Genomic DNA, 57,671 nt, shown 5'->3' with positions numbered 1-57,671 from the left:
GGTCGATGAGCGCCACAATGCCAGTGCCGACGCTCAGGTCACTGCAGAACTCGCGCTGATCCTGCTCAGCCAGGCCCGCCGCCAGCAGCTCGACAGCCCCTTGCAGCTCAACCTGCGCCTGCAACAGTGGCGCCGGCGCAAGGCCCATAGTCACGGTTTGTAATGGCAATCCGATAAGCGTCGATTGCACCACGCACCCCGCCTCTGCAACAATCGCGAATAATTATCGTTAGTTAACGCATTGTTTTCGGGGAACCTTTCTTGTCGTCTGCGCAGAGCCCACACGCCGAGCTGGTCGGAGCGCTGTATCGCGATCATCGCAGCTGGCTACTGGCCTGGCTGCAACGCAGCACCGCCTGCCGTCAACGCGCCGAAGACCTGAGCCAGGACACCTTCGTGCGCCTGCTCGGCCGCGAGCAGCTGAGTACTCCGCGTGAGCCACGGGCATTTCTGGTGGCAGTGGCCAAGGGCCTGTTGTTCGACCACTTTCGTCGCGCTGCATTGGAGCAGGCCTACCTGGCCGAACTGGCGCTGATGCCCGAGGCCGAACACCCTTCCCCGGAATTCCAACACCTGATTCTTGAAGACCTCAAGGCCATCGACCGATTGCTCAGCAAGCTGTCGAGCAAGGCTCGCGCCGCGTTCCTGCACAACCGCCTGGATGGCATGGGCCATGCCGAGATTGCCGAGCGCCTGGGGGTTTCGGTCTCGCGGGTACGCCAGTACCTGGCCCAAGGCCTGCGCCAGTGCTACATCGCCCTGTATGGGGAACCGACGTGAGCGCCGCTCCGGTTTCGAATCAAGTGCTGGACGCCGCAATCGCTTGGAAGCTGTGCCTGGATGAAGGCAGCGGTTCGCCCGATGAGCGCAGCGAATTCATCCGCTGGCATGCCGCCAGCGAAGAGCACGCCCGCGCCTGGCGCCAGCTAGGCATGCTCGACCAGCGCGTCAGTGCTGCGGCTGGGCCTGCGCGTAAAGCCCTGCTGCAGTCGCGGGTCAGCCTGCGCCGACGGATTGGCAAGCTGGGCGGGGGCTTGGCAGGGATGCTGCTGGTCGGCGCGCTGCTGTTGCAAATCGGCGCGCCGTCACTGTCGCCCGGCTACTGGCTGGCAGACCAGCGCACCGCTACCGGCGAACTGCGCACGCTGCGCCTGGAAGACGGCACCCTGCTGAGCCTCAATACCCACACCGCAGTGGATATCGATTTTGAGGGTGACGAACGGCTGATCGTCTTGCATCAGGGCGAGATTTCCGTGGAAACCGGCCATCAGGACCTGCGGCCACTGCTGGTGCGCACCGACGATGGTCGGCTGCGGCCCCTTGGCACGCGCTTTTTGGTCAAGCGTGAACAACACGGCACGCGCCTTGAGGTGTTGCAGTCGCAAGTGGCGGCGATGCCGTCGAGCAGTGGCGATGAGCAAGTTTTGCGCGAAGGTCAGCAGGTGCTGATGAATGCCAATGGCCTGGGCCAGATCAGCCCCGTGGTCGCTGGGGCCGATGCCTGGACCCGCGGCATGCTGGTGGTGGACAACGTGCGCCTGGGCGACCTGGTCGCCGAGCTTGGCCGCTATCGCAGCGGGCACATGGGCGTAGCCGATGAAGTGGCCAACCTGCGCGTGACCGGCAGCTTCCCCTTGACCGACATCGATCTGGCGCTGGCCTCGTTGCTGCCGGCGCTGCCGGTCAAGGTCGAGCGGCATACGCCCTGGTGGGTGACGGTGGTTGCCAAGTAAGGGTGGCACGCCCCGCAACGGATTTGCCTGGTAGTGGGCGACATGTGCGCGAGCTACGTGGGAGCGGGCTGCATGCACGAACTGCGTGAGCTGGCTGTGTGGGACTGGCTTAGTGGGACTGGCTTAGTGGGACTGGCTTAGTGGGACTGGCTTAGTGGGACTGGCTTAGTGGGACTGGCTGCGTGGGACTGGCTTAGTGGGACTGGCTTAGTGGGACTGGCTTAGTGGGACTGGCTGCGTGGGAGCGGGCTTGCCCCGCGATAGCGTCAGATCGCTATGTGCGGGTGCTCATGCCGACGCTATCGCGGGGCAAGCCCGCTCCCACGCAGCCAGTCCCACGCAGCTCGATCCCCCGCACGCAGTTCCCAAGCACGCAGTTCCCAAGCAGGCAGTTCCCACGCAACCCGTTCCCACGCAGCCAGCGCCTTGCGCGTTTGTACACCTGGCAGATTGACCAAAAAATAATCTCGACAGCCCCCTGTCACTTTTCAAATCTCGTTCGGCAAGGAAGCAGTTAGCACTTATCCGTCGAGGAGCCGCTGCATGTCCCGTGCTGTTGATTGTTACCTGCGCCCCAGCCTGATGGCTCTGGCCATCGCCCTGGCCGCGCCGTTTGCCAGCCCTGCCGTTTACGCCGCCGAGCAGTCCGTACGCGCCTATGATCTGCCTAGCGCGCCACTGGCGACCACGCTGAACCAGATCGCCAGCCAAGCCGGTATCGCCCTGGCCATTGATCCGGCGATCGTCAGCGGCCGTACCTCGGCCCCAGTCAGCGGCCAGTACGACGCCCTCGGCGCCCTGCAAGCGGCCCTGCGTGGCAGCGGCCTGCAACTGCAACAGAGCAGCGTTGGCAGCTATAGCCTGGTTGCCACCCCAGACGGCAGCCTGGCGCTGCCGGAAACCGCGATCAACGCCAACAGCGACTATGAAAGCGCCTGGGGTGCGGTCGAAGGCTATACGGCCACACGTACTGCGGCCGGCAGCAAGACCGATACTGCCATTGCTGAGCTGCCGCGCTCGGTCACCGTCATCACCCGCCAGCAGATGGAAGACCGGCAGGTTCTCAACCTCAACGACGCGCTACGCTACACCGCCGGGGTCCAGAGCAGCGGCTACGGCTCCGACTCACGCAACGACTGGTTGCTGGTGCGCGGTTTCGTGCCGACCCAGTTCCTCGACGGCCTACCGCTGCCCAAGGGCAACTACGCTACACCCAAGATCGAACCATGGAATCTTGAGCGCATCGCAGTGCTGCGCGGCCCAGCTTCGTCCGTTTATGGCCAGACTCCACCCGGTGGTCTGCTGGATATGACCTCGCGCCGCCCCGAAGCGCTGAGCAGCCATGAAGTTGGAGTGCAGGTCGGCAGTAATGAACATAAGCAGATTAACTTCGACAGTACCGGCAAGATCGACGATCAGGGTCAGTTCCTCTACCGTATCAGCGGCACTGTGCGAGACAGCAACTCCCCGGTCGACCACATCCCGGACAAACGCTACAACCTTGCGCCGAGCATCACTTGGAACATCAACGACGATACCAAGCTAACCTTCATCACCCAATTCAACCGCGACGATACAGGGATTACCGGCCAGTTCCTGCCACTGCAAGGAACCAAGCTGGACAGCGCCGCCGGCAAGATTTCTCATCACAAGAACCTGGGCGATCCCGATTGGGAGTCTTATGACCGTACCTACTACCACCTAGGCTACGCGTTCGAGACTCGCTTGAACGATACCTGGCAATTCCGGCAAAACCTGCGTTACGCCCGCAACGAGTTGGATTTCAAGGGCATCACCGCCGGTGGCTCGATCTGGCCAGCAGGCCCAGATCAAGCTGTCAGCGCCGATGGCACGGTGCAGCGCACTGCGGGAATCGTCGAAGAAGACATCAGCCAATTCGCTTTGGACAATAACTTCCAGGCTGACTTCCAGACTGGGGTGATCAACCACACCCTGCTGCTCGGCCTCGATCACCAGCGCTCTGCCAGCAACGCCCGTTGGCGCTGGGGTTCGGCAGGTGTTCCTCCAAGCAATATCCATAATCCGATCTACGGTCAGGACTTCTCCAACGTCCAGTACTTCGACATGTACGACTATGACCAGAAGACCCAACAGACCGGCCTGTACATCCAGGATCAAATGGCAGTTGATAACTGGCGACTGACCCTTGGGGGGCGCGAAGACTGGGTGCATACCGGCACAACCTTCCACAACCAGGGCGACGCTACCAACACCCAGCGAGACAAGAAATTCAGTGGTAACGCGGCCCTGAGCTATGTCTTCGATAACGGCGTCACGCCCTATATCTCCTATGCCGAGTCTTTCCAGGCTGCATCCGGAGCTACCGTTAACAGCACCGATGGTTTCAAACCTACTGAAGGCAAACAGTACGAGCTGGGTATCAAATATCAGCCGCCAGGCAGCAAGACCCTGTTAAGCGCAGCGGTGTTCGATCTGACCCAGGAGAACATGTCAGTAACGGAAAACAACATCACCCGCCAAGTGGGTGAAGTAAGGGTCAAGGGTCTGGAGCTGGAAGCTACTTCCGACTTAACAGAGAACCTCAAGCTGATCGGCTCGTACACTTATAACGACAGCGAGATCATCAAAGGCACGGCTGCGGAGAAAGGCAAGCGCATGGCTCAGGTGCCACGCAATCAGGCCACTGCCTGGGCAGACTACACCTGGCACAGTGGCCCGCTGGATGGCTTCGGCATCGGCGTAGGCATGCGCTATGTGGGCGACACCTACGGCAATACCACCAATACAGATTGGGGGCATGTAGGCTCATACACCATCTATGATGCATCGCTGCACTACGATCTGGGACGTCTGAACGGCACCTTCAAGGGTGTAACCCTGGCGGTGGATGCCAAGAACCTGTTCAACAAGGACTACCTGTCGACCTGTGATGGTTACTACTGCTACTACGGCGACGAGCGCAATGTGGTGGCCAGCGTTAACTACAAGTTCTGAGCCATGCAGGGGCCGCTTTGCGGCCCTTCGCGGGCAAGCCCGCTCCTACAGGGAGAGCGCCGTCGTTGAGATTGGCGCGGTCCCTGTAGGAGCGGGCTTGCCCGCGAAGGGCTGCAAAGCAGCCCCAAAGCAGGCGACACAAGAGCCCCCGTGATGAAAAGCCAAACCATCCGCCGCTGGTCCGCGATCCACACCTGGAGCAGCCTGATCTGTACGCTGTTCTTGCTGTTGCTGGCACTCACCGGCCTGCCACTGATCTTCCACCACGAGCTGGAACACCTGCTCGGCGATGCCCCTGAGCTGCGGCAAATGCCTGCCGACACCCCGCACCTGGATCTACAACAGCTGGTGCTCAAGGCCGAGCAACATCGCCCCGGTGAGGTCATGCAGTATTTCGGCTATGACGAGGACGAGCCCAACGGCGTGATCGCCATCACCGCCGCCAGCGCAGGCAGCGATCCAAACGACTCGCACACCTTCATGCTCGACGCCCGCACCGGCGAGGCAGTTGCCATGCCTGCGGCCAATGGCGGCTTGATGATGACCCTGCTGCGCCTGCACGTGGACATGTTCGCCGGCCTGCCCGGCAAACTCTGGCTAGCGTTCATGGGCGTGCTGTTCGTCTTGGCGATCATCTCCGGCACCGTGCTCTACGCGCCCTTCATGCGTCGCCTGGCGTTCGCCACGGTGCGCCGCGACAAGTCACGCCGGCTGCGTTGGCTCGACCTGCATAACCTGATCGGCGTGGTCACCCTGACCTGGGCGCTGGTGGTCGGCGTCACCGGCGTGATCAGCGCCTGCGCCGACCTGGTGATCGCTGCCTGGCGCAACGAAAGTTTGACGGCCATGGTCGCGCCCTACCGCGATGCGCCAGCGCTGACAGAACGTGCCCCCGCCAGTCGCCTGCTGGACATCGCCGAACACGCAGCGCCTGGCATGCACCCCGACTTCATTGCCTTTCCCGGCACGCGCTTCTCCAGTGAGCACCACTATGCGGTGTTCATGAAAGGTGCCAGCCACCTGACCTCGCACCTGTTCACCCCAGTACTGATCGACGCCAAGACCCTTGAGGTCACCGCAGTCGGCGACCGACCGTGGTACATGGACGCCCTCGGTCTGTCGCAGCCACTGCACTTTGGCGACTATGGCGGACGACCGATGCAAATTCTCTGGGCGCTGCTCGATGTCCTGACCATCATCGTTCTCGGCAGCGGCCTGTACCTGTGGCTCGCCAAACAGCGCAAACCTCGTGAGGCCAAGGCATGAGCCACAAGTCGCAAGCCACCGCGCGGATCTTCGCCTGGCCGGCCTTGATTGGCCTGCTCGGCGCCCTAGGGCTGTTCGCCGCGTTGCTCGGCGACGGTTGGTGGGATGGGCTGTCCTGGCTTGGGCTGGGCATCCCGGCATGGTTGGCCATGCGCGGCCTGCTGCGACGCTGAGGTATCGGGTTAACGCCAAGGCCTGGGCACTTCGCGCCAGCATGGGACATCCTCACCCCTAGGAGATGACTCGTGACGCCGTTGCTGCTGCTCCAGGCACTAGACACTCAATTAAACACCCTGCTGCCGCCATTGCCGGGTGTGGAATACCGCCTCGACCAGTGTCTAGCGAACCTCTTCCCAGGGCAGAACATTCCGCCCGCGCCCTGCACTTTGGCCGTTGGCCACTGCTGGATCTGATCGGTTTACATCTGTTCGATGGCGCAACCTTCACGCTGCCAGTTGCCACTGCCCCCCGCCATGACGCTTATCCGCAGCTCAGCTTACCGGCCGACTTCACCACGCGGATCGGCAGCTTTTGCACAACCCTTCGCCAGACCCTGCATGCCGATCTGGCAAGCTATTGGCTGGAGCGCGACAGCAAGGGACTGAGCCGTGAGGTCCGCCTGGCGTCATTGCGCCGAGAGCAATTGTTCACCGAGATACGTTTACGCCTAAGCGACCAGACCCTGTCGCCAGAACACGCCCAGTTGATCAACACCTGCCTTCAATTGCCGCTGCCCTGGCAACGCCGACACCTGCCCGCCACTGGCCGGCCCCAGCTCTATCGCCCGCTACTTTCCGGCACGGCGCCACACTGGCGCAGTCATCTGCCTGGGGTAATGATCCTCACTGAACACGGCCCTGAGGGTCGCTTGATCGAGGCTCACGAGCCGGTCGGGCGAGTGATCCTATGTAGCGTCGCGCATGGCATCGAGGCATTCGAAAGCCTCGCCGCGCTGCATGTGGAGCTGTGCGAACGCCTTGAGGATCAACAACAGAGCGAACCGCTGAGCAGACTACTGGTCGAGCCGGAGCAGCAGCGACGTGCGTGCCGAGCCGAGCGCCTGCGCTATGACTGGTACAACGAAGACCTCGCGCAGTCGCAGGCACTGGCCATTGGCGATGCCCATGACAAGCGCCTGACGCTCGCCTGGCGAACCGCGTTCGAACGCGGTCTGCAGCGTGACATCGGCCAGCTCGATGCCAGGCTGGCCAGCGCACTGGATCTTCACCACGAACTAAGCAGCCACGGCCCGTTAGCCACCCGCTACGGTCTGCTGCTGGAAAAACACTTGCCCAACTGGTTGCGCACCACCAGCCAGCAAGGCGTCGCGCACATCATGCAAGCGATGCAGGAGCAGGTCGCAGCCATCGAGGCAGCTGCCGCGCCTGGCATTCTCACCCTGGAGCAGTTCAAGCAGCGCCACTCGCTGTTGAATTGGGTGCGCGAGCGTCTGCGCGAGTTCTTGCAGCGCGACCCTGGCATCGATACTGCCCCGCAAGATATCTCGATCAGCGTGACCCTGGCGCGTCAGGTCGGACCGCTGCTCAACCCGCTCGACAGCAGTGCCTACATTCCCGTGGTAAGCAACCCGCAGGCAGGCACAAGCGTGGAACTGGTCAGGCAGACCTATCGGCTAGACGAGCTGGCACTGCTCAACATCGCTTGGTTCGATGTCGATTACTGGCTGACCGCACGCGTGCATCTGGACAACGACCAGGCATTACCGGCGCTTACCCCGCTGAGGGTCAAACAGATCATTCGTCGATTGAACGCTGGCAGTGGTTATCAGGCTTATCTGCGCACCCAACTGCTCGAGTCGCCACATGGCCAGTGGCGCCAACAAGCGCATGAGCACCTCAATCGCACGCGCATGAATGCCGAAGCAGTGAAGGCGCGTTACGCAGGCCATTTTCAGCGTGACACGTTCGAACAAGGCTATGGCTGGGCCAATACCGTGATCCATGCGCCCGATAGCCACAACCGCCCTCATTACAACGAGCAACAGGTGATCGTACGGCAGATGCTGGTCCAAGGGCAGACCTTGCTAGGGGTGCTGTTGCTGGTTTCCCCGGAGAACTCGAACCGCATCGTGGTCTACTGCCCCGACGCCCCAGACCGCCGCCCATGGCGTGAATACACCAATGCCAGGGCGCTGATCCGCGCCGTACGCAACGATGCGCAGCTGCGCCGCTATGCCTTGCAGCGCTTGCCACTGGGCAACGGCAACGCGCTGGAACAGCTGCTACTCAAAGGCCGCCTGGGCTCGCATATCAGCCTGCAGACGATCACCGGCAACCTTTACCAGGCGAGCTACCGGGCCGAAGTGAACCATCTGCTGGCTCAGGCCGATAACGTGACCCGCAGCAACGAAGAGTTGCTAGGTCAATATTCGGTCAATGTTCTGAGGCTACTACTGGATATCGTCACCCTGGTGCTGCCGCAGGCAGGCTCGGTGGCACTGGCGTTCGGGCGTATGGGTATTTCCATCTGGGATGGCTTTGAAGCATTCGAACACGACGATCATAGCGGTGCCCTGCATCACGCTGTCGCCGCACTCGGGCATGCCACTGCGGGGTTAAACGATATGTCGGGTTCAGGGCTGATGCGTCGAGCCATGCGTGGGCTACCAAAACCACCACCAGTACCGCTACCCCCGCATTACGAAGCGACCCCCGAAGTCGCCAGTTTGCGCTACCGCATCGATGCGCCCCACGGTGAGGCCGTCTATGAGAAAAGATCGACCAGCCCAGGTCTGTCTCAATACTTCGTGAAAGACAACCTTGGCCGCTACTTCAACGTCACCTTCGACGGGACGCGCTGGCGCGCCATTGATCCAAACTTGCCCAATGCCTATCTGCAACTGCCCATCCAGCGCTGTCTGGATGGCAGCTGGGTGGTTGATTCACCGCTGCTCTGGCATGACGGGCTACCTGATATCCAGCAACTACTGGACGACAGCCGCCTGACATCTACCCGGCAAGGCGTTGCTGACGCAGACGATGAAAACCTGTTTGAAGAGAATACCCAGCTATATGTGCAGCTGGGATCGAATCAGTTTCCCGTACGCCGCCACTTGCTCAAAAGCCACTACCACCTGGTGATGCCTGAAACCCAGCGAGGCAGCGTTGCCGCTTGGGCGGTACTGCGCTGGCAAGATGACCAGTGGCACATCCGGGTGCGCCAGACCGGCCGCAGCAGCGACTGGCTGGCGCTTCCGGCAGCTTACTCGGCAAGCCTTGGCAGCAGCTGATCGATACGTTGGTGCAGCGCACTGCCACTGGGCCAGTTGCGCAGCATCCGCGCCCGATCGCGGGAGTAGGCCGCAGCGAAGCTGAGCTGGGTGGCGTGCTGGCACATGGCGTCGAGATCGATCAGCGACCATTGGCCGTTCTGCCAGAACAGGTTGTGGCCCTTCATGTCGCCATGGCTGATGCGCTCGCGGATCAGTTGCTGCATGAGGTGGACCAGCGCCTGCAGCTGCTCTTGCGGTGCATCACCACTGTCGATATAGGGCTTGAAGCACTCGATCAGGTCCGGACCATCGGCATATTCGGTCACCAGGTAGGCACGACTGCGCAGGCCCATGACCCGTTGTTCGAGCACCGCCAGGGGCTTGGGCGTGGCGATGTCGAGGAATGTCAGGCGATGCGCCTCGATCCACGAATGCCAGGCCCGGCTCGGACGCCAGAAGCGCTTGAACCAGTGCGCAGTGTTCTTGATGTTGTAGCGTTTGAGGACCAACTTGCGCCCATCTACCTCGACCCGCGCGACACTGGCCGCGCCGCCGGTTTTGTACAAATGGCCCTGGTCGATCAAGGCGTCGGCCTGCTCCAGTACCGGTAGCATGGCCTCGACTTCTGGCCGGCGGATCGCCCGCAGGCCAGACAGGGTTCGCTGCACGCTGAACAGGGTGCACTCGCGACCGGCCTTATCCAGGTAATCCTTCAGACGCCATGCACGGACCTTGTCGACCTGCTTTTGCAGGGCTTCCAGTGGCAGCGCATGCTCGCCGTTAGCCAGCAGATAGTGCACCAGCAGTTCTTCGATGAATGGCTCCAGGCGCTTGGGCAACTGGGCGAAGAACACCCCAAGGTTTTCCAGCACGCGCTGGCGCGAGAGGTTTTGACCTGGCGTCTCGGCTTTGATTCCGGCGCCGTCGATCAAGTACAGGCGGCCGTTGTGACGCAGCAAGTTGTCCAGGTGCAAGTCCGTTTGCCAGAGGCCTTTGGCATGCATCTGCGCCACGGCAGTCAGTGCCTCGCCGAGCACCAGGTGCTGCTCGTCGGCCAACGGCGGCAGTGCTTCGACTTCGGTCCAGGCATCGCCCAGGCTCTCGGCGCCTTCGAGGTACTCGAACAGCAACCAGCCGCCCTCGCCTTCCTTGAGGCCGTCGGCCAGCAGTTGCGGGGTGGTCAGGCCCTGCGCAGCCATCAGCTTGACGCCTTCGAGCTCACGCTGGAAATGCCGCGCGGCGTTGTTGCCGACCAACAGCTTGGCCAGCACCGGGGTACCGCGCCAGATACCCGCGCCGACGTAACGCTGGCCGGGCAACACGCGCAACAGGCTGAGCAGTTGCAGCTCGGCACTGCCTGCGGCGTCGGCCAGGGTCACGCTCAGCGGCAAAGCCGGGCTGCGCCCGGCCGCTTTCAATTCAGACAAACGCATCAACGTGCCTCTTTTTCACGACGGCGGCGCACCAGGCGCTGCAGCCAGGTCGCCACCAGCGGGCTGTCGGCGGGCTGCTCAAGATAGGCGGCCAGCATGCTGCGCACATCACCCTCGCTCCAGGCGCGGGTGCGACGCAGCAGTGGTTCCAGGTCCCTGAGGCGGTCACGCATGCCCAGCAGCAGTGGGCGGGTCTTTTCCAGGTCGATCAGCTGCGCTTGCCAGCCTTCGCGGCGCTCACGCAGGAAGATGTGCTTGGGATAGAAGCAGCCATGCACTTGACCCGCTGCGTGTAGGGTGCGCGCCAGCTGACCGCAGGCCTGGAGAATCCCTAGGCGCTTCTCGGCAGCCAGCAGCGGCCATTGCTCGAGCAAGCTGTCCAGGTCGCTCCACTCGTCCAGGGCACGGGTCATGAGAATCGCGCGGTGCTGGCCCTTGCTCTTGCGCTCGCCATAGAACACCGCCTGCAAGGCCGGGATCTTGAGCTTCTGGTAGCGGCTGATATTGCGAAATTCGCGGGCGAAGGTTGGCTCGCCGAACGGTCGGTGCAGGGTCCGCGTGAGGTAGTCGCACTGGCGCTTGAGGTAATAGCCCTTGCCCTCGAGCTCCAGGCGATACACGCTGCTCCAGCCGCCACGGCCGGTATTGGGTTCGTCCACGGCGTCCAGTTGCAGCGCCCACAGCGCTTCGAAATCGTTCAGGCCGTGGCGTTGCAGCAGCGCTAGATCGCCGCTGGCCAGGTAATCGGTCATTCCCTTCCCTCGAAAAAGCGCACCACTTCGCGCACCCGTTGCTTGTCGCGGGCATTGAGCCGTTGATGCCCGCGGTATTGCAGATAGAAACGCAGGCGTTGGGTGGCCGAAAGGTGGTACTTGGCAACCTTGTCCAGGCAGGCCAGGTCCTTGATGACCCGATGGCGGAGCATGAAGCCGCGCCAGAAGTCACCGGTCGGACAATCGATGAAGAATAGCGTGCCCTGGTCATCCACCAACAGATTGCGCCACTTCAGGTCGTTATGGGTGAAGTGGTGATCGTGCATCACCCGGGTGTGGCGCGCCAGTTGCCGGCTGACGTGATCGACCCAGGCACGATCGGCCAGGCGCGGATCATTGTGTTTGGCCAGCTCCGACAAATCCTCGGTACGCGGCAACTCACGGGTGATCATCGCCCCACGGGCAAAGGCCAGGCCCTTGCGCTCCAGGCCCCAGGCCACCACCTCGGCAGTGGGAATGCCCCACTTGGCGAACTGCTTGAGGTTCTGCCACTCGGCCTTGATTCGCGGCCGCCCGAGGTAGCGGCGCATGTGCTTGCCGGCGCCAGTGTAGCGTTTGACGTAGTAATTGACCCCGCCACGCTCGATGCGCACCACTTCACTGAGTGGGTCGCTGGTCAAGCGTTCGCCCTGGAGAGCGAACACCGCCTCGAGACTGCCAAAATCCGCCGCCAGCGGTTCATAGCCCGGCGCCAGTGTCCAACCCGCCATCAGAGCGCATCCCCATAGCGTTGTTTGCGATCGTAGAGTTTCTGCGCCTTGCGTTCGAGCCAGGCGAGCAGCGCGGCCTCGTCAGCCAGGATCTGGCGTAACGGGCGCTGGAAATAGCCGCGCATGAAGCGCAGTTTGTCGCGGCGGGTCAGGCCGATGTCCAGCGCCGAGAAGTACAGCGCGGCCAGGTCTTTGTCGCGCCAACGGCGGCTGATGCTGGCACGGGTCTGGGCACGGTGCAGGTCGATCACCGACAACTTCAGATCTTCTGGCGTCACCGGGCGATCGGTGTGCAGCAAAAAGTGGCAAATGTAGCAGTCGCGGTGGTTGACCCCGGCGCGGTGCATGCCGCCAGTCATCTTCGCCACTTCGGCGATCAGCGCATGTTTCAGGCGCGGCAGCGGCGGCTGCTTGACCCAGTCCAGGCTGAAATCTTCCAAGCTGATGGTCGGCGCCAGCTCTTCGGTGACGATGAAGGAATGCTGGGTGGCAGGATTGCTGCCGCGCTCGCCATAGGCGACGGCGGTCATGGTCGGCACGCCGACTTCGTGCAGGCGCTGGATGGCCCGCCATTCCTGGCCGGCACCCAGCACCGGCAGCTTGGCGCTGAACAGGTTCTTGAAGATCTCGCCCCAGCCGATGCCGCGGTGGATCTTGACGAAATAGCCCTCGCCTTCGACTTCGGTGCGCAGCGTGCGGCGCCCTTCGAGCTCGCGGAACACTTCGCCTTGCAAGCCTTCGACGGCCTCGAAGGCATCGCGTCCGGCCCACAGGCGTTTGAACGGTTCAGCCAGTATCAGCTTCATGCGTGCTCCTGGTTGAGGATCACATCGGCAGCGTGCTGCGGCATGCTGTAGAGGTCGGCGCTGTCGGCAAATGCCAGGCCATTGCGCGACCACGTGGCACGCGCTTGGGCGTCTTCGAGCATGCGTTGCAGGTAGCGGTTGAGCTGCTCCTGCTCGAACGGCTCATCCAGCACCAGGCCGCTATCGGCCTCGGCAATGTAATGGGCATAACCGCAGACTTTCGAGACCAGCACCGGCAACCCGGCGACCAGTGCCTCGAGCAGCACCGTGCCAGTGTTCTCGTTGTAGGCCGGGTGGATCAGCATATCGGCGCCGAGCAGGAAGCGCGGAATATCGCTGCGCCCCTTGAGGAACTGCACTTGCTCGCCCAAGCCCAGGGTCGCGCTTTGCAGCTGGAAGACTTTGGGGTCGTCCTGGCCGATGACCATCAGCCGGGTGCGCTTGCGCAGGCCAGAAGGCAACGCGGCTAGGGCCTTGAGACTGCGGTCGACGCCCTTGGTCTTGAACCCCGAGCCAATCTGCACCAGCAACAAGTCGTCAGCGCCCAGGTTGAACTCCTGGCGAAACTGCGCGCGAATCTCAGCGGCGTTGTCTGGTGCGCGGCGGTCCTGGGAAATACCCGGCGGCAGCAGGTGGAAACGCTCCACCGGGGTGTCGTAATGCTTGATGAACAGCGGTTGCTGCACTTCGGAAATCATCAGGATCTCGGTGCGTGCATCGCGGGCGAACACCGCTCGCTCGTATTCGGCGAAGTGCCGGTAGCGGCCCCAGCGCCGGTACAGGCCACCGCGCAGGGTCTGCGCCTTGTCTTCGAAGCAGCCGTCGGCGGCGTAGTAGACGTCCAGGCCCGGCATCTTGTTGAAGCCGATCAGGCGGTCGACCGGGCGCTTGGCCAGGTCGGCTTGCATCCAGGCGCTGAGCTTCTCGTTGCGCCGATGGTTGAACAGCGCCTTGACCGGCGCCACCAGTACTTCGAAGCCCGGTGGAATGTCCCCTTCCCAGATCAGGGTGTAGACCCGGATCTGATGGCCACGCTTCTGGCACTCAAGGGCAATGCGCATGAAGTCACGCTGCAGCCCGCCGAAGGGGAAGTATTTGTAAAGCACGAAAGCCAGTTGCATCAACGAACATCCTCAGCCAGCAGCAACGCGCTCAAGCGGCTCGCCACATGCTCGGGATTCAGGCGAGTGAAGCACAGCGGCCACTCGCGTTTGAGATCGAACCGGCGCAGGTCCTCGGCGCTCGGTTTATAGGTGCACTTCTTCTGCAGGCAGGGCGCACAGGGGAAGTCGCTCGCCTGGTGGACCTGGACACGTCCATAGGCGCCGGTCAAACCAGGGTTGGTGGGGCCAAACAGCGAGATGGTCGGCACATCCAGCGCCGCGGCCAGATGGCCCAGGCCGGTGTCCACTGCCACGCAGGCCTTGGCGGCCGCCAGTACACGGGCCACGCCGACCAGGTTCAACTTGGGCAGTACCTGGCAGTTATTCAAGCCCTGGGCGATGCGCTCGGCGCGCGCCTTCTCGGTTGGGTTACCCCAGGGCAGGCACACCTTGAGGTTGCGCCGGCCCATGCGCTCGGCCAGTTCGCGCCAATAGGCTTCCGGCCAGTGCTTGGTGGCCCAGGTGGTGCCATGCAGGAACACCACGTAGGGTGCTGCTGGCGGCAATTGCAGACGCTCCAGGTCCAGGCCGTAGTTGCCGATGCCTTCCGGCAAGTCATAGGCCAAGGCCAAGGCGAACAGCTGGCGCACACGTTCGACGGCGTGCTGGCCAACCGCGACCGACAGCGGCCGGTCATAGAAACGACTGGACCAGCCTTCGCGCGCAGAGAAGCGATCGAGCCCTGCCACCGGCGCCTTGACGTAGCGGGTCAGCCAGGCCGACTTGACCAGGCCCTGGGCATCGATCACCAGGTCGTATTTGCGCTCACGCACGCGCTGCTTGAAAGCCTTCCACTCGCCGCTTTTGAGGGTCTGCCAGATATTCTTGCGCCAGCGACGGATCGCCACCGGGATGACCTGGTCGACCGCTGGGTGCCAACTGGGGATCTCGGCGAAGCCCTCCTCCACCACCCAGTCGAAACGAATCCCGGGGATGGCGTGAGCGGCATCGGTGAGCGCTGGCAAGGTATGGATGACATCTCCCAGCGAAGATGTCTTGATGATCAGCACCCGCACTTAGTCGACCTCAGCCACGGTATCGATCAGGTTCGGCCCGGCCAGGTGCTGCAAGGCAGCGATGACCTTGCCAGGCTCCAGCAGGCGCAGGCAGTTGTAGTGGCCGAACCGGCAGGTCCGGTCGAAGCATGGGCTGCAATCCAGGCCCAGGCGCACCACCTCGACCTGCTCGGCCAACGGCGGGGTGAAGCCCGGCGAGGTCGAACCGTAGACTGCCACCAACGGGCGGTTCAACGCAGCGGCCACGTGCATCAGGCCCGAATCGTTGGACACCACCGCGTCGGCGCAGGACATCAAGTCGATGGCTTCGGCCAGCGAGGTTTCGCCTGCCAGGTTGCTCGATTCTTCCCGCAGCCCCGGAATCAACCGGTCGCGGATCGACTCACCCACCGGATGATCGTTCTTCGAGCCGAACAGCCAGACTTGCCAGCCCTGGCGAATCATTGCATCGGCGACTTCCGCGTAATGCTCGGCCGGCCAGCGCTTGGCTTCGCCAAACTCGGCACCTGGGCACAACGCCAGCACCGGGCGATCCAGGCTCAAGCCGAATTTGGCCAGGGCGGCTTCACGGCTGGCGGCTTCGATCTGCAAGGTCGGTCGCGGGTACGGTTTAGGCAACTCGGCACCCGGCGTATAGGCCAGGGCCATGAAGCGCTCGATCATCAGCGGATAACGCTCTTTATCGAGCTTGCGCACATCGTTGAGTAGCAGGTAGCGCATTTCGCCGCGCCAGCCGGTGCGCTTGGGAATACCCGCGAAGTACGGCACCAGCGCCGACTTGAGCGAATTGGGCAAAAGGATCGCCTGGTCGTACTGGCCGGCCAGGGATTTGCCGATGCGCCGGCGCGTCGCCAGCTCAAGTGCGCCGTGGCCAAGCGGGAAGCTCAGGGCCTGGCGGACCTCAGGCATACGCTCAAGGATCGGCCGGCTCCACTCGGGCGCCAGCACGTCGATCACGCATTCGGGGTGCTGCTGCTTCAGGCAGTGGAACAGCGTTTGCGCCATTACCATGTCGCCGACCCAGCTGGGGCCAATGATCAGTATTCTCATGCTTTGTCCAGAAACGCTCGGGGATAACCCATACCTTGCGGCAACGGCTGACATGGCAACGGGCTTGCCCGGCGATAGCATCGTTGTGTGACGACGCCATCGCCGGTCAAGCCCGCTCCCAGGCAAACCGCTCGCGCGGGCTTCGAGGCGAGCCATCCCTCTTTATATTCAGGCTATATGGCGTGCAGTGTACCACTGGTGCCCGGTCGTCGCCCTGAACGCTCAACTCAGGCCAAGCTCACCCCAGATTCGCCGTACTTCGCGGCGCTCGTCGGCGAACTGGGCGGCATCGATGACCCCGGCCTGCTTCTGCAAGGCCTGGCGATGCGAAGCCGAACGGAAGGCCTTGTACACCTCACGCAGCAACACCGCATCACTGGCGGGCAGCAGGCCGGCCTGTTCGAGCTCTTCGAGGATGCGGATATTGTCGGTCCAGCGCAGTAACGCCGGGTGGTCGTGGGACCAGGCCAATGCTGCGTACTGGACCATGAATTCGATATCCACGATACCGCCGGCATCCTGCTTGATATCGAACGGCACGCCCGCATCGAAGGCGTTGCTGGCAGTGCCGGCGGCGGTGAGCTTGGTGCCGAGGTTGTCACGCATCTTGGCGCGCATCTCGCTGACCTCGACGCGCAGCTTATCGAGGTCACGGGCCTGGCCCAGCACCTTGGCGCGCACCGCCTCGAACGCCGTGGTCACCTGCTTGCACCCTACCAGCACCCGCGCCCTGACCAGGGCCTGATGCTCCCAGGTCCAGGCTTCGCCTTGTTGATAACGTTCGAACGCACCGAGCGAGCTGACCAGCAGCCCGGAAGCGCCCGATGGCCGCAGGCGCATGTCGACGTCATACAGCTGGCCGGAGTTGGTCTGGGTGGTCAGCAGGTGAATGATGCGCTGGCCCAGGCGGGTGAAGAACTGCGCGCTGTCGATCGGCTTGGCGCCGTCGGTCTCGGCATGCAGGTCGCCGTCGTGAATGAATACCAGGTCCAGGTCCGAGCCATGACCAAGCTCCAGGCCACCGACCTTGCCATACCCGACGATGATGAAGCCCGGATCGCACAGGCTGCCATCGCTGCGCTTGGGCTGGCCATGACGCGCCACGGTCTGGCGCCAGGCCAGGGCCAGCACCTGATCGAGAATGGCTTCGGCGAGCCAGGTGAGGTAGTCGCTGACTTTCATCAACGGCAGGTTGCCGCTGATTTCCGAAGCCGCCACGCGCAGGCTGTGCGCCAGCTTGAAGTGACGCAGGGCCTCCATCTGCTGTTCCAGGTCATCTTCGGGGATGCGTGTCAGCCGCTCACGCAGCTCCGAAGCCAGCTCCGGCGCCAGTGGCGGGCTGAACAGGCGGCCTTCATTGAGCAGTTCGTCGAGCAGCAGCGGATAGCGTGCGATCTGCTCGGCAATCCATGGGCTGGCGGCGCAAAGCGTCAGCAGGCGACGTAGCGCACCTGGGTTTTCGGTAAGCAGGACCAGATAAGCCGAACGCCGCGCCACCGCTTCGACCAGCGGCAGCACCCGTTCCAGCACCAGGTCCGGGTTGTCGTGCTCGACGGCCTGGGCCAGCAGGCGCGGAATGAAAGCATCCAGGCGCTCACGCCCCAAGCGCTGCATCGAACGCAACTGCGGGCTGGCACGCAAACCGGCCAGGCGCCGCAAGGCCTCGGCCGGCTGGCGGAACCCGGCTTCCTCCAGCTGTCGGCAAGCGGCTTCTTCGTCTTGGGCCTGTTCCCACAGCGGCGACCACTCCCCCCCCACCACCAACTCGCCCTCGCCCTCGTCTTCATCTGGGTCGGCGATCACTTGGCGGAAATGCCAGTCGATGCGCCCGCGCCAATACATGAGCTGATCGTGGAAGCTGTGCCAGTCGGCAAAGCCGAGGATAAAGGCCACCCGCGCGCGGTCGGTATCGTCTTCGGGGAGCATCTGCGTCTGGCGGTCGGCGATGGCCTGGATGGCATGTTCGGTATACCGCAGGAATTGGTAGCCTTCGCGCAGCTCGGCCACCACCGCCGGCGGCAGGTAACCCTGGCCCTCCAAGGTTGCCAGGACTTTAAGCAGTGGCCGCTGCTGCAGGCTCAGGTCACGCCCGCCGTGGATCAACTGGAACGCCTGGGCGATGAACTCCACCTCACGGATGCCGCCCGCGCCGAGCTTGATGTTCTCGGCCATGCCTTTGCGGCGCACTTCCTGCTGGATCAGCTGCTTCATGGTGCGCAGCGCTTCGATCGCCGAGAAATCCAGGTAACGGCGGTAGACGAACGGGCGCAGCATCTCCTGCAGTTGGGCACCGGCCGCCTGGTCGCCTGCCACCACCCGCGCCTTGATCATGGCGTAGCGCTCCCAGTCACGGCCCTGGTCCTGGTAGTACTGCTCCAGTGCATTGAACGACAGCACCAAGGCACCCGCCGAGCCATAGGGGCGCAGGCGCATGTCGACGCGGAACACGAAACCATCGACGGTGACCGGGTCGAGCGCCTTGATCAGGCGCTGGCCCAGGCGGGTGAAGAACTCCTGGTTATCCAGCGAGCGTTTGACCCCTTCGGTCTCGCCGCCTTCGGGGAAGGCGAAGATCAGGTCGATGTCCGATGACAGGTTCAGCTCCACCGCGCCAAGTTTGCCCATGCCCAGCACCACCATGTGCTGTGGCTCGCCACTGCGGTTACCGATCGGTGTGCCGAACTGCTGGCAGTGGCGTGGGTACAACCATTGATAGGCCTGGTCGATACAGGCATCGGCAAGGTCGGACAGGTCGCGGCAAGTCTCGCCCAAGGCGGCCTGGCGGGTGATGTCGCGCCAGATGATGCGCAGTTGCTGGCGGTTGCGCTCGCGGCGCAGATTACGCGCCAGCTCATCTTCGCTTTGCGCCGCCTGAGCCACGCTGGCGATCCGCGTACAGAGCTGACCCGGGGCGAAGGCCTGCTCCAGCTCGCCACTGCCCAACAGCTCGAAGAACATACCGGGCTCACGCTGGACCTGGCCGAGGACGAAATCACTGGCGGCGGCAACCTGATCGAACTGTTGCCGATGAGTGGCGCTCAAAGCGCCCAGGTGCAATTGATCGTGGCCAGCGACGGCATCGGTGAGCAACTGCTGGTTGCGAACGACCAGTGGTTGCAGGGCGGCAGGCAGATCGAGCGGCAAAGGCAGGCGCATGGACTATCCTTGATCGGCGTGAATCAGAGGGGTAAATGCGGTCGCGGCGATGCGGGACCACGGTTGGACTGTCATACAAAAGTTGGAAATAGCTGAAATAGTCGAATCATTGGCAAGAAACATCACGAATCACCCGCCTCGAACACACCGCCAACCAACATGAACGTTTTTCCTCACAACCCGGGGTGCGACCAAACGTCGCATTTCTGTAGTATTACTACTACCCCGACCGTCTAAAAGCATGAAATGCGAAAGCTTTTGTAGTAAAACTACACGGCGCCGGATCACACTCCGGTAATCCAAGAATTCACGACGTCTGCCCATAAGGCCAGTCGCAAACTCAGGCCCCCGATTCTGGTGGCCTTTCCGCCCTGGAGCAAGCCATGCAAGACCTCGATCCAATCGAAACCCAGGAATGGCTGGATGCCCTGGAGTCGGTCCTCGACAAAGAAGGCGAAGACCGCGCTCATTACCTGATGACCCGTATGGGCGAGCTGGCCACCCGTAGTGGTTCGCAGCTGCCGTATGCCATCACCACGCCATACCGCAACACCATCCCTGTCACCCACGAAGCACGCATGCCTGGCGACCTGTTCATGGAACGCCGCATTCGCTCGTTGGTGCGTTGGAACGCCCTGGCCATGGTCATGCGTACCAACCTGAAGGATTCGGACCTGGGCGGACACATCTCGAGCTTCGCCTCCAGTGCCACCCTGTACGACATCGGCTTCAACTACTTCTTCCAGGCCCCGACCGAAGAACATGGCGGCGACCTGATCTTCTTCCAGGGCCATGCCTCGCCTGGCGTCTACGCCCGTGCCTTCATGGAAGGCCGGATCAGCGAAGAACAGATGAACAACTTCCGTCAGGAAGTCGATGGCAAAGGTCTGTCCTCGTACCCGCACCCATGGCTGATGCCTGACTTCTGGCAGTTCCCGACCGTTTCGATGGGTCTGGGTCCGATCCAGGCGATCTACCAGGCACGCTTCATGAAGTACCTCGAAGCGCGCGGCTACATCCCGGCTGGCAAGCAGAAAGTCTGGTGCTTCATGGGCGACGGCGAGTGCGACGAGCCGGAATCGCTGGGCGCGATCTCCCTGGCTGGCCGCGAGAAGCTGGACAACCTGATCTTCGTCATCAACTGCAACCTGCAGCGCCTCGACGGCCCGGTTCGCGGCAACGGCAAGATCATCCAGGAACTCGAAGGCGTGTTCCGTGGCGGTGGCTGGAACGTCAACAAAGTGGTCTGGGGCCGTTTCTGGGACCCACTGCTGGCCAAGGACGTCGACGGTATCCTGCAACGTCGCATGGACGAAGTCATCGACGGCGAGTACCAGAACTACAAGGCCAAGGACGGCGCGTTCGTCCGTGAGCACTTCTTCAACACCCCAGAACTCAAGGCCATGGTCGAAGACCTGTCCGACGAAGAGATCTGGAAGCTCAACCGTGGCGGTCACGACCCGTACAAGGTCTATGCGGCCTACCACCAGGCGGTCAACCACAAAGAGCAGCCGACTGTCATCCTGGCCAAGACCATCAAGGGTTACGGTACCGGTGCTGGCGAAGCCAAGAACACCGCGCACAACACCAAGAAGGTCGACGTCGAGAGCCTGCGTCACTTCCGCGATCGTTTCGACATCCCGGTCAAGGACGAAGAGCTGGAAAACCTGCCGTTCTTCAAGCCTGAAGAAGGCAGCGCCGAGGCCCGTTACCTGGCCGAGCGCCGCAGCGCCCTGGGTGGTTTCGTACCACAGCGCCGCGAGAAGAGCATCAGCATCCCGACCCCGCCACTGGAAACCCTGAAGGCGATCCTGGACGGCTCGGGCGACCGCGAAATCTCCACCACCATGGCCTTCGTGCGGATTCTGGCGCAGCTGGTCAAGGACAAAGAGATCGGTCAGCGCATCGTTCCGATCATCCCGGACGAAGCCCGTACCTTCGGTATGGAAGGCATGTTCCGCCAGCTGGGCATCTACTCCTCGGTCGGCCAGCTCTACGAGCCAGTCGATAAAGACCAGGTGATGTTCTACCGCGAAGACAAGAAGGGCCAGATCCTCGAAGAGGGCATCAACGAAGCCGGCGCCATGTCGTCGTTCATTGCTGCGGGCACTTCCTATTCGAACCACAACCAGCCGATGCTGCCGTTCTACATCTTCTACTCGATGTTCGGCTTCCAGCGTATCGGTGACCTGGCCTGGGCCGCTGGCGACAGCCGCACCCGTGGCTTCCTGATCGGCGGTACCGCCGGCCGTACCACCCTCAACGGTGAAGGCCTGCAGCACGAAGACGGTCACAGCCACCTGCTGGCCGGGACCATTCCGAACTGCCGCACCTATGATCCGACCTACGGCTACGAGCTGGCGGTGATCATCCAGGACGGCATGAAGAAGATGACCGAAGAGCAACAGGACATCTTCTACTACATCACCGTGATGAACGAATCCTACCAGCAGCCAGCCATGCCGGCCGGTGTCGAGGAAGGCATCGTCAAGGGTATGTACCTGCTCGAGGAAGACACCAAGGACGCGGCCCACCACGTTCAGCTGATGGGCTCCGGCACCATCCTGCGTGAAGTCCGTGAAGCGGCGAAGATCCTGCGTGAAGAGTTCAACGTCGGCGCCGACGTGTGGAGCGTCACCAGCTTCAACGAACTGCGTCGCGACGGCCTCGCCGTAGAACGCGCCAACCGCCTCAAGCCTGGCCAGAAGCCACAGCAGACTTACGTCGAGCAGTGCCTGACCGGTCGCAAGGGTCCGGTTATCGCATCGACCGACTACATGAAGATCTTTGCCGAGCAGATCCGCCAGTGGGTGCCGAGCAAAGAGTTCAAAGTCCTGGGTACCGATGGCTTCGGTCGCAGCGACAGCCGCAAGAAGCTGCGTCACTTCTTCGAAGTCGACCGCCACTTCGTGGTGCTGGCTGCCTTGGAAGCCTTGGCTGACCGTGGCGAGATCGAACCTAAGGTGGTGGCTGACGCCATCGTCAAGTTCGGCATCGACCCGGACAAGCGCAACCCACTGGACTGCTGAGGAGTATTTTAAGTGAGCGAACTCATTCGCGTACCTGACATCGGCAGCGGTGAAGGTGAAATCATCGAGCTGTTCGTCAAGGTTGGCGACCGCATCGAGGCTGACCAGAGCCTGCTGACCCTGGAGTCCGACAAGGCCTCCATGGAGATCCCTGCCCCCAAGGCAGGCGTGATCAAAGAGCTGAAGGTCAAGCTGGGCGATCGCCTGAAAGAAGGCGACGAGCTGCTGGTGCTGGAAGTCGAGGGCGCCGCTGCGGCGTCCGAGGCTCCGGCCGCAGCCGCCCCTGCTGCGCCCGCCGCCGAAGAAAAACCCGCTGCCGCCCCGGCTGCAGCGCCTGCCCAGGCCGCAGCTCCAGCTGCAGCCAGCGTGCAGGACATCCACGTGCCGGACATCGGCTCGTCGGGCAAGGCCAAGATCATCGAAGTGCTGGTCAAGGTTGGCGACAGCGTCGAAGCCGACCAGTCGCTGATCACCCTGGAGTCCGACAAGGCCTCCATGGAGATCCCTTCGCCTGCCGCTGGCGTGATCGAAGAAGTGATCTGCAAGCTGGACGACGAAGTCGGCACTGGCGACCTGATCTTCAAGCTGAAAGTCGCAGGCGCCGCTGCTGGCGCACCGGCTCCAGCGCCAGCCGCTGCTGCGCCGGCCAAGGCTGACGCGGCTCCTGCAGCTGCCCCTGCCGCAGCGCCCGCTGCCGCCCCAGCACCGGCCGCCACCGCTCCAGCGGCTGGCAGCAACGCCAAGGTCCATGCCGGCCCGGCAGTGCGTCAGCTGGCCCGCGAGTTCGGCGTCGACCTGGGTGCAGTAGCAGCCACAGGCCCGCACGGTCGCATCCTCAAGGAAGACGTGCAGGTCTACGTCAAGGCCATGATGCAGAAGGCCAAGGAAGCACCGGCAGCTGCTGGTGCAACCGGTGGCGCAGGCATCCCGCCGATCCCGGTGGTGGACTTCAGCAAGTTCGGTGAAGTCGAAGAAGTCGCCCTGACCCGCTTGATGCAGGTCGGTGCCGCCAACCTGCACCGCAGCTGGCTGAACGTGCCGCACGTGACCCAGTTCGACTCCGCCGACATCACCGAGCTGGAAGCCTTCCGCGTTGCCCAGAAAGCAGTGGCCGAGAAGGCTGGCGTCAAGCTGACCGTGCTGCCACTGCTGCTCAAGGCCTGTGCCCACCTGCTCAAGGAACTGCCGGACTTCAACAGCTCGCTGGCACCCAGCGGCAAGGCGATCATCCGCAAGAAGTACGTGAACATCGGCTTTGCCGTGGACACCCCGGATGGTCTGCTGGTCCCGGTGATCAAGAACGTCGACCAGAAGAGCCTGCTGCAACTGGCTGGCGAAGCTGCGGCGCTGGCCGAAAAAGCCCGCACCAAGAAACTGTCGGCCGACGACATGCAAGGCGCTTGCTTCACCATCTCCAGCCTCGGTCACATTGGCGGCACCGGCTTCACGCCGATCGTCAACGCGCCTGAGGTGGCGATCCTCGGTGTATCCAAGGCCACCATGCAGCCGGTCTGGGATGGCAAAGCCTTCCAGCCCAAGCTGATGCTGCCGCTGTCGCTGTCGTACGATCACCGTGTGATCAACGGCGCCGCTGCTGCGCGCTTCACCAAGCGCCTGAGCGACCTGCTGGCGGATATCCGCACCATGCTGCTGTAACGCGTTACAACCTGCCTTCCCAAGCGCGAAGGCAGGCCCCCTTTCGAGCTGCCACGCTCGTACCTCAACCCCGCCCTTGGCGGGGCTTTTTTTTGCCCAGGCCAGAGCGGCTTTAGCCGTCAACCCACCCCAGCAACCTTCAGACTTCACTCAGCCTGCCGACAACCTGTTCACAGCATCCCTTATGGCCGCTTGCCAGCCTCCGGGACATGATGCAACCTTGCCAGATGCGCGACCGACCAGGCCTGCGCCACCCTCTTCAAGCGAGTCTTCGATGAAAAGCCAACCCGATGCCGCCAGCCGTGTGGCGGCCGAGGTCGTCACGCAGCTCCCCGTGCCCTCGCGGCTCGGCATGCTGCGTTTCGAAAGGCTCAACGAAGCCAATTGGGCCATGCTGTACCTCGATCCCGCCTGCGACCGTCAGTTCGGCCTGCCCGCCGCCGACCTCTGCGCCTTGATCGGCTCGCCCTATGCCAGCCTGATGGAGCCAGAAGCCCGCTACCGGTTGCACGACGAGATCCAGCTGCAGTTGACCCGGCGCGGCCACTACCGGGTGCGCTACACCCTGCACGCCAGCCCCGAGCCACTGCGCCTGCTTGAAGTCGGCGAAGCCTACAAGCAGCATGGCCGGCAACTGCTGCGCGGCTACCTGACTGTGCTCGACGATGCTGCAGAAGACGCTCCGGACCTCGCCGCCAGCGACCTGGAAACGCGTAACAACCGCCTGCAAATCGCCCTGCAACTGAACCAGCGCGCCCAGCAGGAGCAGCTCGAACACCTGGAGCGGGTACGCGCCCAGCAGGACCTGATCCTGCGCCTGGCACGCCAGCGCTACAGCGCCGACAACTCGTTGCTCGAAGCTGCCGAGCTGATTACCCAGAGCGCCTGCGAAATCTACAAGGTCGACTGCGCCAGCATCTGGTACCTCGATGACCAGCGCCTGGAGCCGATCAGCGCCTGGTATCGCCTGGAACAGCAGCACCGACTGCCCGAGCCCATCGACGCCAGTCGCTTCCCCGACTACCTCGACGCCCTGCACGCCAGCCGCGCCATCGACGCACACAATGCCAGCCACGACCCGCGCACCCGCGACATGGCCGAGACCCTCTACCCCAGCGCCAACAACGCCATGCTCGATGCCAGCATCCGCGTCGATGGCCAGGTAGTCGGCGTGTTGTGCCTGGAACAAACCGGCACGCCGCGGGCCTGGCAGTCCGATGAGATCGCCTTTGCCGGCGAGTTGGCCGACCAGTTCGCCCAGGTCATCACCAACCACAACCGGCGCACCGCTGCCAGCGCCCTGCACCTGTTCCAGCGAGCGGTGGAACAGAGCGCCAGCGCGTTCTTGCTGGTCAACCGTGACGGCGTGGTGGAGTACGTCAACCCAAGCTTCACCGCCATTACCCAGTACAGCACCGATGAGGTCCAAGGCCACCGCCTGTCGGAATTGCCCGCCCTGGAGAACCTGAGTGAACTGTTGTTCGACTCGCCTTCGAGCCTGGCCATGGGCAACAGCTGGCAGGGCGAGTTCAAGAGCCGGCGCAAGAACCTCGAGCCCTACTGGGGCCAGCTGTCGATTTCCAAGGTGTATGGCGACAACCGCGAGTTGACCCACTACATCGGCATCTACGAAGACATCACCCAGAGCAAGCTGGCCCAGCAGCGCATCGAGCGCCTGGCCTATACCGACAACCTGACCAACCTGGGCAACCGCCCGGCGTTCATCCGCAACCTCGATGAACGTTTCGCGCGCGACCAAGAGACCTCAATCTGCCTGCTGCTGGTCGATATCGACAACTTCAAGCGGATCAACGACAGCCTCGGCCACCAGACCGGTGACAAGCTGCTGGTCAGCCTCGCCCGGCGCCTACGCAATAGCCTGCACGCTGGCGGCATCCTGGCGCGTTTCGCCAGTAACGAATTCGCCGTGCTGCTCGATGATATCGGCCTGGAAGACGGCCAGGCGGTGGCGCAGCAGCTGTTGCGTACCCTCGACAAACCGATGTTCGTCGACAACCAGCTGATCAACGTCACCGCCTCGGTAGGTCTGGCCTGCGCGCCGCTGCATGGCAGCGACCCGCAAACGCTGATGAAGAATGCCGGGCTTGCCCTGCACAAGGCCAAGGCCAACGGCAAACACCAGGTGCAGGTGTTCACCGAGGTGCTCAATGCCGAGGCCAGTTACAAGCTGTTCGTCGAAAACAACCTGCGGCGCGCCCTCACCCAGAATGAGCTGGAAGTGTTCTACCAGCCTAAGCTGTGCCTGCGCAGCGGGCGTTTGCTGGGCCTGGAGGCGCTGCTGCGCTGGAACCACCCAGAGCGCGGCATGATCCGCCCCGACCAGTTCATCAGCGTGGCTGAGGAAACCGGCTTGATCATTCCGATCGGCAAGTGGGTGGTGCGCCAGTCCTGCCGGATGAGCCAGCAACTGCGCGACGCGGGCATGGGCAACCTGCATGTGGCGATCAACCTCTCGCCCAAGCAGTTTTCCGACCCCGAGCTGGTCAGCTCGATTGGCACCATCATCAAGGAAGAGGCCCTGCCGCCGCACCTGCTGGAGCTGGAGCTGACCGAAGGCCTGCTGCTGGAAGCCACCGAGGACACCCACCGCCAGCTCGACGAGCTCAAGGCGCTGGGCCTGACCCTGGCGATGGACGACTTCGGCACCGGTTACTCGTCGCTGAGTTACCTGAAGAAGTTTCCCATCGACATCATCAAGATCGACCGCAGCTTCATCAACGAGATTCCCGACAACCAGGACGACATGGAGATCACCTCAGCAGTGGTGGCCATGGCCCACAACCTCAAGTTGAAGGTGGTTGCCGAGGGCATCGAGACCGCCGCACAGCTGGCGTTCCTGCGTCGCCACCGCTGCGACGTCGGTCAGGGCTACCTGTTTGACCGGCCAATTCCGGGGCGTGAGCTGGTCGACAAACTCAAGCGCTATCCGCGCGGACCGATGGCCTGACAGCAGCCTCTGACTCGGGCACTATTAGCGACAGCGTCGGCCTTTTCGCGGGCAAGCCCGCTCCCACAGGTACCGCGCCGCCATCAAACCTGGCTCTGTACCTGTGGGAGCGGGCTTGCCCGCGAAAAGGCTACCCCATTCCCGACTTGGAAAAACAGAGGAACAGCCATGGTCCTGCGTTCGGAAATCCTGGTGAACAAAAACGTCCTGCCCACCGCGGAACAGGCCCTGCCTGGCCGCGACACGCCGATGACCCTGCCAGAGAAGCACTTCGTCTTCGAAGATACGCCCCTGCTGGGCCCGTTCTTCGACGATGTCGACTTCGCCATCTTTGGCCTGGGCTGCTTCTGGGGTGCCGAGCGCCGCTTCTGGCAGCGTGAAGGTGTGGTCAGCACCGTGGTCGGTTATGCCGGTGGCTTCACCCCGCACCCGACTTACGAAGAAGTCTGCTCGGGCCTGACCGGCCACACCGAAGTGGTGCTGGTGGTGTTCGACAAGGCCAAGGTCAGCTACGGCGAACTGCTGGCGATGTTCTGGGAGCTGCACAACCCCACCCAAGGTATGCGCCAGGGCAACGACATCGGCACCCAGTACCGCTCGGCGATCTTCTGCACCAGCCCTGAGCAGCTGGAGCAGGCCCAGGCCAGCAAAGCGGCCTACCAGGCCGAGCTGGACAAGGCCGGTTTCGGCCCGATCACCACCGAGATCGCCCAGGCGCCTACGGTGTACTTCGCCGAGGCCTATCACCAGCAGTACCTGGCCAAGAACCCCGATGGCTACTGCGGCATCGGCGGTACCGGTGTGTGCCTGCCCCCTAGCCTGCAAGGCAACTGAGGGCAAACCATGGCGACGATGACCCTGTTCCACTCACCGCTGTCGCCGTTCGTGCGCAAGGTGATGGTGGTGCTGCATGAAACCGGGCAGTTGGATCGGGTGCAACTGCAAGCGGTCAATGTCAGCCCGGTGGCCGGCGACGAGCAGCTCAACCAAGGCAACCCGATCGGCAAGATCCCGGCATTGCGCCTGGAAGATGGCAGCGTGCTGCATGACAGCCGGGTGATCTGCGAGTACCTCGACACGCAGCATGTGGGCATTCCATTGATCCCCCGTGAAGGCTCGGCGCGCTGGCGGCGGCTGACCCTGGCCTCGCAGGCTGATGCGATCATGGATGCGGCTGTTTCGCTGCGTTACGAGACGTTCCTGCGCCCGCCTGAGAAACGCTGGGACGGCTGGATCGAAGCGCAATCGCAGAAGATCCGCCGGAGCCTGGCGAACCTTGAGCGCGAGCATCTGCCGGAGCTGGTGTCAGGCTTCGATATCGTTGCCATTGGCGTGGCTTGTGCGCTGGGTTATCTGGACCTGCGCCAGCCCGACTTTGGCTGGCGCGAGCAGCAACCGGGGTTGGCTGCCTGGTATGCCGAGGTGGCTTTGCGTCCTTCGATGGTCGCCACCACGCCTGTTGCCTGACTGACGCTATCGCGGGGCAAGCCCGCTCCCACGCACTGTCTCAGAGCATGTGGAAGCGGGCTTGGCTCATCTGGCTGTCACTGCAAACAACAGCCCAATCTTCCAGGCCAACCAGCGCCCAACTTCGCGATCCTCCCTCATGCCGACCTCCCCACCCGCGACCAGTCCAGCCGGCGGGTCAGCACCATGAACACACCCAGCAAGCCAAAGCACAGCAACGAGCCCATCAGCAGCGCATAGTCCTCAGCGCTAAGCAGCCCAAACAACATCGCATACAGCACCGCCAGCCCGGCCGCAAAGCCGACCCCACGCCACAGGCTGTGCAGCACATGGCTCAGGTAAAAACCGATCAGCAACACACACGCCGAAGCAGACAAGCCATACGCCGGGCCAAAGCCAAGATGCTCGGACAGCGACAACAGCAGCAGGTAGAAAAACGCCAACGCCACCCCGACCAACACGTACTGCACTGGGTGCACGCTGAGATTCTTCAGCACTTCGAACAGGAAGAAGCCGGCAAAAGTCAGGGCAATGAACAACAGTGCGTATTTGATCGCCCGCTCGCTCTTGAGGTACTGGTCAACCGGGTCGACAAAGCTCACGCCGAAGGTCCGCTCCTTGTAGTCCGCGCACTGGGCAACCGTGGCGCACTGGAGCAGGGCATCTTCCAGGTTGGTGGCGAAGAACGAGGTCTGCCAGTGCGCCTTGAAGCCCTCGGCGTTGATCTCGCGGCGGCTCGGCAGGTAGCTGCCGACGAAGCTTGGGTGCGGCCAGTTGGCGTGCATGTCGACACTGCTGGTACGGCCAACCGGCAGCACATGCAGTTGGCCAGTGCCCTGCAGGGCGAGGTCGAAGGCGTAGCTGAACTCGCGAGCGCTCTGCCCATCCAGCCCAGGCAGGGCGACGTGTACCCCGCCGCGCATCCAGTCCAGCCCTGTACCGGCCTCGAACGGCAGGCGCTGGTCATCCAGGGTCAGCTCCAGGTTGCTCTCGATGCCGCGGATATCGCTGATGCCAACAGCCAGGAAGGGTTTGTCGAAGCGGTAATCTTCATAGTCTTTGTCGATGCCCCAACGCTCTGGCAGCTTGAAGTGCCCGGAGATCTGGCTTTTGGCGTGGAACAATCGCGCCTGATAAATGCCCCGCGAGCGCAGCTCGGTGTCGATGCCAATCTCGGCGTCGAAGGTTTCCGGCAAGAAGTACAGGTGACCGTTGACGGTGGTGGTCTCCTGCACGCTGTGGCCGTCCTTGTCGATCCAGCGCCGCTCGTACTTGCGGTAAGGCACCACCAGCAAGGGGCCAGATATCTGCTGCTCGAAGCTGGAGCTCTGGGCGATATCTGCCAGCACGCTGTCACGCAGGGTCTGCCGCTCTTCGATCAGGCCGCCAATCATCAGCAGCGGGATCAACAGCAGCAACATCAGCAAGGCGATCATGCCGAGCTTGAAACTCAGGGTTTTGTTCATGGGCAAGGGCTCCGTTTGCGATGGGCGCAGTGTGTGCTGCGTCCGTGGAGCCCTTAGGGAGGGTGTGTGGAGAGTCTGTGAAGATTGTGTGGTAGCGCGGCGCTAGGCGATACGCCGCGCCGGCAGCCACAACCTGACCCGCACGCCACCTTCGACGTTATCCACTGCCAATGCCCCGCCATGCAGCTGCATCACCTCAGCCACGAAGTTGAGCCCCAAACCGGTGCTCTTGCGCCCGCTGCCCGGCCGCGGCAGGGAGTAGAAGCGTTCACTGACCCGGCCAATGGCATAGTGCGGAATGGCCTCGCCCTGGTTGAACAGGCTCAACGCCATTCGCTCCCCGGCCTGTTCCAGCTCGAACAACAGCGCGCCGCCCTGGGGGGTGAAATCCAGCGCATTCTCCAGCAGATTGGCCAGCGCCTGACGCATCAGGAATGGGTCACAGCGTAGCCGCACCCCCACCGGCACGCGCTGACGCACTTGCAAGCCTGCGCTTTCAATCCGCGCTGCATGTGCCAGCAGCAGTTCATCGACCATCGGCGCCAAGGCCACGTCCTGCTCATCTTCCAAGGCCTGCATCTGCTCGACCTGGGCAAGGTTGAGCAAGCGCTCGATCATCTGCTGCAAGCGCCCGCTTTCGCGTTCGATGTTGCTGGCAAAGCGCACGCGCTGCTCAGCCGGCATCTCGCCCTGGAGCAGCTCAGAGGCGCCGCGTATCGCTGCCAGCGGGCTTTTCAGCTCATGGGTCAGGGTATGCACATAACGCTCGACATAGGCCTTGCCCGCCAGCTCTGTGCGCATCCGCTCAACCGCTGTCGCCAACTGCCCCAGCTCTCCGCCTTTGTAATGCGGCAGCGCCGCGCGCTGGCCCTCGCTGACCGCCTGGGCATAGTGGGTCAGGCGCCGCAACGAGCGCGCCAGCCACCACGACAGCAGCGCGCCGACCAGCAGGCCCAGGCCAATCAAGCCTAAGCCCAGGTTGAGCAAGCGCCGCTCGGCGCGATCGATATACGGCTGCAACGAGCTGTTGGGCTTGGCCACGGTGACCACGCCAATGATCTTGCCCGCGTCCATGATCGGCGCCGCCACATGCATCACCGAGGTGCTTTCGTCGTCTGGGTCGCTGCGCGTGGAGCGCGCGCCGTACTGGCCCTGCAAGGTCAGGTAGACGTCGTTCCAGCGCGAATAGTCCTTGCCCAAGTCGTTACCGGAAGAGTCGAGCAGCACCCTACCTTTGGCATCAGTGACGTAGATGCGGTGGCTGACCTGATTTTTCGCCAGCCCCCAGATCTCGGCGCCTGGGCGGCGCTGGCCATAGGATTCGAGCAATTGCGGCAGGCGGCTTTGCGCAAGCGTGCCGGCCTTGACGTCATCGCGCAGGATCTCGGCCAGCAGGTTGGCCGTGTCGACCAGGGTTTCCTCGGAGGACTGGCGCACCACCGGGCGGATCTGTTCGCGCACGGTATTGAGCAGGAAATAACCCGACAGCCCCACGAACAGGAAATACACCAGGAAGATCCGGATCCCCAAGCGCATCAGGCGTGATCCGGGCTGTAGCTGTAACCCAGACCACGGTGGGTCTGGATCGGTTCGGCATCGGCGGCGACCAGGCGCAGCTTGGCGCGCAGGCTCTTGATATGGCTGTCGATGGTGCGCTCGTAGCCGGAGTCGCCAGCCACACCCAGGGCATCGAGCAGTTGCTCGCGGCTGAACACCCGCTGCGGTTGTTCGAGCAGGCATTGCAGCAGGCGAAATTCGTGGCGCGTCAGCGCCAGCGTCTCGCCGCGGTAGACGATCTGCATGCGCAGGGTGTCGAGCTGAAACGCGGTAGCGGCACTGGCCGCTTCAGCACGTGGCGCCATGCGCTTGAGGATGGCCCGCACCCGCGCGGCCACTTCGCGTGGGCTGAACGGCTTGACCACGTAATCGTCGGCGCCGATTTCCAGGCCCAGCACCCGATCGATCTCGGCATCGCGGGCGCTGAGGAACATTACCGGGACTTCACTGAAGCGGCGCAACTGGCGGCAGGTTTCAAAGCCGCTGATGTCGGGCAGGCCAATGTCGAGAATGACCAGATCCGCCGGTTGCAGGCGCTGGCGCTCGACCGCAGCGCTACCGAGGCTGACCCAGTGGGTGCTGTGGCCATCGGCTTGCAGGGCGTAGATCAGGGTGTCGGCGATGGCGGATTCGTCTTCGACGATGAGGATGTGGGGCATGGCGTCCGGCCTTGCTGGGGCAATGCAGGACTTTTAGGGGATTGGGGGGAATGTAGCAAGTGCGGGATTGATTTGGGGTCTGTAGCGGCCTCTTCGCGGGCAAGCCCGCTCCTACAGGCGCAGCGCTGTACCTGTGGGAACGGGCTTGCCCGCGAAGAGGCCAGTGCAGGCGACATCAATCAGCAATCAGGCTTGCCTGCGGTGAACCTGCGCGCCGGGTTGACCGCCGCCTTGAACTCACGCAATGCCTTGGCGCCGATCAGCAGCGGGTAGTTGAAGCTGCTGCGGTCGGTCAGGTTGACCTCGACCGTGCGTTTCACATCGCCAAGGCACAGCTCCAGGTCGACCACCGGCCGGCGCGCCGCCTCAGCCGTTTCGCCCTCTTCATCGTCTTCATCGGCGCGGGTCTTGATCTTGCTGATCCGCGCGATCTTGTGTTCATAGACCTTGCCGTCGGCATCCTTGGTGGCCAGGCGAAAACGCACCCAGTCCTCGCCATCACGGGTGAAGCGCTCGATATCCTTGGCCGACAGCGACGCAGTCAATGCGCCGGTATCCATCTTGGCCTTGAGCGTTTCGCCGCCAATTTCCGGCAAGGTGATGTACTCGTAGCGACCATACAGGGTCGGCTCGGCCGCCATGACCGGCAGGGCGAGCAGCGATAACAGGGCAAGCAATGGTTTCACAGGCTAGCTTCCTTGAGACGAGACAGTGCTTAGACTGCACAAGCGCGAGAGGTTCGTCGCCAAAGCTTATCCAACATAATGTGAAACATTTGTCCCATCCGTTGGGCATTGGACATTTGGCGTAGGACTTTGCCGCACTTATCATTGCCAACCGCTTATTACCCACAACAAGAGTCTTTTTATGCGTCGCCTGCTGACCGGCATCCTCACCACCTTCCTGCTGCTGCTCAATACGCTGGTGATGATCTGCCCGCTGATGGTCTTTGCCCTGCTCAAACTGGTCCTGCCAGGCCGGGGCCGTGACTATGCCTCTGCGGCGGTGATGTGGATCGCCGAATCCTGGTCGGAAATCGACAAGCTCATCTTCGCCCTGTGCATCCCCACCCAGTGGGATATCCGCGGCGTCGACAAACTGCGCCAGGACACCTCCTACCTGTGCGTGAGCAACCACCAGACCTGGGTCGATATCCCCGCTTTGATCGAGAGCCTCAATCGCCGGGTGCCGTTCTTCAAGTTCTTCCTCAAGAAGGAGCTGATCTGGGTGCCGCTGTTGGGCTTGGCCTGGTGGGGGCTGGATTACCCGTTCATGAAGCGTTATAGCAAGGCGTTTTTGGAGAAACATCCAGAGCTCAAGGGCAAGGACCTGGAAATCACCAAGGCCGCCTGCGAGCTGTTCAAGCGCCAGCCGGTGACCGTGGTCAATTACCTGGAAGGCACCCGCTTCAGCGAGGCCAAGCGTCTCGAACAGCAGTCCCCGTACAAGTACCTGCTCAAGCCCAAGGCCGGTGGTGTGGCATTCGTTTTGGCGGCGTTGGGTGAGCAGCTCGATGCGTTGCTGGATGTCACCATCGTTTATCCAGGCGATAAAGCGCCGGGGTTCTGGGATTTGCTCAATGGCAGCATTAGTCGGGTGATTATCGACATTCGCGTGCGTGAGTTGGACCCGGGATTGAGTGAAGGGGATTACGAGAATGATCCGGCGTTCCGCCAGTCTGTTCAGGCTTGGGTGAATCAGCTGTGGGTCGAGAAGGATCAGCGGATCGAGCAGTTGCGCGCTGAGATGCGCTGAGATTTCGGTGGCTGTTCCGGCCTCTTCGCGGGCAAGCCCGCTCCCACAGGGTTGGGCTGCGCTGCAAAAACCTGGGAGCGGGCTTGCCCGCGAAGAGGCCGGCACATTCAGCAGCGAAGGTCGATTAAAACCCACGCTTATAATTGAGATAAGGAACTCTTTGTTTGTCATCATCCATCTAGATGGATAAAAATCGATCAACAAACAACTACAAAAACGCCGGGATCGATTGATGGCAAACCAACCTTGCTCTGCTGCCGAGGCAGCCCCCGCTCAACTGCGCCGCGTCCTGGGCCTACCCGCGCTGGTGTTTTTCGGCCTGGTGTACATGGTCCCGCTGACCATCTTCACCACCTATGGCATCGTCACCGAAATCACCGGTGGCCGTACGGCCGGCGCCTACCTGGTGACCCTGCTGGCGATGTTGTTCACCGCCACCTCCTACAGTTTCATGGTCAAGCGCTATCCGGTCGCAGGCTCGGCGTACTCCTACACCAACATGGCCTTTGGGCCCAATGTCGGCTTTCTTGCCGGCTGGTCGCTGCTGCTCGATTACCTGTTCATTCCGATGATCAATTACTTGTTGATCGGGCTGTTCCTGAATATCGCCTTCCCGGCCATTCCGGCATGGACCATCGTCCTGGCGTCGATCGCCCTGGTGACGGTGCTGAATGTGATCGGTATCCACTCGGTAGCCAAGGCCAGCAACCTGATCGTTGGCGCGCAGATCGTGTTCATCGGGGTGTTTGTCGCCTTGTCGTGGCAGACCTTGGGCAACGGCCAGTCGGTCGACTTCCTCTCGCCACTGCTGGGCGATGGTTCGGCACCCGGCTTTGGCCACCTGATGGCCGGCGCTGCGGTGCTGTGCCTGTCGTTCCTGGGCTTCGACGCGGTGTCGACCCTGGCCGAAGAGAGCCGCGACGCACGCCGCGACGTACCTCGGGCGATCATCCTCACCACGCTCGGCGCCGGCCTGTTGTTCACCCTGCTGGCCTACATCAGCCAGCTGGTGCTGCCCGGCAGCACTTTCGCCAACGCCGATGCGGCGGCCAATGAAGTGATGCTCAAGGCCGGTGGGCAGTTCCTGGCCAACTTCTTCACGGCCGCCTACGTGGCCGGCAGCCTGGGTTCGGCGCTGGCCTCCCAAGCGGCCGTGTCGCGGATTCTCTACACCATGGGTCGCGACCGGATGCTGCCGCAGCGTAGCTTCGGTCGGCTGTCGCCACGCTTCGGCACCCCGGTGTTCGCCACCCTGGTGGTTTCGGCGTTCTCGCTGCTGGCACTGGTGATCAACCTGGGCACCCTCGCCTCGCTGATCAGCTTTGGCGCACTGGTCGCGTTCTCAGCGGTCAACCTTGCTGTGGTGCGCACCCATTTGCTGATGGATAGCAGCCAACGCAATTTGCTTGGGCTGCTGCGCTATGGCGTGGTACCGCTGGTCGGCCTGGGCCTGACCTTGTGGCTGTGGACCAGTCTCTCGGCGCTGACCCTGGTGATCGGCCTGAGCTGGTTTGCCCTGGGCCTGGCCTACCTGGGCGTGCTCACGGCCGGCTTCCGCCGCCCGGTGCGCCTGGTGGACTTCTCCGAAGCCGGTTGAGTCTGCGATTCCTCTGAGCGGGCTGGCCCCGCGATGGCGTCGGATCAGGCGATGATGTTGAACCTGCTGACGCCATCGCGGGCAAGCCCGCTCCTACAGGGGCCGGTGTAATCCAATGGGTTACACCGATGGGGTGACGGGCGCAGCCGGAGCGCCCCACAGGCTGCCCAGATTCTGCAGCAACGACCCTGCCAAACCCTGTTGACCCAGGTACTGCAGGATCAGCGGAGCGAACTGGCCGATCATTCCGGTATCCATGCCCAGCGCCTTGAAGGCGCTGTCCAGGTCGTTGCGATCCTCGACGTTGTTGCCCAAGGCGTTGCTCAGGGCAGACGACTTCTCGCTGTTGTTGCCCAGCAACTCACCCAGGCCGCTAAGGCCACCCAACGCATTGGCGCCAGCCAGCAGGTCCAATCCCGGCACAGCCTTGGTCAACTGACCGTAGTCGTCGGTGCTCAGGTTGTTGCGCGCCAGCCCAAGCATGGCCCCTGCCCCACCCACCGCTTGTTCGGGGGTGATGTTCAGCTGGCTGCCCAAGGTGTTGAGCAGATTGGCCGACTCGGCTGGCGCCTGCACTTTGCCCTGCTGGTTTTGAGTGTGCACGGACGACACGGCGTTGGCGGCATCGCTGAGGTTGAAGGCGAACACCGGGCTTGCGGCCAGGGTCATCAGGGTTGCCAGGGTGAGAGCTTTCATCGCAATGGACCTCGTCGGCCGGGATGGCCGGGGAAACGAGGCATTCGACTGGGAGGCTTCAGGTTTGTTCCAGCCAACCGTCGGCGGCGTTGCTAGCGTCAGCATGTAGGTGGGCGGGAGTCGAGCGACAGCTGGACCGATCCACGCTCACCTAGCATTTCTGCCAGTTGTGCCAGAGCTCTAACCTGCTGAGACTGGGCCTGTTCAGAGCATAGCTCGCACCACGAGAGAACAGAGCAATGTGCCCGACCAATCAGGTTCACTACTTCTATCAAGGCGATCAACTCTATCTGGAGTTGGGCGCTGAGCAGTCGCGAACCTTGCTTCGCACCGTGCATGGCCCCTTGGCTCAAATCCAACAACTAAATGGCCAAGCCAGCGTTGGCCTGCTTTCAACCGACAGGCAAGGTTCGGTACTGAGCTTACAAAACGGTCGACAACGCTTTAAGTTTGTATATTCCGCATTCGGCAGCACACCTATAAAGGTGTTGTCTCTGCTGGGCTTTAATCAACAGCAGCAAGATTCCACAACCGGTTGCTACCTGCTTGGCAACGGGTATCGCGTCTATAACCCATTCATAATGCGGTTCAACTCACCCGATAACTTCAGCCCTTTCGGGGAAGGCGGGATCAATGCGTACGCTTACTGTGGCGGGGACCCGGTGAACTGGGTGGATCCTTCCGGGCACACACGCGGGGGCCAATGGCCAAGTTCAAAAACCCCAACACTAGGAACGATAGTGGAAGGCAGTCCGGGCTACAAAGCATCTAACGGGAAACCTATCCCCTTAGAACAAGCAGAACAATATCTTGCCACAACGCCCGTCGAGGCATATCCAAATCACTTACAAACCTCATTCGAAAAAATAGAAAAGCTACAAACAATAGCTGACATACACACAACAACCGTTAGCAATACCCTCTTCGCAATAAACAACCACAATACAATTGACTCACCCTTAGCGTTAATCGGCATCGAACAGCTACAGGCCTATACTAACGAGACGCAAACACTACTGAACAAAGTAAATAACGAAATATTCATGGAGAGGGTACGCTTTACAAATATGTTCAAAAAACTAACAGTCAGCGACTGGGACTCAATACTGGCTGCTGCAAAAAAAATACGCTACGGCAACTTCAAGCCATAGCCTTGCTTCTAAACTCAGATATTGAATTGCTACGAAACGCTTTTGGCATGTATATGCAATTCACCCAATGCCCCTTTCAGGGCATTGGGTGATTGGATTATGCCGCGCTGAAGATCTTGTGCGGATCGATGACAAACTTCTTCGGCACACCGGCATCGAACTCGCCGTAGCCTTCCGGCGCTTGATCCAGGCTGATCACCTGCACGCCGACCACTTCGGCGATATTGATCCGGTCCCACATGATCGCCTGCATCAAGGCGCGGTTGTACTTCATCACTGGAGTCTGGCCAGTGTGGAAGCTGTGCGACTTGGCCCAGCCCAGGCCGAAGCGAATGCTCAGCGCACCGATCTTGGCGGCGGCATCCGAGGCGCCCGGGTCCTCGGTGACATACAGGCCCGGGATGCCGATCTTGCCGGCGACGCGAGTGACTTGCATCAGCGAGTTGAGCACAGTGGCCGGGGCCTCGTGCTTGGCGCCTTCATGGCCATGGCCACGGGCTTCGAAGCCTACCGCGTCAACGGCGCAATCCACTTCCGGCTCGCCGAGGATATCGACGATCTGCTCGTGCAGCGGGGTGTCCTTGGACAGGTCGACCACTTCGAAGCCCTGCGCCTTGGCATGGGCCAGACGGGCCGGGTTGAGGTCACCGACAATGACTACCGCCGCGCCAAGCAGGCGCGCCGACGCAGCGGCAGCCAGGCCGACCGGGCCGGCACCGGCGACATAGACGGTGCTGCCTGGGCCGACGCCCGCGGTTACAGCGCCGTGGTAGCCGGTTGGCAGGATGTCGGAGAGGCAGGTCAGGTCACGGATCTTTTCCATGGCCTTGTCGCGGTTAGGCAGTTTCAGCAGGTTGAAGTCGGCGTACGGCACCAGCACGTATTCGGCTTGGCCACCGGTCCAGTCGCCCATGTCGACGTAACCATAAGCGCCGCCGGCGCGGGCTGGGTTGACGGTCAGGCAGACGCCGGTGTGCATCTCTTTGCACGAGCGGCAGCGGCCACAGGCGACGTTGAACGGCACCGAGACCAGGTCGCCGATTTGCAGGTTCTCGACGTCACGGCCTTTCTCGATGACTTCGCCGGTGATCTCGTGGCCCAGCACCAGGCCGACCTGGGCGGTGGTACGCCCCCGCACCATGTGCTGGTCGGAGCCGCAGATGTTGGTGGACACGACCTTGAGGATCACCCCGTGCTCGATCTTCTTGCCGCGTGGATCCTGCATTTTGGGGTAGTCGATATTGCGCACCTCGACCTTGCCGGCGCCGAGATATACCACTCCACGATTACCAGACATGCTCTTACCTCGCTTGAATTGTACTTATGCAGCGTTGGTTGAAGCGCCGCCTTCCATGGGCGGCATGTGTTACTGGAATGCTGGGAATTGTGGGCCTGATGGGGTGGTGAGCAGTGACTGAAAACGACAGGGGGATGCCTTTTTACGGCAGCAGGGATGTGTTGGGCCATTCGCGGGCAAGCCCGCTCCCATAGGGATAGCGCCGCTTTCAAGATCGGCGTTGCACCTGTGGGAGCGGGCTTGCCCGCGAAGAGGCCGGAACAGACTGTCAGAGCACCACAGTCCTGTTGGCGTTCAAGAACACCCGGCGCTCGATGTGATAGCCCACCGCCCGCGCCAAGGTCAGGCACTCGATATCGCGCCCCTTGGCAATCAGGTCCTCAGGATAGTGGCTGTGATCGACCACCTCGACACCCTGGGCAATGATCGGCCCTTCATCGAGGTCGTTGTTGATGTAGTGCGCGGTGGCACCGACCATCTTCACACCCTTGTTGTACGCCTGATGATAAGGCTTGGCGCCTTTGAACCCTGGCAGCAACGAGTGGTGAATGTTGATCGCCCAGCCATCCAGCCGGCGGCACAGCTCAGGCGACAGCACCTGCATGTAGCGGGCAAGAATCACCAGCTCGGCGCCACTGTCCTCGATCACCTGCAGCACCTTGCGCTCTTGCGCCGGCTTGTCCTTGGGGTCGAGGGCGAAGTGGTAATAGGGGATCTTGTGCCAATGGGCCAAGGGTTCCAGGTCTGGGTGGTTGGAGATCACCGCGACCACGTCCATGCCCAGCTGACCGATGCGCTGGCGATACAGCAGGTCGTTCAGGCAATGGTCGGCCTTGGACACCATGATCACTACCTTGGGGCGGTGATTGGGGGCGGTCAGCTCGAAGGCCATGCCGAACTTTTCGCTGCGTTCGGCAAGACCGGCCCTGAAGCCGACTTCGTCGAAGTCATCTGGCTGGCGGAACTCGACGCGAATGAAGAAGCGCCCCGACAGCCGGTCATCGAAAGAGTGGTGCTCGGTGACATAGCAGCGCTGCTCGTAGAGAAAACGCGTAACCACATCGACAGTGCCGAGCATGCTCGGGCAGTCGGCGGTGAGAATCCAGGTATCCGGTGCCCGACTCATGCTGCTCTCCTTAGGCTTCGATGTTCAGGCCGTATTCGGCCGAAGCGTCCTGCAGCCACAGCCACCAGTAATCGGCAAAGCTGCGGCGAATCACCAGCTCCCAGGTGTCTTCGGCGGTACGGCGAATCACCAGTTGCGACTTGGCGAACACCGTGCCCACGGCCTTGCCGACCGGGAAGTTGTTGGGATGCACATCATAGCTGGTGGATTTCATCAGCACGTCGCGCACGTTCGGCCCGCGCAGCTCCAGCAGGCTTTGCCCACCGCTGACGTTGACCACCTGGATGTGCTGGCCTTCAAGGGCCTCGCGCAGTTTCTGCTCGACGGCCAACTCCTGGCCGCCCGGCACGATCAGCAGCCACTCATCGGGGCCGACCCACTGCAGCGAGCTGTCAGCGTTGGCGACCACGGTCAGTGCCACCGGCAGTTCCAGGCCTAGGGCCTTGTGCACGCCTGCGGCGAATTCCGGGTCGTGGCCATCGCCGCGCAGGGTCAGGTGTCCAAGGAATTTCTTCTCCCGCAGGGTCACACCTGCGTTCTTGCGGCCTTTGCCGACCAGGCTGGCCAGGTCTGCGTGGTGCAGCGGTGACTGGGCCTTGGCCTCAGCGCCGGGGTTTTGCTGGAAGACGTTGATAGCGCTCATTTGTTACCTGCCTTGAATTCTTGTGATCAGGCTCCGTGGGAGCGGGCTTGCCTCGCGATGGCGGCGCTGGGGCCGCCATCGCTATCGCGGGGCAAGCCCGCTCCCACGAGAGTCCAGCATCGAGATGGCCTTAGACGTTCTGCCGCTCACCCTTCGGATCGAAGAACACCGAAGACACGATCTCGGCCTCGATCACGCTGCCATCGGCCTGCGGCGAGAACACCCGCTCGCCCATGCGCTTGAGGCCGCCCTTGACCACACCCATGGCGAACGAATAGCCCAGGGAGTTGGAGGCGTAACTGGAGGTCACGTGGCCAACCATGTCCATCGGGATCGGCTGCTTGGGGTCGAACACCAGCTGCGCGCCTTCCGGCAGCCACTGCTTGGGATCGACCGGTTTCAGGCCTACCAGCTGCTTGCGGTCTTCGCGCAGGCAGTCTTCGCGGTTCATGCCACGCAGGCCGATCCACGAGTACGGCTTGTTGCGGCCCACGCACCAGCTCATGTTCAAGTCGTCGGCGTTCATCGAGCCATCGGTATCCTGGCCAACGATGATGAAGCCCTTCTCGGCACGCAGTACGTGCATGGTCTCGGTGCCGTACGGGGTCAGGTTGAATGGCTTGCCGGCCTCGACGATCTTCTCCAGCACGCCCATGGCGTAGTTGGCCTGGACGTTGACTTCGTACGACAGCTCGCCGGTGAACGAAATCCGGAACACCCGCGCCGGCACGCCGCCAACGTTGCCTTCCTTCCAGCTCATGAACGGGAAATTTTCTTTGTCCAGGTCGATGTCGCTGATCTGCTCGAGCAGCTTGCGGCTGTTGGGGCCGGACAGGGTCATGGTCGCCCAGTGGTCGGTGACCGAGGTGAAGTACACCTTCAGCTCCGGCCACTCGGTCTGGTGGTACAGCTCCAGCCATTGCAGCACGCGCGCGGCGCCGCCAGTGGTGGTGGTCATGATGAAGTGGTTGTCGGCGACGCAGGCGGTCACGCCGTCGTCGAAGACCATGCCGTCTTCCTTGCACATCAGGCCGTAGCGGGCCTTGCCCACGTCAAGCTTGGTCCAGGCGTTGGTGTAGACGCGGTTGAGGAACTCCCGCGCATCCGGGCCTTGGATGTCGATCTTGCCCAGGGTCGAGGCATCGAGCAGGCCGACGCTGTCGCGCACCGCCTTGCACTCACGCTCAACCGCGGCATGGATGTCTTCACCAGGTTTAGGGAAGTACCACGGACGCTTCCACTGGCCGACATCCTCGAACTCGGCGCCGTTCTTCACGTGCCATGCATGCAGGGCGGTGAAGCGCACCGGCTCGAACAAGTGACCACAGTGACGACCGGCGACCGCGCCGAAGGTCACCGGGGTGTAGTTGGGGCGGAACATGGTGGTGCCCATTTCCGGGATGGTGATACCCAGCGAGCGAGCAGCGATGGCCAGGCCATTGATGTTGCCCAGCTTGCCTTGGTCAGTACCGAAGCCCAGCGCGGTGTAGCGCTTGACGTGCTCGACCGACTCGAAACCTTCGCGGGTGGCCAGCTCGATACCAGCGGCGGTGACGTCGTTCTGCTGGTCGACGAACTGTTTCGGGCCACGCGTGCCTTTGTCGTGCGGCACCTGGAACAGCGCCACGGTGGCCTCTTCCTTGCGCTGGACGGTTTTCGGCAGAGTGCCGGTAGTGGCCTTGAAGCCGGCCTCGGTGGCTGCGCGCACGCCGCCTTCGAAACCATCGGCGAGGACATCACCCAGTGGGTAGACGCCATTCACGCCACCGACACAGACGCGTTTCTGCGGGGCATCGCCAGGCACGAAGCCGAGAATGTCTTCACGCCATACCGGGCGACCGCCCAGGTGCGAAGCCAGGTGAACGATAGGGCTGTAGCCGCCGGAGCTGGCGATCAGGTCGCAGTCGAGCATTTCGCCGGGGCTGGTGACTTTGAATGCCTGCACATCGATCGCCGCCACGCGGGCGCCGGTCACGTGCCTGCTGCCACGGGCCTCGACCACAGCGCTGGAGGTGAGGATGCGAATGCCCTTGGCACGCGCTTCCTCGACCAGCGAGCCACGTGGGTTGTGGCGGGCGTCGGCGATGGCCACCACTTGCAGGCCGGCGTCGTGCCAGTCCAGCGCGGTGCGGTAGGCGTGGTCGTTGTTGGTCGACAGCACCAGCTTGCGCCCAGGCGCCACGCCATAGCGGCGAACGTACGTGGACACAGCGCCAGCGAGCATGTTGCCCGACACGTCGTTGTTGCCATACACCAGCGGCCGCTCGTGGGCGCCAGCGGCCAGCACCACCTGCTTGGCACGCACGCGGTGCACGCGGTGGCGAACCTGGCCGATAGGCGCGCGGTCACCGAGGTGGTCGGTCAGGCGCTCGTGAATGGTCAGGAAGTTGTGGTCGTGGTAACCGTTGACCGTGGCGCGTGGCAGCAGGGTGACTTCCGCCAGGCCCTTGAGCTCGGCGATGGTCGCGGCGACCCAGTCAGCCGCTGGCTTGCCATCGAGGGTCTCGCGGCTGTCGAGCAGGCTGCCGCCGAACTCTTCCTGTTCATCGGCGAGGATCACCCGCGCGCCACTGCGGCCAGCGGCCAACGCAGCAGCCAGGCCGGCAGGGCCAGCACCGACGATCAGCACGTCGCAGTGCTGGTTCATGTAGTCGTAGCTGTCCGGGTCGTTCTGCAGCGGCGCACGGCCCAGGCCTGCGGCTTTACGGATGTACTTCTCGTAGGTCATCCAGAACGACTTGGGATACATGAAGGTTTTGTAGTAGAAGCCTGGCGGCATCATGCTGCCGCCCACCTTGCCCAGGATGCCCATGACGTCGTTGTTGACGTTCGGCCAACCGTTGGTGCTGGTGGCGACCAGGCCCGAGTACAGCGCCTGTTGCGTGGCCCGCACGTTAGGGATCTGGGTGGCTTCGCTGGAACCGATCTGCAGGATCGCATTCGGCTCTTCGGTGCCAGCGGCAACGATGCCGCGCGGACGCGAGTACTTGAAGCTGCGCCCGACAATATCGACACCGTTGGCCAGCAATGCGGCGGCCAGGCTGTCACCGGCATAACCCTGGTAGGTCTTGCCGTTGAAGGTGAAGTTCAGGACCTTGCTGCGGTCGATACGGCCGCCGCTGGCGAGGCGATAGGTCTGGCTCATACTTTTTCCCCCTGGCCTTTGACGGTCGACGGCGCGGCGTTTTGCTTGCCAGCGGCGGTGATCTGCGGCTTCTCGCCGATCTTGTAGGTTTCCAGAATCTCGTAGGTCACCGTGTCACGGGTGACGTTGAAGTACTGGCGGCAACCGGCAACGTGGTCCCACAGCTCGTGGTGAATGCCGCGTGGGTTGTCGCGGAAGAACATGTAGGTACCCCACTCCTCGTCGGAGCAGGCAGCCGGGTCGAGCGGGCGGGCGATGTGTGCCTGGCCTGAGGCGTGGAACTCTTCTTCGGAGCGCAGCTCGCCGCAGTGGGGACAGAAAATATGCAACATGACGATTGTCTCCGATTAGTGGGCGACGGCCGCGGCGCCGTGTTCGTCGATCAGCGCACCGTTGTAGAAACGGTCGATGGAGAATGGCGCGGCCAGCGGGTGCATCTCGCCTTTGGCCAGGCTCGCGGCAAACACGTTGCCCGAACCTGGGGTGGCCTTGAAGCCGCCGGTGCCCCAGCCGCAGTTGAAGAACAGGTTCTTCACCGGGGTCTTGGAGATGATCGGGCAGGCGTCCGGGCAGGTGTCGACGATGCCGCCCCATTGGCGGTTCATGCGCACCCGCGAGAGGATCGGGAACATCTCGACGATCGCTTGCAGGGTGTGTTCGATCACCGGGTACGAACCGCGCTGGCCGTAGCCGACCCAGCCATCGATACCGGCGCCGATGACCAGGTCGCCTTTGTCCGACTGGCTGATGTAGCCGTGTACGGCGTTGGACATGATCACGCTGTCGATGATCGGCTTGATCGGCTCGGACACCAGCGCTTGCAGCGGATGCGATTCGAGCGGCAGGCGGAAGCCCGCCAGGCGCGCCATGTGCCCGGAGTTACCGGCAGTGACCACGCCAACGCGCTTGGCGCCGATGAAGCCTTTGTTGGTCTCGACGCCGATGACTGCGCCGTTTTCCTTGCGAAAACCAATGACCTCGGTCTGCTGGATCAGGTCGACGCCGAGGGCGTCAGCAGCACGGGCGAAGCCCCAGGCCACGGCATCGTGACGGGCCACGCCGCCACGGCGCTGAACGGTCGCGCCGAGGATCGGGTAGCGGGTGTTCTTCGAGCAGTCCAGGTAGGGAATTTCCGCCGCCACCTGGTCGGTGTTGAGCAACTCGCCATCGACGCCATTGAGGCGGTTGGCGCTGACCCGACGCTCGGAATCACGAATGTCCTGCAGGGTGTGGCACAGGTTGTAGACACCGCGCTGGGAGAACATCACGTTGTAGTTGATGTCCTGCGACAGGCCTTCCCACAACTTCATGGCGTGTTCGTAGAGCTTGGCCGATTCGTCCCACAGGTAGTTGGAACGCACGATGGTGGTGTTACGGGCGGTGTTGCCGCCGCCCAACCAGCCCTTCTCGACCACGGCCACGTTGGTGATGCCGTGGACCTTGGCCAGGTAATAAGCGGTGGCCAGGCCGTGGCCGCCACCACCAACGATGACCACGTCATAGACCTTCTTAGGGGTCGGCGTGCGCCACATGCGCTGCCAGTTTTCGTGGTGGCTGAGGGAGTGTTTGAAGAGGCCGAAGCCCGAATAGCGTTGCATGGTGTGTTACTCCACTCAGCGGTAGACCGGGAAGTCGGCGCACAGCGCGGCGACATTCTTGGCAACGTCGGCTTCGACGTCGGCGTCGCCCAAGTTGTCCAGCACATCGCAGATCCAGCCAGCCAGTGCCACGCACTGGGCAACCTTGAAACCACGCGTGGTGACAGCCGGGGTGCCGATGCGCAGGCCCGAGGTGACGAACGGCGACTGCGGGTCGTTAGGCACGGCGTTCTTGTTGACGGTGATGTGCGCGCGGCCCAGGGCTGCGTCGGCGTCTTTGCCGGTCAGGCCCTGGCGAATCAGGCTGACCAGGAACAGGTGGTTGTCGGTGCCGCCGGAGACCACGTCGTAGCCGCGCTCGATGAACACCTGGGCCATGGCCTGGGCGTTTTCGATGACTTGCTTCTGGTAGCTCTTGAACTCCGGCTCCTGGGCTTCCTTGAAGCACACCGCCTTGCCAGCGATGACGTGCATCAGCGGGCCACCCTGGGCGCCCGGGAACACGGCGGCGTTGAGTTTTTTCTCGATCTCTTCGTTGGACTTGGCCAGGATCAGGCCGCCACGCGGACCGCGCAGGGTCTTGTGGGTGGTGGTGGTGACCACGTCAGCGAAGGGGATCGGGTTGGGGTACAGGCCAGCAGCCACCAGGCCGGCGACGTGGGCCATGTCGACGAACAGCAGCGCCCCGACCTTGTCGGCAATGGCGCGAAAACGCGGGAAGTCGAGGGTCTTGGAGTAGGCCGAGAAGCCAGCGACGATCATCTTCGGCTTGTGCTCGACCGCCAGGCGCTCGACTTCGTCGTAGTCGATCAGGCCGGTCGTGGTGTCGATACCATATTGCACAGCGTTGTACAGCTTGCCCGAGGACGACACCTTGGCGCCGTGGGTCAGGTGACCACCATGGGCCAGGCTCATGCCCAGGATGGTGTCACCGGCCTGCAGCAGGGCCAGGTACACGGCGCTGTTGGCCGAAGAGCCGGAGTGTGGCTGAACGTTGGCGTAATCGGCGCCGAACAGCTGCTTGGCGCGCTCGATAGCCAGCGCCTCGACCTTGTCGACGTGCTCGCAGCCACCGTAGTAGCGCTTGCCCGGATAGCCTTCGGCGTATTTGTTGGTCAGGCCGCTGCCCTGGGCCTGCATCACGCGCTTGCTGGTGTAGTTCTCCGAGGCGATCAGCTCGATGTGATCTTCCTGGCGCTGTTCCTCGGCATTCATCGCCGCCAGCAGTGCGTCGTCATAACCCTGGATCTGGTCTTGCTTGCTGAACATCATGTATCTCCCGGCAGCGATCATTTTTTGTCAGTAGGGTTCGATGACCCTTTGTGGCGATGGTATGACTGGCAAGGGCCGGTCAGATGCCTGCGCACGCCTTGCAATGGCGCGTTTACGACATTGGCTGCTGTGTTGGCCCCTTCGCGGGCAAGCCCGCTCCCACAAGAACTGCGCCGAACCCTGTGGGAGCGGGCTTGCCCGCGAAGAGGCCGGCGCGAACAGCAGATAAAAGGCCGCATGCACAGTTGTATAGGCAACCGCTGAATCGATGGTTTAGAGTGCTGTTCTGCGTCGTTCACAGGACCGTGTCATGTCAGATAACAGCCAACAATTCGCCAGCGACAACTATTCCGGTATCTGCCCCGAAGCCTGGGCCGCCATGGCCAAGGCCAACCAGGGCCACGAACGCGCCTACGGCGACGACCAGTGGACCGAGCGCGCCTCGGAATACTTTCGCAAGTTGTTCGAAACCGACTGCGAAGTGTTCTTCGCCTTCAACGGCACCGCCGCCAACTCGCTGGCCCTGGCCTCGTTGTGCCAGAGCTACCACAGCGTGATCTGCTCGGAGACCGCCCACGTCGAAACCGACGAATGCGGCGCGCCGGAGTTCTTCTCCAACGGCTCCAAGCTGCTCACCGCACCTAGCGTCAATGGCAAGCTCACCCCGGAGTCGATCCGCGAAGTCGCGCTCAAGCGCCAGGACATCCACTACCCCAAGCCGCGCGTGGTGACCCTGACCCAGGCCACCGAAGTCGGCACCGTGTACCGCCCCGACGAGCTCAAGGCAATCAGCGCCACCTGCAAGGAGTTGGGCCTGAACCTGCACATGGACGGCGCCCGCTTCACCAATGCCTGCTCGTTCCTCGGCTGCTCGCCAGCCGAGCTGACCTGGAAGGCTGGCGTCGATGTGCTGTGTTTTGGCGGCACCAAGAACGGCATGGCGGTGGGCGAGGCGATCCTGTTCTTCAATCGCCAGCTGGCAGAAGACTTCGATTACCGCTGCAAACAGGCTGGCCAGCTGGCGTCGAAGATGCGCTTCTTGTCAGCGCCGTGGGTGGGCTTGCTGGAAGATGGCGCCTGGCTGCGCCATGGCAACCACGCCAACCACTGCGCGCAGTTGCTGGCGTCGCTGGTGAGTGATCTGCCAGGCGTGGAGTTGATGTTCCCGGTGGAAGCCAACGGCGTGTTCCTGCAGATGCCGGAACCTGCGCTGGAAGCGCTGCGTAACAAGGGCTGGCGCTTCTATACCTTCATTGGCAGCGGTGGCGCGCGGTTCATGTGTTCGTGGGATACCCAGCAAGAGCGGGTGCGTGAACTGGCAGCGGATATCCGCGCGATCATCGCTGGCTGATCGACCGCTATCGCGGGGCAAGCCCGCTCCCACGCCTGCCAACGCTAAATGCAGGAAGCGTGGGAGCGGGCTTGCCCCGCGATGCATTCACAGCCTGTCAAAGCCTGAAACCACCCATCTGCCGCGCCAGGTCATCCGCCAAGCCACGCAACGCCTGGCACTCATCCCGACAGCCGTGCACCTGCACCGCCGTCTGCCGGGCCAGATCGGAAATCCCCTGCACCGTGCGGTTGATCTCCTCGGTGACCGCCGACTGCTCTTCCGTCGCCGTGGCTACCTGGTGGTTCATGTCGCTGATGTGCTCCACCTGATCGGTAATCGCCCCAAGCGAGCTTCCCGTGCGCTGGCTGGATTCGACCCCACTGCCCGTCGCCGCCTGCCCCGCCTGCATTGAAGCAACGGCAGTCCCCGCCCCCTCCTTGAGGCGCTGGATCATCTGCTGCACCTGATCGGTAGACACTTGCGTGCGCCGGGCCAAGGTACGCACTTCATCGGCCACCACGGCAAAACCACGGCCCATCTCCCCGGCCCGCGCAGCTTCAATGGCGGCGTTGAGCGCCAGTAGGTTGGTCTGTTCGGAAATACTGCGGATCACCCCCAGCACTTCATCGATCGAGGCCACTTCGTTGGCCAACTGCTCGACCGCCTCGGCAGCTTTACCGATCTCGCCGGACATCCCCTCGATGCCCTTGACCGAACGCTGTACCACTTCCCGTGCCTGCAGCGCTTCATCACGCGCCGACTGCGATGCCTGCGCCGCTTGCCCGGCGTTCTGCGCGATGTCCTGCACGGTCAGGCCCATCTCGTGCACGGCAGTAGCGACCATCTCGGTCATCTCTTGCTGGCGCCCTGAGCGTTCAGCCGTGTCGTCCACCACCTGAGTCACCTGCTCCACCGAGTGGTGCAGACGCTCAGTGGTCCGCAGCACGTCGCCGATCAGCGCACGCTGGCTGTCGAGAAAACGGTTAAAGCCCCGGGCCAGGTCGCCCAGTTCGTCCTGGCGTGAATCATCCAGACGATGGCTGAGATCGCCCGCACCGCTGCCGATCTGCACCAGGGCTGCGGTCACTTGGCGGATGGGCCGCACCAAGCCACGCGCCAGCAACACCACAAGCAGCAGCGAAACCAACGCCACCGCTCCGCCAATCAGGCTGGTCAGCCATACCGCTTGGCGCATCTGCGCGTAGATCTCGGCTTCCGGCACCTCGGCCACCAACGTCCAGTTGAGGTCGCGCAGCGGTAGGCCCAAGGCCAAATAGTCCTCACCATCACGTTGGAAGCGGCTGCTGCGCAAACCTTGCCCTTGGCTCATCACCGCCTTGGCCGCTTCGGCGCCGATCTGCTCGGTGAGCTGGCGCTTGGCGCTGAATTCATTTTGCGGATGGACCTGGATAAGCCCATCGTTGCGCACCAGCATCACCCGCCCGTGCTCACCGAAGCTGAAGTCGTGGATCAGTTTCGACAGCTCTGTGAGGCGCAGGCCCATGCCGGCCACGCCCACCAGTTGGCCGTCCTTTTCCACCCGATAGTCGATGAACAACGCCACTTCACCCGTGGCGCCATCGATGTCGATATTGATCAGGCGTTCGGCGCCGCTGTCGATGTAGCCGTAGAACCACTTGTCCTTCGGATTCTCGCGGCTGAGCGTGCGGTCCAGGCCGTTCTCGTTGTAGTAGTGACCGGTCGCGGTCGAGGCGAACAGCGCGGTAAAGGCCTGGTTGCGCTGCTTGGCAGCTTGCAGGTTTTCGATGAAACGTGGTGCTTGGGCTGGGTCTTCACCGGCAGCCAGCCAGTCGCGCAGCAAGGTATTGCCTGCGATGTCGGCCGCCGCCACCAGCGGCTGGGCGAGCATGCGCTCGATGTCGTTGCGGATGGCTTCGATACTGGCCGGCAGCGCCGTGTCGACCAGGTAGCGTTCAGTCAGGCGGTTGACCGCCACGGTATAGATCGCCACCACCACCAGAATGCTCACCAGCAGGGCCGCGCCCATGCTGGTGATCAACTGCCACTGAATACTCCGCCGCCAGATGCGCATACTCTTCCTCCCCAGGAATAAGCGTGGTGACACGCCAACCAGGGATTGTATACACGTAAGTATGCAATCTTTCCAGCCGTGGCGTACCCAGCTGGAGGCGACTCCTGAGAGCGTAAACTGACTATTCAATGGCCAATTCATGACAACCCGTTGCTCAAACGTCTTTGCGCCTACCTATCATTTTTACCAGTAGAAGAAGAACCCATACTACGTAATGCTCATTCGGGCATGGCAAACATTAACGTCATCAAACCCGGAGCTCACTCATGACTGGTACCTTTGACATTAAACTAAATGGCAAGACATACACCTTACAAAACAGTATGGCTGCTGTTATTGGCTCACTACGGGAGAGAGATACTCTGTGGCTTCAAGGACAAACCCCCGTAGAAATCACACGTTGCCCTAAAATTGCTGATGCGGAAGGTGGCGCCGCGTGGGAGTTTGAAGGGGTTTCCGCGATCGCCCCAAACAAACTTGAGGAGAAGGAAAAGAAAGGCAGTGATATAAAGCCTGTATCCCTAATTTTAAACATTGATGACGAGGCAAAAGTAGTCGACACACCGAGCGACCTGAGTTTTCACATGAATATCGGCCCTGGAGAAACACTCAGCATCGGAGGCGATGAATATATGGTTAACTACCGGACTTGGTTGGTGTTTACCAAACCCTCCACTCATTACGCCATCGGTAGTGTTTCCCATCTCGCGACGAAGATTGGGTAATCAGCGCAGGGGCGCAACGCGCCCCATCTTTAATTGTCGCCAATCGTCCGGCTAATCGCGTCGACCGTCGCATCAATTTGCGCTTGGGTGCGTGCCAGGGTCTGCTGGTGCTCTTTCTGCAGTTCGATCTGCTTGGAGCACAGGTTCAAGGCCGCCAGTACCAGCAGCTTGTCGCCGATCAGGGTCGGGTACTGACGTTTGGTTTCGGCCAGGGCGGTGTTGAGCATCCGCACAGCCTGCGACAGGGTTTCTTCCTGCCCTTCGGGCGCCTTGATCGAGTAATCGGCGCCGAGAATCGACACCACATTGATCGGCTGCGCTTGCAGTCTCATGCGTTAACGACACCTGCACTGGCGCGCTCGACCAGCGCCTGGATACGCGCGGCGGTGGCGCCGTGCTTCTCTTCTTGCTCCATCAGCGACAGCTGCAGGCTGTCGTTTTCTTCCTTGGCCTGGGCCAGTTCCTGGCTGAGCGCAGTGTTTTGCTCGACCAGTTGCGCGTTCTTTTGCAGCAGGTCAGTGACCAACTGCTCGATTTGATTCAGGGAGGCTTCCAACATGGGGGGATATCTCGGTTGTTGCAAAGGGCGCACACGATAAAGAAAAGCGCGAGCCCCCGCCATTAAATATCGGATTCTTAAGGCTTTAGCCTGTGCAGATTGACCGGGTTTGGCCCTCCTTGTTCCGACCTGGGTCAACCGCCGGTCAGGAATTTAGATAGGTGGCTCACACTTTTCTCCACTCGCACTCAAGACTGGCCAGTCACGACCGATAGCCAGGCAGGTCTTATTTCGTCGCATGGACCGCGCGTTCCCTCTCCTTGCCTGGATTTTCCCCACCATGTCCCTACGCAACATGAATATCGCTCCGCGCGCGCTGCTCGGGTTCGCCCTGATCGGCCTGCTGATGCTTGGCCTTGGCGTCTTCTCGCTGATCCAGATGGGCAACATCCGCCAAGCCGGTGTCGCCATCGAAAACATCAGCGTACCGAGCATCAAGACCCTCGACGAGCTGACCGCGCTCAATCTGCGCATGCGCACCCTGTCCTACCGCTTGCTGCTCAATCGCGAGCCGGCGACCCAACAGGAAACCCTGCGCCTGCTGGATGAGCGCAACGCCCAGATCGACCAGGCCAGGCGTGCCTACGAGCCGCTGATCGGCGCTGCCGACGAGCAGGCTGCCTATGATCAATACAGCCAGTTACTGGCGCAGTACCGCCAGCTGGAGTCGCGCATGCGCAGCCTGAGCCAGGCCAACCGCAGCGACGAGCTGCGCGACCTGCTCAACCGCGATCTATTGGCCAACTCCGAGCAGATCAACAAGGTCATGGACAGCCTGGTCCGGATCAACACTGAGCAGACCCGCCAAACCAACGAAACTGCCGCCAGCCAATACGCCGCCGCGTTCGCCTTGGTGATCGGCCTGTTGATTGCCGCCACCGTGCTGACCTTGCTCTGCGCCCTGCTGCTGACCCGCAGCATCGTCAAACCCATCGATGAAGCGCTCAAGGCCGCCGAGCAAGTTGCCGACGGTGACCTGACCCAGATCATCCGCGCCGAAGGCACCGACGAAGCCGCCCGCCTGCTGCGGGCCATGGCGCGCATGCAGGACAAACTGCGCGACACCCTGCAACTGATCGCAGGTTCCGCCACGCAGCTGGCCTCCGCTGCCGAAGAGCTCAACTGCGTCACCGATGAAAGCGCCCGTGGCCTGCACCAGCAGAATAACGAAATCGAACAGGCCGCCACCGCTGTCACCGAAATGACCAGCGCCGTGGAAGAAGTGGCGCGCAACGCCGTCAGCACCTCCGAAGCCTCCGGCGAAGCCAGCCGCTCTGCAGGAGACGGCCGCGACCTGGTGATGGAGACCGTCAACGCGATCGAGCGCATGAGTGGTGATGTGCAGGCGACCGCCAAGCTGATCACCCACTTGGCCGAACAGTCGCGCGACATCGGCAAGGTGCTCGACGTGATCCGCGGCCTGGCGGACCAGACCAACCTGTTGGCACTCAACGCTGCCATCGAGGCCGCCCGTGCCGGTGAGGCGGGCCGTGGTTTTGCCGTGGTTGCCGATGAAGTACGCGCGCTGGCCCACCGCACCCAACAGTCGACCAGTGAAATCGAGCGCATGATCGCCAGCATCCAAAGTGGTACTGGCGAGGCCGTCGACTCGATGCGCACCAGTACCGAGCGCGCGGAGTCGACCCTGAACATCGCCCGCGGCGCAGGGCTTGCGCTGGACAGCATTGCCGGGGCGGTGTCGCAGATCAACGAGCGCAACCTGGTGATTGCCAGCGCGGCCGAGGAGCAGGCCCAGGTCGCCCGCGAAGTGGATCGCAACCTGGTCAATATCAACGACCTGTCGGTGCAGAGCGCCACGGGCGCGCACCAGACCAGCGCGGCCAGTGCCGAGCTGTCTCGCCTGGCGGTGGACCTCAATGGCCTGGTGGCGCGTTTCCGCGTTTGAGCCAGCAGTGCGGTCGCCTGTTTTGGGGCCGCTTTGCGCCCCTTCGCGGCGGTTCGGCGCCCCGGCAAGCCCGCTCCCACAGGTACAGCGCCGTCCGTTAAAACACCGCTCACCCTGTGGGAGCGGGCTTGCCCGCGAAGGGGCGCAAAGCGGCCCCAAAAATCAAACGTGAGCAACGTTGCAAAGGACTGGTACTCCCCAAAGCAAAAACAGACTTTTCCTACATATCAAACTCTCGATTCGAGCTATCAATGTCCCCGTTTAGGCCTACGGAAAAGTGATGGTGGGTCGCCAGCTATCAGCGACCCTGCCCTCCCCGGTCATCTGAGCAGTCTCTGCCCGCAACGCGTCCAGGCCTCACGCGTCTTTGTCCCAAGCGGCGTCGAATCAGGAGAACCCCCATGCCCCAAGCCAACGCCAAGCAACGTGTAGCCTGCTATCAGTTCGCGCCCAAAATCGCCGACCCAAGCTTCAACCTTGAGCAATCGCTCAAGGCAATGTCTGAAGCTGCCGAGCGTCAGGCGAAATTGCTGGTGTTGCCGGAGTTGGCCTTGAGCGGTAATGCGTTACGCGACCGGGAAGAAGCCTTCGTCTGTTCGGTGTCACGCGACGGCACTCGCCTAAACGCACTGGCAGAGCAGGCTCGAGCGCTTGATCTGATCGTGATAGTAGGATTCTGCGAACGCCTGGAAGCCGGCCATGTGGCCAATACCTCGGTGATGATTCAGCCAAACGGCCAGCGCACCTTCTACCGCAAAGCACACCTGTGGAACCGAGAAACGCTGATCTTCACCCCGGGCGACTGCGCCCCGCCCGTGGTTCAAACGAGCTTAGGACGGGTGGCGATGATGCTCAGTTACGATTTGCAGTTCCCCGAGTGGGTTCGCCTGGCTGCGCTAGGCGGCACACAACTGCTATGCGCGCCGGTCAACTGGCCGGCAGCGCCTCGACCGAAACTGCAGCGCCCAGTTGAAGTGACCCGGGTACAAGCCAATGCAGCGGTCAATCACATGTTCATCGTGGCCTGCGACCGCTGCGGCCATGAGCGCGGCATGGACTGGGTTGCAGGCTCCACCCTGGTCGGTGCCGACGGCTATCTGCTGGCCGGCGGGATCAGCCTGGATCGGCCGCAATTACTGGTGGCCGACATCAAACTGCGCACAGCCTCCGACAAGCGCACTCCACCCTACAACGACATCCTCGCCGACCGTCGCCCCCAGCTCTACGGCAAGCTCTGCCAAGCCTAGTAGTCGATACGCACATCACCCTTGGGCACACTGCAGCACGACAGGATGTACCCCTCGGCTTCATCTTCTTCGGTGATGCCGCCGTTGTGCTCCATCTCCACGTCGCCACCGAGCTTGAGCACCTTGCAGGTGCCGCAGATGCCCATGCCGCAGGCCTTGGGAATCATCAAGCCGACCTTGGCCGCTGCCGCATGCACGGTTTCGCCGGGGGCTACGCGAATGCTCTTGTCGCTGCCGACGAACTCCACCAGGTTCAGATCCGACAGGTCCAGTTCCGGCGCGTCAGCGGCCTGTTCGGCATGCTCGACTGCGTCGGCCTTGGCTTCTGCTGGCGTCGCGCCGAACGATTCCTCGTGGTAGTTCTTCATGTCGAAACCAACCGCTTCGAGCATGCGCTTGACCGCCGTCATGTACGGCGTCGGCCCGCAGCAGAACACCGTGCGCTCCATGTAGTCGGGAGCGATCAACTCCATCAGCCGCTGGTTCAGGTAACCGCGATAACCCGCCCACGGCTCGCCCAAGCCATGCTTCTCGCAAATGATGTGCAGGCTGAAATTAGGAATGCGCGAAGCCATCTGCTCGAGCTCGCGGTGGTAGATGATGTCCTTCGGTGAGCGGGCGCTGTGCACGAAGACCATGTCGACATTGGCATTGGTGTCATAGAACCAGCGGGCCATCGACATCACCGGGGTGATGCCCACGCCACCGCTCAGGTACAGCACCTTGCCGGCCGGAAAATCGATCGCGTTGAACAGCCCCACCGGCCCGTGCACTGGCAGCTCGGCGCCCTCGTGCATGGTGTCGTGCAGGTAGTTGGAAACATGCCCGCCCGGCACCCGCTTGACCGTGATCGAGAAGCTGTACGGCACCGACGGCGAACTGGAGATGGTGTAAGAACGCATCACCTGCTTGCCTTCGATCTCAAGCTCCAAGGTGACGAACTGGCCCGGCTTGAAGAAGAACATGATCGGCTGGTCGGCCATGAAGCAGAAGGTGCGCACATCCCAGGTTTCCTGGATGACCTTGACGCAGCGCACGATGTGGCGGCCATTGGCCCAGGTCTGGGTAGTGACCGGGTTGAGGAAGGTATCGGACATGGTGTTCTCCAGCGGCCGACTACCGGCCTTTTATGGCTCCGATAATGCTCAAGGCGCTGGCGGCGTACATTCCTGCCAGCGACATCGGCGTGCTTATCGCGACCAGCCCCGACCTACAAGGGTTTACGCGTCGGAATTGAATTCGGCCATGTCGCCCATGGATACGGCTCAAGGCGTATCTGATCGCACACTCCACCGCAAATAGACCTGATGTTTTTTGCATGCAGCCTTGCGGCACCACAATAACGATTAGCCACCTTTCGCCGGCCCTTATCGGCCTTGAGGATAAAACGATGGACGTCACCGCAACCCTGAGCTTGGGCGATCCACTGGAAGCAGCACGCAAGGCCACCGCCGAGATGCTGCAGACCCGCGAGCGTACCTACTCGCTGCCCCAGCCGTTCTACACCGACGAGCGTCTGTTCCAGATCGACATGCAGGAGATCTTCCACAAGGAGTGGCTGATCGCCGGCATGACCTGCGAGATCCCGACCAAGGGTAACTTCCTCACCCTGCAGATCGGCAAGAACCCGGTCATCGTGATCCGCGGCGCCGAAGGCAAGGTGCATGCCTTCCACAACGTCTGCCGCCACCGTGGCTCACGGCTGTGCACCAGCGACAAGGGCAAGGTGGCCAAGCTGGTCTGTCCGTACCACCAGTGGACCTACGAGCTCGACGGCCGCCTGCTGTTCGCCGGCACCGAGATGGGCGCCGATTTCGACATGAAGCAGTACGGCCTCAAGCCGATCAACGTCAAAACTGCAGGCGGCTACATTTTCATCAGCCTGGCCGAGAACCCACCGGCCATCGACGAGTTCCTCGAAACCCTCGAGCACTACATGGAACCGTACGACATGGAGAACACCAAGGTGGCGGTGCAAACCACCTTGATGGAAAAAGCCAACTGGAAGCTGGTGCTGGAAAACAACCGCGAGTGCTACCACTGCAACGGCTCGCACCCAGAGTTGCTGAAAACCCTGCTGGAGTGGGACGACACCGAAGACCCCCGCGCCGACCAGGCCTTCAAGGACCACGTCGCCGCCTCGGCCGCTGCCTGGGAAGCCGAGAAGATTCCTTACCTGCACAAAAGCCATGGCCTGCGTAACCGCATCGTGCGCATGCCGCTGCTCAAGGGCACTGTATCGATGACCATGGACGGCAAGCAGGCCTGCCAGAAGCTGATGGGCCGGATCAAGAACCCCGACCTCGGCTCAATGCGCATCCTGCACCTGCCGCACTCGTGGAACCACTGCATGGGCGATCACATCATCGTCTTCACCGTATGGCCGATCAGCGCGCAGGAAACCATGGTCACCACCAAGTGGTTGGTGCACAAGGATGCGGTCGAGGGCGTCGATTACGATCCAGAGCAGATGCGTAAAGTGTGGGACGCCACCAACGATCAGGATCGGCGGTTGGCGGAAGAGAACCAACGCGGGATCAACTCCACCGCGTATCAGCCGGGGCCGTATTCGAAGACTTATGAGTTTGGCGTAGTGAACTTTATCGACTGGTATAGCCAGCGGGTGCTGGAGAATTTGGGGGCGGAGCCAGCGCCTTATCTCAAGGAACTTAAAGCCTAGGATGGCGGCGCCCCTTTTTTAGAGAAAAGGGGCGCCGTTCAACGCATAGGAAACTTACTGCTCTGTTCTCATGGAACTCATCGTTTGGCTAGGTGTTCTAGAACCCCTCCCGCGCCCGCGACCTCGCGTTGATGGTTTCCCTCGAAGAGATGAGGGTGAATCTAAAGTTAAATGTAAGGATGTAGGCCTGGGTGGGGCTGTATCTGGAGGTGGATTATCAAGCAAGCTCCTATTAACGCCCCCTTGCTCAGCACTTTTTGCTTTTACATTAGTGCCTCCTCCAAAATGAGCAGCTGCACTCACTCCTAATAGCATCGCTTCCCCCACAAGACCTGCAGTTTTACCAACCATATACGCAACGGTCAAACCGAATTCATTAGGATCGTAATCCATATGAGACGATGCTCGATCAACGGACATAATCGTTTGGTTGATCTTTATCGTCTCCACTGTAGTAGTAAAAACTTCTCCGATCGTTTTCAGAGCATAACCTGTGATGGTATAAAAAATAACGGGATTTGAAGAAATGTCTTTTAACATCTTATACGTGCTATGTATCCCAGCGAGGCCGGATTTCGCAATACCAATGGCTGAGAGGGTGTACTTCAGTGGGTTTCGCCCATCTGGATCAATCAAATTTACAGGATTATTTAGGACATACGCGTAGGCATTTAACCCGCCTCGATCAAATAGGCTTAAACTATCTGCCGAGTGAAATCGACGGAGCAAAGGATTGTAAACGCGATGTCCATTTCCCAGCATGTACCAGCCT

Annotated in this window: 45 protein-coding genes and 2 pseudogenes (2 of these 47 only partly in view); 21 read left to right on the top strand and 26 right to left on the bottom strand. The window is 62.1% G+C overall.

Annotation, left to right across the window (positions count from 1 at the left end; translation table 11 throughout):
* From ACI2JX_RS13705 to ACI2JX_RS13675, 7 genes are all read left to right on the top strand, one after another.
* Positions 1-163: the 3' portion of a PolC-type DNA polymerase III gene (locus ACI2JX_RS13705; protein WP_404690280.1), read on the top strand. The gene continues 548 nt to the left of window position 1, outside the view; only the last 163 of its 711 coding nucleotides appear in the window; its start codon lies beyond the left edge, outside the window; the stop codon is at positions 161-163.
* A gap of 98 nt (positions 164-261) precedes the next feature.
* The gene (locus ACI2JX_RS13700) at positions 262-780 is read left to right on the top strand and encodes an RNA polymerase sigma factor (RefSeq protein WP_404690279.1); all 519 of its coding nucleotides are present in this window, start codon (positions 262-264) and stop codon (positions 778-780) included.
* Complete coding sequence (locus ACI2JX_RS13695; protein ID WP_404690278.1) at positions 777-1,733, top strand: FecR domain-containing protein; 957 nt, start codon at positions 777-779, stop codon at positions 1,731-1,733. Before ACI2JX_RS13700 ends, ACI2JX_RS13695 begins: the two co-directional genes overlap by 4 nt.
* A 543-nt stretch (positions 1,734-2,276) precedes the next feature.
* Complete coding sequence (locus ACI2JX_RS13690; RefSeq protein WP_404690277.1) at positions 2,277-4,709, top strand: TonB-dependent siderophore receptor; 2,433 nt, start codon at positions 2,277-2,279, stop codon at positions 4,707-4,709.
* Between the two features lie 153 nt (positions 4,710-4,862).
* Entirely contained in the window at positions 4,863-5,975 is a 1,113-nt protein-coding gene (locus ACI2JX_RS13685) for a PepSY domain-containing protein (RefSeq protein WP_264235382.1), read from the top strand.
* Positions 5,972-6,148 (top strand): hypothetical protein, encoded by a 177-nt coding sequence (locus ACI2JX_RS13680; RefSeq protein ID WP_186552731.1) that lies wholly within the window; start codon positions 5,972-5,974, stop codon positions 6,146-6,148. Before ACI2JX_RS13685 ends, ACI2JX_RS13680 begins: the two co-directional genes overlap by 4 nt.
* Positions 6,149-6,309: 161 nt before the next feature.
* A complete protein-coding gene (locus ACI2JX_RS13675; RefSeq protein ID WP_404690276.1) occupies positions 6,310-9,225 on the top strand; it encodes a dermonecrotic toxin domain-containing protein in 2,916 nt (971 codons plus the stop codon).
* On the opposite strand, the gene ACI2JX_RS13670 is transcribed toward ACI2JX_RS13675, so the two are convergent.
* The 8 genes from ACI2JX_RS13670 to glnE all read right to left on the bottom strand — a co-directional run bounded on the left by ACI2JX_RS13670 (position 9,198) and on the right by glnE (position 19,314).
* Positions 9,198-10,640, bottom strand: coding sequence for a lipopolysaccharide kinase InaA family protein (locus ACI2JX_RS13670; RefSeq protein WP_368972230.1), 1,443 nt, complete (start codon positions 10,638-10,640; stop codon positions 9,198-9,200). The two genes, ACI2JX_RS13675 and ACI2JX_RS13670, sit on opposite strands and share 28 nt — an antisense overlap.
* Positions 10,640-11,392, bottom strand: coding sequence for a lipopolysaccharide kinase InaA family protein (locus ACI2JX_RS13665; RefSeq protein ID WP_404690275.1), 753 nt, complete (start codon positions 11,390-11,392; stop codon positions 10,640-10,642). The genes ACI2JX_RS13670 and ACI2JX_RS13665 overlap by 1 nt, the downstream gene beginning before the upstream one ends.
* Positions 11,389-12,123, bottom strand: coding sequence for a lipopolysaccharide kinase InaA family protein (locus tag ACI2JX_RS13660; protein WP_264235311.1), 735 nt, complete (start codon positions 12,121-12,123; stop codon positions 11,389-11,391). Before ACI2JX_RS13660 ends, ACI2JX_RS13665 begins: the two co-directional genes overlap by 4 nt.
* Positions 12,123-12,929 carry a lipopolysaccharide core heptose(I) kinase RfaP gene (gene rfaP, locus ACI2JX_RS13655; protein WP_404690274.1) on the bottom strand — a complete coding sequence of 269 codons (807 nt, stop codon included), beginning with the start codon at positions 12,927-12,929 and terminating at the stop codon, positions 12,123-12,125. The genes ACI2JX_RS13660 and rfaP overlap by 1 nt, the downstream gene beginning before the upstream one ends.
* On the bottom strand, positions 12,926-14,050 hold the full coding sequence (locus ACI2JX_RS13650; RefSeq protein WP_264235309.1) for a glycosyltransferase family 4 protein: 1,125 nt from the start codon (positions 14,048-14,050) through the stop codon (positions 12,926-12,928). The genes rfaP and ACI2JX_RS13650 overlap by 4 nt, the downstream gene beginning before the upstream one ends.
* Positions 14,050-15,108 carry a lipopolysaccharide heptosyltransferase I gene (gene waaC, locus ACI2JX_RS13645; RefSeq protein WP_264235308.1) on the bottom strand — a complete coding sequence of 353 codons (1,059 nt, stop codon included), beginning with the start codon at positions 15,106-15,108 and terminating at the stop codon, positions 14,050-14,052. The genes ACI2JX_RS13650 and waaC overlap by 1 nt, the downstream gene beginning before the upstream one ends.
* On the bottom strand, positions 15,109-16,158 hold the full coding sequence (gene waaF, locus ACI2JX_RS13640) for a lipopolysaccharide heptosyltransferase II (protein WP_186552739.1): 1,050 nt from the start codon (positions 16,156-16,158) through the stop codon (positions 15,109-15,111). It abuts the gene before it with no gap.
* Positions 16,159-16,380: 222 nt separating this feature from the next.
* Positions 16,381-19,314, bottom strand: a complete 2,934-nt coding sequence (gene glnE, locus ACI2JX_RS13635) for a bifunctional [glutamate--ammonia ligase]-adenylyl-L-tyrosine phosphorylase/[glutamate--ammonia-ligase] adenylyltransferase (protein WP_404690273.1) — start codon at positions 19,312-19,314, stop codon at positions 16,381-16,383.
* Positions 19,315-19,697: 383 nt separating this feature from the next.
* Between glnE and aceE the strand changes: the two genes are divergently transcribed.
* The 5 genes from aceE to ACI2JX_RS13610 all read left to right on the top strand — a co-directional run bounded on the left by aceE (position 19,698) and on the right by ACI2JX_RS13610 (position 28,434).
* On the top strand, positions 19,698-22,343 hold the full coding sequence (gene aceE / locus ACI2JX_RS13630; protein WP_368972234.1) for a pyruvate dehydrogenase (acetyl-transferring), homodimeric type: 2,646 nt from the start codon (positions 19,698-19,700) through the stop codon (positions 22,341-22,343).
* A 12-nt stretch (positions 22,344-22,355) separates the two neighbouring features.
* On the top strand, positions 22,356-23,999 hold the full coding sequence (gene aceF, locus ACI2JX_RS13625; RefSeq protein ID WP_404690272.1) for a dihydrolipoyllysine-residue acetyltransferase: 1,644 nt from the start codon (positions 22,356-22,358) through the stop codon (positions 23,997-23,999).
* Between the two features lie 274 nt (positions 24,000-24,273).
* Positions 24,274-26,967 carry a putative bifunctional diguanylate cyclase/phosphodiesterase gene (locus ACI2JX_RS13620; RefSeq protein ID WP_404690271.1) on the top strand — a complete coding sequence of 898 codons (2,694 nt, stop codon included), beginning with the start codon at positions 24,274-24,276 and terminating at the stop codon, positions 26,965-26,967.
* 168 nt (positions 26,968-27,135) lie between these two features.
* Complete coding sequence (gene msrA, locus ACI2JX_RS13615; RefSeq protein WP_264235304.1) at positions 27,136-27,801, top strand: peptide-methionine (S)-S-oxide reductase MsrA; 666 nt, start codon at positions 27,136-27,138, stop codon at positions 27,799-27,801.
* Positions 27,802-27,810: 9 nt separating this feature from the next.
* Complete coding sequence (locus tag ACI2JX_RS13610) at positions 27,811-28,434, top strand: glutathione S-transferase (RefSeq protein ID WP_404690270.1); 624 nt, start codon at positions 27,811-27,813, stop codon at positions 28,432-28,434.
* Between the two features lie 137 nt (positions 28,435-28,571).
* On the opposite strand, the gene creD is transcribed toward ACI2JX_RS13610, so the two are convergent.
* The 4 genes from creD to ACI2JX_RS13590 all read right to left on the bottom strand — a co-directional run bounded on the left by creD (position 28,572) and on the right by ACI2JX_RS13590 (position 32,802).
* On the bottom strand, positions 28,572-29,900 hold the full coding sequence (creD, locus tag ACI2JX_RS13605; protein ID WP_404690269.1) for a cell envelope integrity protein CreD: 1,329 nt from the start codon (positions 29,898-29,900) through the stop codon (positions 28,572-28,574).
* Between the two features lie 102 nt (positions 29,901-30,002).
* Entirely contained in the window at positions 30,003-31,436 is a 1,434-nt protein-coding gene (gene creC, locus ACI2JX_RS13600; protein ID WP_404690268.1) for a two-component system sensor histidine kinase CreC, read from the bottom strand.
* Positions 31,436-32,116 carry a two-component system response regulator CreB gene (gene creB, locus ACI2JX_RS13595; RefSeq protein WP_264235300.1) on the bottom strand — a complete coding sequence of 227 codons (681 nt, stop codon included), beginning with the start codon at positions 32,114-32,116 and terminating at the stop codon, positions 31,436-31,438. Before creB ends, creC begins: the two co-directional genes overlap by 1 nt.
* 179 nt (positions 32,117-32,295) lie before the next feature.
* Positions 32,296-32,802 carry an ATP-dependent zinc protease gene (locus ACI2JX_RS13590; RefSeq protein WP_186552749.1) on the bottom strand — a complete coding sequence of 169 codons (507 nt, stop codon included), beginning with the start codon at positions 32,800-32,802 and terminating at the stop codon, positions 32,296-32,298.
* A 181-nt stretch (positions 32,803-32,983) separates the two neighbouring features.
* Between ACI2JX_RS13590 and ACI2JX_RS13585 the strand changes: the two genes are divergently transcribed.
* Together ACI2JX_RS13585 and ACI2JX_RS13580 are read left to right on the top strand one after the other, a co-directional pair.
* Positions 32,984-33,871 carry an acyltransferase gene (locus ACI2JX_RS13585; RefSeq protein WP_368972242.1) on the top strand — a complete coding sequence of 296 codons (888 nt, stop codon included), beginning with the start codon at positions 32,984-32,986 and terminating at the stop codon, positions 33,869-33,871.
* 232 nt (positions 33,872-34,103) lie between these two features.
* Positions 34,104-35,468, top strand: a complete 1,365-nt coding sequence (locus ACI2JX_RS13580) for an APC family permease (RefSeq protein WP_404690267.1) — start codon at positions 34,104-34,106, stop codon at positions 35,466-35,468.
* Positions 35,469-35,588: 120 nt separating this feature from the next.
* On the opposite strand, the gene ACI2JX_RS13575 is transcribed toward ACI2JX_RS13580, so the two are convergent.
* Positions 35,589-36,164 carry a DUF2780 domain-containing protein gene (locus ACI2JX_RS13575; protein ID WP_186552752.1) on the bottom strand — a complete coding sequence of 192 codons (576 nt, stop codon included), beginning with the start codon at positions 36,162-36,164 and terminating at the stop codon, positions 35,589-35,591.
* A 239-nt stretch (positions 36,165-36,403) separates the two neighbouring features.
* On the opposite strand from ACI2JX_RS13575, the gene ACI2JX_RS13570 reads away from it, so the two are divergent.
* Entirely contained in the window at positions 36,404-37,315 is a 912-nt protein-coding gene (locus ACI2JX_RS13570; protein ID WP_404690266.1) for an RHS repeat-associated core domain-containing protein, read from the top strand.
* 97 nt (positions 37,316-37,412) lie between these two features.
* Here the strand turns inward: ACI2JX_RS13570 and fdhA are convergent, their stop codons facing one another.
* From fdhA to ACI2JX_RS13535, 7 genes are all read right to left on the bottom strand, one after another.
* Positions 37,413-38,612: a formaldehyde dehydrogenase, glutathione-independent gene (fdhA, locus tag ACI2JX_RS13565; RefSeq protein ID WP_186552753.1), complete on the bottom strand. Its 1,200-nt coding sequence runs from the start codon at positions 38,610-38,612 to the stop codon at positions 37,413-37,415.
* 268 nt (positions 38,613-38,880) lie between these two features.
* Positions 38,881-39,738, bottom strand: coding sequence for a formyltetrahydrofolate deformylase (purU, locus tag ACI2JX_RS13560; protein WP_264235296.1), 858 nt, complete (start codon positions 39,736-39,738; stop codon positions 38,881-38,883).
* Positions 39,739-39,748: 10 nt separating this feature from the next.
* Entirely contained in the window at positions 39,749-40,381 is a 633-nt protein-coding gene (locus ACI2JX_RS13555; protein ID WP_404690265.1) for a sarcosine oxidase subunit gamma, read from the bottom strand.
* Positions 40,382-40,511: 130 nt separating this feature from the next.
* Positions 40,512-43,526, bottom strand: a complete 3,015-nt coding sequence (locus tag ACI2JX_RS13550) for a sarcosine oxidase subunit alpha (RefSeq protein WP_404690264.1) — start codon at positions 43,524-43,526, stop codon at positions 40,512-40,514.
* Positions 43,523-43,858 (bottom strand): sarcosine oxidase subunit delta, encoded by a 336-nt coding sequence (locus ACI2JX_RS13545; protein ID WP_186552757.1) that lies wholly within the window; start codon positions 43,856-43,858, stop codon positions 43,523-43,525. Before ACI2JX_RS13545 ends, ACI2JX_RS13550 begins: the two co-directional genes overlap by 4 nt.
* 15 nt (positions 43,859-43,873) lie before the next feature.
* Complete coding sequence (locus ACI2JX_RS13540; protein ID WP_186552758.1) at positions 43,874-45,124, bottom strand: sarcosine oxidase subunit beta family protein; 1,251 nt, start codon at positions 45,122-45,124, stop codon at positions 43,874-43,876.
* A 15-nt stretch (positions 45,125-45,139) separates the two neighbouring features.
* A complete protein-coding gene (locus ACI2JX_RS13535; RefSeq protein WP_186552759.1) occupies positions 45,140-46,393 on the bottom strand; it encodes a serine hydroxymethyltransferase in 1,254 nt (417 codons plus the stop codon).
* A 313-nt stretch (positions 46,394-46,706) separates the two neighbouring features.
* On the opposite strand from ACI2JX_RS13535, the gene ACI2JX_RS13530 reads away from it, so the two are divergent.
* The gene (locus tag ACI2JX_RS13530; protein ID WP_264235293.1) at positions 46,707-47,747 is read left to right on the top strand and encodes a low specificity L-threonine aldolase; all 1,041 of its coding nucleotides are present in this window, start codon (positions 46,707-46,709) and stop codon (positions 47,745-47,747) included.
* Positions 47,748-47,844: 97 nt separating this feature from the next.
* Here the strand turns inward: ACI2JX_RS13530 and ACI2JX_RS13525 are convergent, their stop codons facing one another.
* Positions 47,845-48,573 (bottom strand): methyl-accepting chemotaxis protein, encoded by a 729-nt coding sequence (locus ACI2JX_RS13525; protein ID WP_404690315.1) that lies wholly within the window; start codon positions 48,571-48,573, stop codon positions 47,845-47,847.
* 135 nt (positions 48,574-48,708) lie between these two features.
* A pseudogene (locus tag ACI2JX_RS13520) lies at positions 48,709-49,737 on the bottom strand (cache domain-containing protein); the annotation flags it as partial.
* A gap of 311 nt (positions 49,738-50,048) precedes the next feature.
* On the opposite strand from ACI2JX_RS13520, the gene ACI2JX_RS13515 reads away from it, so the two are divergent.
* Complete coding sequence (locus tag ACI2JX_RS13515; protein ID WP_404690263.1) at positions 50,049-50,507, top strand: hypothetical protein; 459 nt, start codon at positions 50,049-50,051, stop codon at positions 50,505-50,507.
* 29 nt (positions 50,508-50,536) lie between these two features.
* Here the strand turns inward: ACI2JX_RS13515 and ACI2JX_RS13510 are convergent, their stop codons facing one another.
* Together ACI2JX_RS13510 and ACI2JX_RS13505 are read right to left on the bottom strand one after the other, a co-directional pair.
* Positions 50,537-50,839, bottom strand: coding sequence for a cell division protein ZapA (locus ACI2JX_RS13510; RefSeq protein WP_264235289.1), 303 nt, complete (start codon positions 50,837-50,839; stop codon positions 50,537-50,539).
* Complete coding sequence (locus ACI2JX_RS13505; protein ID WP_186552763.1) at positions 50,836-51,066, bottom strand: hypothetical protein; 231 nt, start codon at positions 51,064-51,066, stop codon at positions 50,836-50,838. The genes ACI2JX_RS13510 and ACI2JX_RS13505 overlap by 4 nt, the downstream gene beginning before the upstream one ends.
* A gap of 238 nt (positions 51,067-51,304) precedes the next feature.
* On the opposite strand from ACI2JX_RS13505, the pseudogene ACI2JX_RS13500 reads away from it, so the two are divergent.
* The 3 genes and pseudogenes from ACI2JX_RS13500 to ACI2JX_RS13490 form a co-directional block, all read left to right on the top strand.
* A pseudogene (locus ACI2JX_RS13500) lies at positions 51,305-52,117 on the top strand (MCP four helix bundle domain-containing protein); the annotation flags it as partial.
* Complete coding sequence (locus tag ACI2JX_RS13495) at positions 52,100-52,972, top strand: methyl-accepting chemotaxis protein (RefSeq protein ID WP_372353311.1); 873 nt, start codon at positions 52,100-52,102, stop codon at positions 52,970-52,972. The pseudogene ACI2JX_RS13500 and the gene ACI2JX_RS13495, both read left to right, overlap by 18 nt.
* A 401-nt stretch (positions 52,973-53,373) precedes the next feature.
* Positions 53,374-54,219: a nitrilase-related carbon-nitrogen hydrolase gene (locus ACI2JX_RS13490; protein WP_404690262.1), complete on the top strand. Its 846-nt coding sequence runs from the start codon at positions 53,374-53,376 to the stop codon at positions 54,217-54,219.
* On the opposite strand, the gene gbcB is transcribed toward ACI2JX_RS13490, so the two are convergent.
* Positions 54,216-55,316, bottom strand: coding sequence for a glycine-betaine demethylase subunit GbcB (gbcB, locus tag ACI2JX_RS13485; RefSeq protein ID WP_186552766.1), 1,101 nt, complete (start codon positions 55,314-55,316; stop codon positions 54,216-54,218). The two genes, ACI2JX_RS13490 and gbcB, sit on opposite strands and share 4 nt — an antisense overlap.
* Before the next feature lie 293 nt (positions 55,317-55,609).
* Here gbcB and gbcA point away from each other — a divergent pair, with 293 nt between their 5' ends.
* Entirely contained in the window at positions 55,610-56,899 is a 1,290-nt protein-coding gene (gene gbcA / locus ACI2JX_RS13480) for a glycine-betaine demethylase subunit GbcA (protein ID WP_368973413.1), read from the top strand.
* Positions 56,900-56,953: 54 nt separating this feature from the next.
* Here the strand turns inward: gbcA and ACI2JX_RS13475 are convergent, their stop codons facing one another.
* On the bottom strand, positions 56,954-57,671 hold the 3' portion of the coding sequence (locus ACI2JX_RS13475; RefSeq protein ID WP_404690261.1) for an RHS repeat-associated core domain-containing protein. It continues 167 nt past the right edge of the window; only the last 718 of its 885 coding nucleotides appear in the window; its start codon lies off the right edge, out of view; it ends in the stop codon at positions 56,954-56,956.

It is taken from the genome of Pseudomonas sp. NPDC088890, assembly GCF_044900155.1.
GTDB lineage: Bacteria > Pseudomonadota > Gammaproteobacteria > Pseudomonadales > Pseudomonadaceae > Aquipseudomonas > Aquipseudomonas urmiensis.
This window is presented reverse-complemented; position numbering and strand designations above follow the sequence as displayed.

Bases quoted from the DNA above. Each gene is read 5' to 3' on its own strand.
- ACI2JX_RS13690 (WP_404690277.1), top strand. From the start codon at position 2,277: ATGTCCCGTGCTGTTGATTGTTACCTGCGCCCCAGCCTGATGGCTCTG.
- ACI2JX_RS13685 (WP_264235382.1), top strand. From the start codon at position 4,863: ATGAAAAGCCAAACCATCCGCCGCTGGTCCGCGATCCACACCTGGAGC.
- ACI2JX_RS13680 (WP_186552731.1), top strand. From the start codon at position 5,972: ATGAGCCACAAGTCGCAAGCCACCGCGCGGATCTTCGCCTGGCCGGCC.
- ACI2JX_RS13670 (WP_368972230.1), bottom strand. From the start codon at position 10,640: ATGCGTTTGTCTGAATTGAAAGCGGCCGGGCGCAGCCCGGCTTTGCCG.
- ACI2JX_RS13665 (WP_404690275.1), bottom strand. From the start codon at position 11,392: ATGACCGATTACCTGGCCAGCGGCGATCTAGCGCTGCTGCAACGCCAC.
- ACI2JX_RS13660 (WP_264235311.1), bottom strand. From the start codon at position 12,123: ATGGCGGGTTGGACACTGGCGCCGGGCTATGAACCGCTGGCGGCGGAT.
- rfaP (WP_404690274.1), bottom strand. From the start codon at position 12,929: ATGAAGCTGATACTGGCTGAACCGTTCAAACGCCTGTGGGCCGGACGC.
- ACI2JX_RS13650 (WP_264235309.1), bottom strand. From the start codon at position 14,050: ATGCAACTGGCTTTCGTGCTTTACAAATACTTCCCCTTCGGCGGGCTG.
- waaF (WP_186552739.1), bottom strand. From the start codon at position 16,158: ATGAGAATACTGATCATTGGCCCCAGCTGGGTCGGCGACATGGTAATG.
- glnE (WP_404690273.1), bottom strand. From the start codon at position 19,314: ATGCGCCTGCCTTTGCCGCTCGATCTGCCTGCCGCCCTGCAACCACTG.
- aceE (WP_368972234.1), top strand. From the start codon at position 19,698: ATGCAAGACCTCGATCCAATCGAAACCCAGGAATGGCTGGATGCCCTG.
- ACI2JX_RS13620 (WP_404690271.1), top strand. From the start codon at position 24,274: ATGAAAAGCCAACCCGATGCCGCCAGCCGTGTGGCGGCCGAGGTCGTC.
- msrA (WP_264235304.1), top strand. From the start codon at position 27,136: ATGGTCCTGCGTTCGGAAATCCTGGTGAACAAAAACGTCCTGCCCACC.
- ACI2JX_RS13610 (WP_404690270.1), top strand. From the start codon at position 27,811: ATGGCGACGATGACCCTGTTCCACTCACCGCTGTCGCCGTTCGTGCGC.
- creD (WP_404690269.1), bottom strand. From the start codon at position 29,900: ATGAACAAAACCCTGAGTTTCAAGCTCGGCATGATCGCCTTGCTGATG.
- creC (WP_404690268.1), bottom strand. From the start codon at position 31,436: ATGCGCTTGGGGATCCGGATCTTCCTGGTGTATTTCCTGTTCGTGGGG.
- creB (WP_264235300.1), bottom strand. From the start codon at position 32,116: ATGCCCCACATCCTCATCGTCGAAGACGAATCCGCCATCGCCGACACC.
- ACI2JX_RS13585 (WP_368972242.1), top strand. From the start codon at position 32,984: ATGCGTCGCCTGCTGACCGGCATCCTCACCACCTTCCTGCTGCTGCTC.
- ACI2JX_RS13580 (WP_404690267.1), top strand. From the start codon at position 34,104: ATGGCAAACCAACCTTGCTCTGCTGCCGAGGCAGCCCCCGCTCAACTG.
- ACI2JX_RS13575 (WP_186552752.1), bottom strand. From the start codon at position 36,164: ATGAAAGCTCTCACCCTGGCAACCCTGATGACCCTGGCCGCAAGCCCG.
- ACI2JX_RS13570 (WP_404690266.1), top strand. From the start codon at position 36,404: ATGTGCCCGACCAATCAGGTTCACTACTTCTATCAAGGCGATCAACTC.
- fdhA (WP_186552753.1), bottom strand. From the start codon at position 38,612: ATGTCTGGTAATCGTGGAGTGGTATATCTCGGCGCCGGCAAGGTCGAG.
- purU (WP_264235296.1), bottom strand. From the start codon at position 39,738: ATGAGTCGGGCACCGGATACCTGGATTCTCACCGCCGACTGCCCGAGC.
- ACI2JX_RS13555 (WP_404690265.1), bottom strand. From the start codon at position 40,381: ATGAGCGCTATCAACGTCTTCCAGCAAAACCCCGGCGCTGAGGCCAAG.
- ACI2JX_RS13550 (WP_404690264.1), bottom strand. From the start codon at position 43,526: ATGAGCCAGACCTATCGCCTCGCCAGCGGCGGCCGTATCGACCGCAGC.
- ACI2JX_RS13545 (WP_186552757.1), bottom strand. From the start codon at position 43,858: ATGTTGCATATTTTCTGTCCCCACTGCGGCGAGCTGCGCTCCGAAGAA.
- ACI2JX_RS13540 (WP_186552758.1), bottom strand. From the start codon at position 45,124: ATGCAACGCTATTCGGGCTTCGGCCTCTTCAAACACTCCCTCAGCCAC.
- ACI2JX_RS13535 (WP_186552759.1), bottom strand. From the start codon at position 46,393: ATGTTCAGCAAGCAAGACCAGATCCAGGGTTATGACGACGCACTGCTG.
- ACI2JX_RS13530 (WP_264235293.1), top strand. From the start codon at position 46,707: ATGTCAGATAACAGCCAACAATTCGCCAGCGACAACTATTCCGGTATC.
- ACI2JX_RS13525 (WP_404690315.1), bottom strand. From the start codon at position 48,573: ATGGTCGCTACTGCCGTGCACGAGATGGGCCTGACCGTGCAGGACATC.
- ACI2JX_RS13515 (WP_404690263.1), top strand. From the start codon at position 50,049: ATGACTGGTACCTTTGACATTAAACTAAATGGCAAGACATACACCTTA.
- ACI2JX_RS13510 (WP_264235289.1), bottom strand. From the start codon at position 50,839: ATGAGACTGCAAGCGCAGCCGATCAATGTGGTGTCGATTCTCGGCGCC.
- ACI2JX_RS13505 (WP_186552763.1), bottom strand. From the start codon at position 51,066: ATGTTGGAAGCCTCCCTGAATCAAATCGAGCAGTTGGTCACTGACCTG.
- ACI2JX_RS13495 (WP_372353311.1), top strand. From the start codon at position 52,100: ATGGCGCGCATGCAGGACAAACTGCGCGACACCCTGCAACTGATCGCA.
- ACI2JX_RS13490 (WP_404690262.1), top strand. From the start codon at position 53,374: ATGCCCCAAGCCAACGCCAAGCAACGTGTAGCCTGCTATCAGTTCGCG.
- gbcB (WP_186552766.1), bottom strand. From the start codon at position 55,316: ATGTCCGATACCTTCCTCAACCCGGTCACTACCCAGACCTGGGCCAAT.
- gbcA (WP_368973413.1), top strand. From the start codon at position 55,610: ATGGACGTCACCGCAACCCTGAGCTTGGGCGATCCACTGGAAGCAGCA.